34 protein-coding genes, 11 tRNA genes, 9 rRNA genes, 2 pseudogenes and 1 riboswitch (2 of these 57 only partly in view) are annotated in these 57,671 nt (G+C 41.9%); of the genes and pseudogenes, 10 read left to right on the plus strand and 46 right to left on the minus strand.

Annotated features, from left to right (window positions below; all coding sequences use genetic code 11):
* Together hemE and nudC are read right to left on the minus strand one after the other, a co-directional pair.
* Positions 1-843 carry the 5' portion of a uroporphyrinogen decarboxylase gene (gene hemE, locus AAFX60_012965; protein XDF77529.1) on the minus strand. 225 nt of this gene lie to the left of the window's left edge, so 843 of the gene's 1,068 nt are visible here — the first part of the coding sequence; the start codon lies at positions 841-843; the stop codon falls past the left edge of the window.
* 206 nt (positions 844-1,049) lie between these two features.
* Positions 1,050-1,844: an NAD(+) diphosphatase gene (gene nudC / locus AAFX60_012970; protein XDF78949.1), complete on the minus strand. Its 795-nt coding sequence runs from the start codon at positions 1,842-1,844 to the stop codon at positions 1,050-1,052.
* A 159-nt stretch (positions 1,845-2,003) separates the two neighbouring features.
* Between nudC and AAFX60_012975 the strand changes: the two genes are divergently transcribed.
* Positions 2,004-2,486 (plus strand): Rsd/AlgQ family anti-sigma factor, encoded by a 483-nt coding sequence (locus AAFX60_012975; GenBank protein XDF77530.1) that lies wholly within the window; start codon positions 2,004-2,006, stop codon positions 2,484-2,486.
* Between the two features lie 40 nt (positions 2,487-2,526).
* Here the strand turns inward: AAFX60_012975 and AAFX60_012980 are convergent, their stop codons facing one another.
* Genes AAFX60_012980 through AAFX60_012995 form a run of 4 tightly spaced genes read right to left on the minus strand, consistent with a single transcriptional unit; the run spans position 2,527 to position 4,889 of the window.
* Entirely contained in the window at positions 2,527-3,363 is an 837-nt protein-coding gene (locus AAFX60_012980; protein XDF77531.1) for a CsgG/HfaB family protein, read from the minus strand.
* 21 nt (positions 3,364-3,384) lie between these two features.
* Positions 3,385-3,762 carry a curli assembly protein CsgF gene (locus AAFX60_012985; GenBank protein ID XDF78950.1) on the minus strand — a complete coding sequence of 126 codons (378 nt, stop codon included), beginning with the start codon at positions 3,760-3,762 and terminating at the stop codon, positions 3,385-3,387.
* Positions 3,763-3,795: 33 nt separating this feature from the next.
* Complete coding sequence (locus AAFX60_012990) at positions 3,796-4,248, minus strand: curli production assembly/transport protein CsgE (GenBank protein XDF77532.1); 453 nt, start codon at positions 4,246-4,248, stop codon at positions 3,796-3,798.
* Entirely contained in the window at positions 4,245-4,889 is a 645-nt protein-coding gene (locus tag AAFX60_012995; protein XDF77533.1) for a LuxR C-terminal-related transcriptional regulator, read from the minus strand. Before AAFX60_012995 ends, AAFX60_012990 begins: the two co-directional genes overlap by 4 nt.
* Positions 4,890-5,144: 255 nt before the next feature.
* On the opposite strand from AAFX60_012995, the gene AAFX60_013000 reads away from it, so the two are divergent.
* Both AAFX60_013000 and AAFX60_013005 read left to right on the plus strand, forming a co-directional pair.
* Positions 5,145-5,714: a curlin subunit CsgB gene (locus AAFX60_013000; protein ID XDF77534.1), complete on the plus strand. Its 570-nt coding sequence runs from the start codon at positions 5,145-5,147 to the stop codon at positions 5,712-5,714.
* Between the two features lie 24 nt (positions 5,715-5,738).
* A complete protein-coding gene (locus tag AAFX60_013005; protein ID XDF77535.1) occupies positions 5,739-6,683 on the plus strand; it encodes a curlin associated precursor, CsgA like protein in 945 nt (314 codons plus the stop codon).
* Between the two features lie 65 nt (positions 6,684-6,748).
* On the opposite strand, the gene rpoC is transcribed toward AAFX60_013005, so the two are convergent.
* The 13 genes from rpoC to AAFX60_013070 all read right to left on the minus strand — a co-directional run bounded on the left by rpoC (position 6,749) and on the right by AAFX60_013070 (position 20,539).
* Positions 6,749-10,954 carry a DNA-directed RNA polymerase subunit beta' gene (gene rpoC, locus AAFX60_013010; protein ID XDF77536.1) on the minus strand — a complete coding sequence of 1,402 codons (4,206 nt, stop codon included), beginning with the start codon at positions 10,952-10,954 and terminating at the stop codon, positions 6,749-6,751.
* 71 nt (positions 10,955-11,025) lie between these two features.
* Positions 11,026-15,054: a DNA-directed RNA polymerase subunit beta gene (rpoB, locus tag AAFX60_013015; GenBank protein XDF77537.1), complete on the minus strand. Its 4,029-nt coding sequence runs from the start codon at positions 15,052-15,054 to the stop codon at positions 11,026-11,028.
* A 237-nt stretch (positions 15,055-15,291) separates the two neighbouring features.
* Positions 15,292-15,660 carry a 50S ribosomal protein L7/L12 gene (gene rplL / locus AAFX60_013020; protein XDF77538.1) on the minus strand — a complete coding sequence of 123 codons (369 nt, stop codon included), beginning with the start codon at positions 15,658-15,660 and terminating at the stop codon, positions 15,292-15,294.
* 55 nt (positions 15,661-15,715) lie between these two features.
* Positions 15,716-16,210, minus strand: coding sequence for a 50S ribosomal protein L10 (gene rplJ / locus AAFX60_013025; GenBank protein XDF77539.1), 495 nt, complete (start codon positions 16,208-16,210; stop codon positions 15,716-15,718).
* Between the two features lie 245 nt (positions 16,211-16,455).
* Entirely contained in the window at positions 16,456-17,160 is a 705-nt protein-coding gene (gene rplA / locus AAFX60_013030; protein ID XDF77540.1) for a 50S ribosomal protein L1, read from the minus strand.
* A gap of 4 nt (positions 17,161-17,164) precedes the next feature.
* The gene (rplK, locus tag AAFX60_013035; GenBank protein ID XDF77541.1) at positions 17,165-17,593 is read right to left on the minus strand and encodes a 50S ribosomal protein L11; all 429 of its coding nucleotides are present in this window, start codon (positions 17,591-17,593) and stop codon (positions 17,165-17,167) included.
* A gap of 120 nt (positions 17,594-17,713) precedes the next feature.
* Positions 17,714-18,259 carry a transcription termination/antitermination protein NusG gene (nusG, locus tag AAFX60_013040; GenBank protein ID XDF77542.1) on the minus strand — a complete coding sequence of 182 codons (546 nt, stop codon included), beginning with the start codon at positions 18,257-18,259 and terminating at the stop codon, positions 17,714-17,716.
* Between the two features lie 12 nt (positions 18,260-18,271).
* The gene (gene secE / locus AAFX60_013045; protein XDF77543.1) at positions 18,272-18,649 is read right to left on the minus strand and encodes a preprotein translocase subunit SecE; all 378 of its coding nucleotides are present in this window, start codon (positions 18,647-18,649) and stop codon (positions 18,272-18,274) included.
* Positions 18,650-18,865: 216 nt separating this feature from the next.
* Complete coding sequence (gene tuf, locus AAFX60_013050) at positions 18,866-20,050, minus strand: elongation factor Tu (protein XDF77544.1); 1,185 nt, start codon at positions 20,048-20,050, stop codon at positions 18,866-18,868.
* Positions 20,051-20,148: 98 nt separating this feature from the next.
* Positions 20,149-20,224, minus strand: a tRNA-Thr gene (locus tag AAFX60_013055).
* Between the two features lie 12 nt (positions 20,225-20,236).
* Positions 20,237-20,311: transfer RNA gene (locus tag AAFX60_013060), tRNA-Gly, on the minus strand.
* Between the two features lie 35 nt (positions 20,312-20,346).
* Positions 20,347-20,430: transfer RNA gene (locus tag AAFX60_013065), tRNA-Tyr, on the minus strand.
* Between the two features lie 33 nt (positions 20,431-20,463).
* A tRNA-Thr gene (locus AAFX60_013070) sits at positions 20,464-20,539 on the minus strand.
* A gap of 193 nt (positions 20,540-20,732) precedes the next feature.
* Here AAFX60_013070 and coaA point away from each other — a divergent pair.
* On the plus strand, positions 20,733-21,656 hold the full coding sequence (coaA, locus tag AAFX60_013075) for a type I pantothenate kinase (protein ID XDF77545.1): 924 nt from the start codon (positions 20,733-20,735) through the stop codon (positions 21,654-21,656).
* Here the strand turns inward: coaA and birA are convergent.
* Together birA and murB are read right to left on the minus strand one after the other, a co-directional pair.
* Positions 21,657-22,615 (minus strand): annotated as a pseudogene (gene birA / locus AAFX60_013080) (bifunctional biotin--[acetyl-CoA-carboxylase] ligase/biotin operon repressor BirA). It lies immediately after the preceding gene.
* A complete protein-coding gene (gene murB, locus AAFX60_013085; protein ID XDF77546.1) occupies positions 22,599-23,648 on the minus strand; it encodes a UDP-N-acetylmuramate dehydrogenase in 1,050 nt (349 codons plus the stop codon). Before murB ends, birA begins: the two are co-directional and overlap by 17 nt.
* Before the next feature lie 71 nt (positions 23,649-23,719).
* Between murB and AAFX60_013090 the strand changes: the two genes are divergently transcribed.
* Both AAFX60_013090 and pssA read left to right on the plus strand, forming a co-directional pair.
* Positions 23,720-24,151 (plus strand): GNAT family N-acetyltransferase, encoded by a 432-nt coding sequence (locus AAFX60_013090; protein ID XDF77547.1) that lies wholly within the window; start codon positions 23,720-23,722, stop codon positions 24,149-24,151.
* A 72-nt stretch (positions 24,152-24,223) separates the two neighbouring features.
* Positions 24,224-25,575, plus strand: a pseudogene (gene pssA / locus AAFX60_013095) (CDP-diacylglycerol--serine O-phosphatidyltransferase).
* Positions 25,576-26,049: 474 nt separating this feature from the next.
* Here pssA and AAFX60_013100 read toward each other — a convergent pair.
* The 16 genes from AAFX60_013100 to AAFX60_013175 all read right to left on the minus strand — a co-directional run bounded on the left by AAFX60_013100 (position 26,050) and on the right by AAFX60_013175 (position 42,474).
* A tRNA-Asp gene (locus tag AAFX60_013100) sits at positions 26,050-26,126 on the minus strand.
* 81 nt (positions 26,127-26,207) lie between these two features.
* Positions 26,208-26,323: ribosomal RNA gene (gene rrf, locus AAFX60_013105) — 5S ribosomal RNA — on the minus strand.
* A gap of 95 nt (positions 26,324-26,418) precedes the next feature.
* A 23S ribosomal RNA gene (locus AAFX60_013110) occupies positions 26,419-29,308 on the minus strand.
* 267 nt (positions 29,309-29,575) lie between these two features.
* Positions 29,576-29,650, minus strand: a tRNA-Val gene (locus AAFX60_013115).
* A gap of 31 nt (positions 29,651-29,681) precedes the next feature.
* Positions 29,682-29,757: transfer RNA gene (locus AAFX60_013120), tRNA-Lys, on the minus strand.
* 2 nt (positions 29,758-29,759) lie between these two features.
* Positions 29,760-29,835, minus strand: a tRNA-Glu gene (locus tag AAFX60_013125).
* A gap of 95 nt (positions 29,836-29,930) precedes the next feature.
* A 16S ribosomal RNA gene (locus AAFX60_013130) occupies positions 29,931-31,483 on the minus strand.
* A 365-nt stretch (positions 31,484-31,848) separates the two neighbouring features.
* Positions 31,849-31,964, minus strand: a 5S ribosomal RNA gene (rrf, locus tag AAFX60_013135).
* 96 nt (positions 31,965-32,060) lie between these two features.
* Positions 32,061-34,951 (minus strand): 23S ribosomal RNA (locus tag AAFX60_013140).
* A 267-nt stretch (positions 34,952-35,218) separates the two neighbouring features.
* Positions 35,219-35,294, minus strand: a tRNA-Ala gene (locus tag AAFX60_013145).
* Positions 35,295-35,331: 37 nt separating this feature from the next.
* Positions 35,332-35,408: transfer RNA gene (locus AAFX60_013150), tRNA-Ile, on the minus strand.
* A 69-nt stretch (positions 35,409-35,477) separates the two neighbouring features.
* Positions 35,478-37,029 (minus strand): 16S ribosomal RNA (locus tag AAFX60_013155).
* Between the two features lie 365 nt (positions 37,030-37,394).
* Positions 37,395-37,510, minus strand: a 5S ribosomal RNA gene (gene rrf, locus AAFX60_013160).
* Between the two features lie 95 nt (positions 37,511-37,605).
* Positions 37,606-40,494, minus strand: a 23S ribosomal RNA gene (locus tag AAFX60_013165).
* A 285-nt stretch (positions 40,495-40,779) separates the two neighbouring features.
* Positions 40,780-40,855: transfer RNA gene (locus AAFX60_013170), tRNA-Ala, on the minus strand.
* A 67-nt stretch (positions 40,856-40,922) separates the two neighbouring features.
* Positions 40,923-42,474 (minus strand): 16S ribosomal RNA (locus tag AAFX60_013175).
* Together the 16S, 23S and 5S rRNA genes with 7 tRNA genes alongside form the textbook arrangement of a ribosomal RNA operon.
* Positions 42,475-43,027: 553 nt before the next feature.
* On the opposite strand from AAFX60_013175, the gene AAFX60_013180 reads away from it, so the two are divergent.
* Complete coding sequence (locus AAFX60_013180; protein XDF77548.1) at positions 43,028-43,510, plus strand: RNA-binding protein; 483 nt, start codon at positions 43,028-43,030, stop codon at positions 43,508-43,510.
* On the opposite strand, the gene murI is transcribed toward AAFX60_013180, so the two are convergent.
* The 3 genes from murI to AAFX60_013195 form a co-directional block, all read right to left on the minus strand.
* A complete protein-coding gene (murI, locus tag AAFX60_013185; protein ID XDF77549.1) occupies positions 43,473-44,261 on the minus strand; it encodes a glutamate racemase in 789 nt (262 codons plus the stop codon). The genes AAFX60_013180 and murI overlap by 38 nt on opposite strands.
* Before the next feature lie 65 nt (positions 44,262-44,326).
* Positions 44,327-44,998, minus strand: coding sequence for an ATPase (locus tag AAFX60_013190; protein ID XDF77550.1), 672 nt, complete (start codon positions 44,996-44,998; stop codon positions 44,327-44,329).
* Between the two features lie 48 nt (positions 44,999-45,046).
* Entirely contained in the window at positions 45,047-46,894 is a 1,848-nt protein-coding gene (locus AAFX60_013195) for a TonB-dependent receptor (protein XDF77551.1), read from the minus strand.
* Positions 46,895-46,939: 45 nt separating this feature from the next.
* Positions 46,940-47,164: riboswitch (cobalamin riboswitch) on the minus strand.
* Positions 47,165-47,312: 148 nt separating this feature from the next.
* On the opposite strand from AAFX60_013195, the gene trmA reads away from it, so the two are divergent.
* Positions 47,313-48,419, plus strand: coding sequence for a tRNA (uridine(54)-C5)-methyltransferase TrmA (gene trmA, locus AAFX60_013200; protein ID XDF77552.1), 1,107 nt, complete (start codon positions 47,313-47,315; stop codon positions 48,417-48,419).
* 55 nt (positions 48,420-48,474) lie between these two features.
* Here trmA and AAFX60_013205 read toward each other — a convergent pair whose 3' ends face one another.
* Positions 48,475-48,849 carry a YijD family membrane protein gene (locus AAFX60_013205; protein ID XDF77553.1) on the minus strand — a complete coding sequence of 125 codons (375 nt, stop codon included), beginning with the start codon at positions 48,847-48,849 and terminating at the stop codon, positions 48,475-48,477.
* A 50-nt stretch (positions 48,850-48,899) separates the two neighbouring features.
* The gene (gene fabR / locus AAFX60_013210) at positions 48,900-49,520 is read right to left on the minus strand and encodes an HTH-type transcriptional repressor FabR (GenBank protein XDF78951.1); all 621 of its coding nucleotides are present in this window, start codon (positions 49,518-49,520) and stop codon (positions 48,900-48,902) included.
* A 291-nt stretch (positions 49,521-49,811) separates the two neighbouring features.
* Between fabR and sthA the strand changes: the two genes are divergently transcribed.
* Positions 49,812-51,227: a Si-specific NAD(P)(+) transhydrogenase gene (gene sthA, locus AAFX60_013215; GenBank protein XDF77554.1), complete on the plus strand. Its 1,416-nt coding sequence runs from the start codon at positions 49,812-49,814 to the stop codon at positions 51,225-51,227.
* 67 nt (positions 51,228-51,294) lie between these two features.
* On the opposite strand, the gene dinF is transcribed toward sthA, so the two are convergent.
* The 3 genes from dinF to lexA form a co-directional block, all read right to left on the minus strand.
* Positions 51,295-52,626 carry an MATE family efflux transporter DinF gene (gene dinF / locus AAFX60_013220; GenBank protein ID XDF77555.1) on the minus strand — a complete coding sequence of 444 codons (1,332 nt, stop codon included), beginning with the start codon at positions 52,624-52,626 and terminating at the stop codon, positions 51,295-51,297.
* Positions 52,627-52,752: 126 nt separating this feature from the next.
* On the minus strand, positions 52,753-53,547 hold the full coding sequence (locus tag AAFX60_013225) for a class I SAM-dependent methyltransferase (protein ID XDF77556.1): 795 nt from the start codon (positions 53,545-53,547) through the stop codon (positions 52,753-52,755).
* A 125-nt stretch (positions 53,548-53,672) separates the two neighbouring features.
* A complete protein-coding gene (gene lexA / locus AAFX60_013230; protein ID XDF77557.1) occupies positions 53,673-54,299 on the minus strand; it encodes a transcriptional repressor LexA in 627 nt (208 codons plus the stop codon).
* A 241-nt stretch (positions 54,300-54,540) separates the two neighbouring features.
* Between lexA and plsB the strand changes: the two genes are divergently transcribed.
* On the plus strand, positions 54,541-56,964 hold the full coding sequence (gene plsB / locus AAFX60_013235; GenBank protein ID XDF77558.1) for a glycerol-3-phosphate 1-O-acyltransferase PlsB: 2,424 nt from the start codon (positions 54,541-54,543) through the stop codon (positions 56,962-56,964).
* 77 nt (positions 56,965-57,041) lie between these two features.
* Here plsB and ubiA read toward each other — a convergent pair whose 3' ends face one another.
* On the minus strand, positions 57,042-57,671 hold the 3' portion of the coding sequence (ubiA, locus tag AAFX60_013240) for a 4-hydroxybenzoate octaprenyltransferase (GenBank protein ID XDF77559.1). Its footprint extends 228 nt past the window's final position; only the last 630 of its 858 coding nucleotides appear in the window; its start codon lies off the right edge, out of view; the stop codon is at positions 57,042-57,044.

Consider the following 57,671-nt stretch of genomic DNA (forward strand, 5'->3'; position numbering starts at 1 on the left):
ACGAGCTTTCGCATCGGCAATATTAATAGTCCAATCAAGACCAACTGCATCACAACCAGTTGCTGCAATTGATTCTAACCACATGCCACCATTTTTGGTAAATAGAGTCACTGGTACACGACGACCTTCGTTTTCACGGATCAAACCATCAACAATTTTGTGCATGTAACGTAATGAGAACTCGTTATAGTCACGAGGGGTTAATACACCACCCCATGTATCAAATACCATAACTGATTGAGCACCAGCTTTAATCTGCGCATTTAAGTACTCAATAACACTGTCAGCTAATTTATCTAATAGTAAATGAAGCGTTGCAGGTTCTGCATACATCATTTTTTTGATTTTAGTGAATGCTTTTGAACTTCCACCTTCAACCATATAAGTTGCTAATGTCCACGGACTACCAGAAAAACCAATTAGTGGAACTTCGCCTTTTAGATCTTTACGGATCTGACGTACTGCATTCATCACATACTGCAGTTCACCTTCAGGATCAGGAAGACCGATCTTATCAACATCCGCTTTACAAGTAATTGGACGTTCAAACTTAGGACCTTCACCTGTTTCAAAGTACAGACCAAGACCCATAGCATCTGGGATAGTTAAAATGTCAGAGAATAAAATAGCAGCATCTAGAGGAAAACGGCGTAAAGGCTGAAGAGTCACTTCTGATGCTAACTCTGCATTTTTACACAAAGACATAAAGTCACCGGCTTCTGCACGCGTAGCTTTGTATTCTGGAAGGTAACGACCTGCTTGGCGCATCATCCAAACTGGTGTGTAATCTACTGGTTGTTTTAATAATGCACGTAAATAACGGTCATTTTTTAGTTCTGTCATGATCTTCCCTCATATTTGATCCCGCTATTGTAGCACTCAATTCACTGAACAAAAGCCTACCTTTGCTATCGAGATCATATTTAACCAATCTTGTGATTAATGATAATTGCGCAATAGATAACCACGTGTTAATAATTATCTTGCTAGTGAAAATAACAACATCCAATTAACAATTGTTAAAATTGGAAATCATAACAACACCTTACTTACACCCATTCATCTGTTTGGGTGTTTTTTTCTTGTTGAATTTCATTCAATGTTGCTTCAATTAACGCTCTTGCTATTGTCCCTTTTGGCGCTAATTCTGGTAGTACATTTTTATCATACCAACCCGCTTTAATGAGCTCATTTTTATCTACTTTTATCTCACCAGACTCATAGTCCGCCATATATCCCATCATTAAGCTTGATGGAAAGGCCCAAGGCTGACTGCCAACATAACGAATATTTTTTATTTTTATGCCCGTTTCCTCAAACACCTCACGAGAAACAGCCATCTCCAAAGTTTCACCAACCTCAACAAATCCAGCTAAGACAGTAAACAAACCACCTTTATGCCTTTGATGTTGAGCAAGTAGCACCTTATCATCACGACGAACGGCAACAATAATTGAAGGGAATATTCTAGGATAATGGAGTTTGCGACAATCATTACATTGCATCGCAATTTGATTATGGTTGAGCTGAGTTCGGCCACCACATTGCGGGCAAAACCGAAACTCTCTTGCCATAAATCCATACTGAATGGCTTTACTAAATAATAAAAAATCAGTTTGTGGATATTCTAATAATTCTCGGAGATTTGTATAAATAAGTTCCTGATTTACCAACTCATCATTTAACCACATAACTGGTTTTTCATTATGATAACCAATACATATAGCCTGCTCGAAAGGTAAGTTAAACTCTATTGCACTACCATTTGGAAGCGCTTTGTCTTTTAACCAAATATTTGAATCATTTACTACGCACCAATATGCTTTTGTATGTTGGTTTAACATCTTTATCACAACCCTCTTGCAGCCATCAATGTTTACTGGCAATCTTAAAGAATAGTAATGAGTATATACCCAAACAATTTTCACTGAAACCACACTCAGATTCACTCGGGTATAGATATAGAACTTTGGAATATTGCTTGCAACTACAAGGATATCGTTATGCTTACTAGACTAAATCAATTCCAAGAACAATGGGGTGGCAATAGCGACGTTATTGATCACTGGCTATCAACTCGACAAGATTTATTAGTTGAGTATTGCAAGTTAGCTGGCTTGCCTCCATTTGACTCATCAGTTTCCACTCTTCCTGATTTTTCATCAATTCAATCATTTACACAGCATTTAATTGATTATATTTCAGAAGGCCATTTCAAAATTTACAACATGGTAATGGAGAAATGGGATGCGACAGGTTTTTCTCCGACTGAAGAAATGAGCCAATTGTATGCCCATATAACAAAAACAACTGACCCGATCCTTAACTTCACAGATAAGTACTCAAAAGATGATGAGGAATTATTATTAAGTGATTTCGACAATGATTTTTCAACACTAGGAGAGATTATTGAAGCGAGATTTGAGTTAGAGGATGGATTAATTGAACAAATATCCAGCAGTTTAGCACACCCTCCTGGAGCTTAATGATTAAATAGAGTGTTTGACCCAAACACTCTATTTAATTTTATAAAATTTGATTGGTTTCAGAGGCGTATTTTTTAAATATCGGATTATTTCTAGTATCTAAATTTGCAGGTCGCCATAGCCCTTGTTGTACACCTTTCACAATAAGGTGTATGACAGCGGAATCAATCGCTGACATCAAAGCAATATTTACAGGCTCATTATTGGTATACCCTAGTTCAACCTCTAATAACTCTTTGTAATCAACAAAACGAAATGCACCAGCAGAGACTTCATAGGATAAGATCGTTTTACTTGTAGTCACACTTGTCAGTATTTTCCCACTTCTTACATCTACCGCTCGTATGTTCACAGTAACTTGATCTGCTCTATATTGACCCGAACCACCGATACCTAAATAACGAGCACCTGCACCACCGGTTTTTATATTTGAATCATAAGCAACAATACCCCCTTCTATCATTACGTTAGCAGACAATAATGAAGGTAATGTTGAACCATGATTGCTAATCGATTCCTGCTTTTTTTGAGCCGCTCTAATAATTTTTCGTTCAGTCAAAAGATTTTGTAATCCTTGACGCTCTAAAGGATAAAACCATTCTGAATCTAATAAAGCCATCGTTAAAAGGGCCGTTCCACCTTGAGGTACAGCGGTCGAAAAATTACTGTTAGGCTGTGGTTTATATTGTCCCGTTTGATCTCTAAAATCATATACAGAAACAAATATTTTCCCTTGTGGCTTAGGTAGCGATATCAAATCAATATAATTCGCTCCTCGCTGCATTAACGTTGGAGACTCAGAAGTTTCAGGAATATCGATTGAATTTGAACAACCCGCTAACAGTAGTATGAATAAATAATAAATTGAATATTTCATTGCTCAGTCCTTAGCGTTAGATCAATCTGGAGTTAAGCCACTCACCTGAATCTCTGATGTTTCCCCTGTTGCTTTATCAACAATTTGAATCAATAAAGCCCCTGAGTCATCAACAATATTAAGTATGAAATCATCTGTAATTAATTGCCCAGTATTACCATTACCTACATCAGCAAGTAATTGACTGATCAAGCGAGATTGCAAACTAGATGTTAAACGATCTAGCGCTGACTCTTGTTCAAATAATGAATCTTCTTGAGGTCCTTTATAATCATTAATTGCATTTGCACCACCAAACAGGTGTGAAGTATTTAAAGGGTTTCCTCCGAAATTAGGATTCACTGGTGTGTATACCAATTCACTCGCATGAACAAAAACAGGTATACAGATAGATAGCATTAGCAATACATTCCTTATTGCCATAATTAGTCCTTAGATCTCAGGGTAATCGAGATCAAATGTATCTTTAAATAACTTTTCTGTTTGCCATTTAACTATGTATTTATTTACGGCTTCTAGAGCCTGTTCTGCTTTCTCATCAGCCTGTCTTTGACCTGGGGAAAGAGCACTTCTATAAATAACCTTATCAAAATGATAAACCCCTATAATGCTTCCAGATAATGCCGTCGGTCTTTCTTTTATTGTTAGGTTTACATCTATATCTTCATATCTAGCGTTCATTTTCATAGAAAAAGAAAAATAAAAATCTCGTCCCAAACGAGTCAATGTACGATCAATAATCAACCCATCAAGTTCAATTAAATCATCCACCTCATTTACGCTGTTGTTTTCCAAAGGAGCTTTAGACTCTAACGATGCTTTATTATCAGAAGCAAAAGAAATAAAAGATGTAAAAAAAACAATACTAATATATTTAATATTCATCGATTATTTCCTTCAAAGTCATATCCTTTCGCCCACATCATTGCTTGTAGCCTATTTTTTACATTTAATTTTTTAAAGACATTATATAAGTGCGTCTTAACTGTATTTTCACTTACAAACAATGAATTAGCTATGTCTACATTTGAAGCGCCGGATGCTAATAATCTTAATATTTCACTTTCTCTAGTCGTTAATGAAATAGATGTTGATAATATTGCATTCTGTTTTTCTCTATATGCAAATATTAATTCATTAATTATTTTACGACTCAGCCACATCTCTCCTTCTATTATTTTCTTTACTCCATAAGATATAACATCCATATTATCTTTCTCATAAAACACCCCTACAACATTCGGATATTTCATTATGTTTTTTTTTATATTCTCATCAGTTATATTAAAAAGTATTTCTCTTACCTTTAATTTATTTCGATTAATTGTATCTATGTAATTTTTATACTTTTTATCTGTTTGTTTTTTTATATCCAAGATAACTAGAATGTCATCATCTACCTTCCCTTTATTTACTAATTCATCACAATTAAGAGAAACGATCGTCTGACCTGAAGATTTCTCCAATAAATCAATAAGTAAAGATGAATACAGTGTTGGATCTGACGATAAATAATAGATACTCATCTCACTCCTCCATGATGACTGTTATTTAAAATTAGCTTAAAACCTCTACATATCCACTGAATAACTAAATAATTATTAATAACCTTTAGGTTGTATCACTTATGAGAATTAAATAAGCATTTAAAAATCAAAACGCATAGTACTTTAGTTTATTTTTTACCAATTAAAATATCATTAATAAGTTTATGGTTGTTCTCTGAGCAAATCCCATACTTTTGATGTGGCAAAAAGCTATCACGAAAGAGGGATACTGATATGAAAATATTATCAGTAAGTTATATCTATTTATTAATGGGGATAAGTGGTTACAGTTATGCGAATTTTGATCTAGGTATTAATGAATTTAATGCTCCAAATGAATTAACGGAATTATCCGAATTAAATACGAGCAATGATAATAATGCAATTATTGAATTAACTAATGCAACAAACTCGCAAGTAACTATTATTCAACATAATGTAAATAAAACAGGAAGTAATAAAGCAAAAGTAAAACAAACTGGTTATGACAATACAGCGGCCGTCATGCAACTAGGTAGCAATAATGTAGGGTTAATTGCTCAAAATGGCACAAATAATTCAGCGACATTGAAACAGCTAGGATTAAATCATGAAGGTGCCATTTTACAAGAAGGTAATGACAACATAGCCCATTTAGTACAAACAGGTAACGGTAAACAAAACGTAGTAAACCAAACAGGTGATTCAAATATTGCAGCTGCAGTGAATAAAAATAATGGTGCAGGTTTTTCCATTAATCAAACTGGCAATCAAGGAATTATCTTAGTAAACGGAATGGATAGATTCATATCCATCGTAAATTAAAAATCATTTCAAGGAAGTTTTATTATGAAAAAGCTAGCAATCGCAATCTCAACTATCTTACTTTCTGGTGCTGCATATGCTGGGAATACAGCTGATGTAGAGCTATTTAATGCAGATGAGAATGACGTTAATATTTTCCAAATGTCACCAGCAGTAGGGAATGATGCAGATGTGTTAATCCGAAACTCTGATGATAACGAAGTCGATATCTATCAAATGGGTCGTCATAACGAAGCTGTAGTAAGAGTACGTAACGGAAGTGATGATAACGACCTAATGATTGATCAAGATGGTCGCCACAACCGTGCTGTTCTAAAAGCTCGTTTAGGTAGTGATGATAATGACTTTGCAATTGAACAAGATGGACGCCTTAATTTAGGTAAAGTTATTGCCGACGACAGTGATAACAACAATGGTTTAATTGACCAACGTGGGCGCAAAAATGAAGCCTACATTAATTTTGATGGTGCATCAGATAACTCGAACAATAAAATTGTTCAAAGAGGTCGTCGTAATGAAGGTGAAATCAGTGTAATGGGCGGATCAAACAATGGTACATTAAAAATCCGTCAAAAAGGACATGATAATGACTCTAAAATTCATGTTTATGGTGGTTCAGGTAATGAAGCATTAACTAAAATCAACGGTGATGATAATACAACTTACACTGCATTTTATGCTGGAGCATCAGATAACGACACGACAATCTTGATGAAAAATGATTCATTAGACAATACCGTTTACGCTGTCGTTGTTGGTGGTAGCTTCAACGAAGCTGATGTAACAATTGATTCAAGTAACGATAACTTTGTTTCTGTGGCTCAATGGGGTGATTCATCAATGGCTGAGGTTACATTGGAAAATGGTTCAAATGATAACTGGATAATGGTTAATCAAACTAATAATGACATGGCTACCGTAACCGCTGATAACAGTAGTTACAATGCTGTTGTAATTACTCAACTATAAATTTATCACTTAAATAAAAAAGCCCTGCATCTCTGCAGGGCTTTTATTTGCGTTTATTAAATCAATTACTCTTCAGAAGAGAAACCTGCATTTAATAGTGCCGCTAAGTTATCAGTCGCTTGCTCAGCTGATGGACCTTCTTGTTCCACAGCTTTTTGCTTTTGACGTTCTTGGTGGTATGCGAAACCTGTACCCGCTGGAATTAGACGACCAACGATTACGTTTTCTTTCAGACCACGTAGTTCATCACGCTTACCAGAAACAGCTGCTTCAGTAAGTACGCGCGTCGTTTCTTGGAACGATGCAGCAGAGATGAACGACTCAGTAGCAAGAGACGCTTTAGTAATACCTAGTAGATCACGCTCGAAACGTGCAGGTTGCTTGCCTTCAGCTTCAAGCTGACGGTTTGCAATCGTTACGTTTGCATACTCAAGTTGCTCACCTTCAAGGAAAGTAGAGTCGCCAGAGTGTGTAATCGTACACTTACGTAGCATTTGACGAACGATAGTTTCAATGTGCTTATCGTTAATCTTAACGCCTTGTAAACGGTAAACTTCTTGAACTTCGTTAGTGATGTATTCAGTAACTGCATGAATACCACGTAAACGTAGGATATCATGTGGCGTTTCTGGACCATCAGAGATAACGTCACCACGTTCAACTTTATCACCTTCAAAGATGTTAAGTTGACGGTGTTTATGAATCATCTCTTCATAAACTTCGCCGTTATCGTCACGAGTGATCAATAAGCGAACCTTACCTTTAGTCTCTTTACCAAACGCAACAATACCTGCGTGCTCAGCAAGAATTGCTGGCTCTTTAGGCTTACGAGCTTCAAATAAGTCCGCAACGCGTGGTAGACCACCGGTGATATCTTTAGTACCGCTTGAAGCTTGAGGAATACGAGCTAACGTTTCACCAATACCTACGTTACCACCATCAGCAAGGTTAACAATCGCCTTACCAGGTAGGAAGTATTGAGCTGGCATTTCAGTACCAGGGATCATGATGTCATTACCATTCGCATCAACAAGTTTCACTGTTGGACGCATGTCTTTACCAGCAGAAGCACGCTCAGCCGCATCAAGAACAACAATTGAAGATAGACCAGTTAACTCATCAGTTTGAGTTGTGATCGTAACACCATCAATCATGTCAACGAATTGAACTTGACCTTGTACTTCAGTGATGATTGGCATTGTATGCGGATCCCAAGATGCGATCTTGTCGCCCTGGTTAACTGCATCACCATCTTTCTTCGTTAAGATAGTACCGTAAGATAGCTTGTAGCTTTCTTTCGTACGGCCATGCTCATCAATAACTGTCATTTCAGACGCACGAGACGTAATAACTAAGTTACCTTCGCCATTTGTTACGTGCTTAGCATTATGAAGTTTGATCGAACCAGTCGTCTTAACTTGGATGCTGTTGTCTGCTGCCGCTGTAGATGCCGCACCACCGATGTGGAACGTACGCATCGTTAGCTGTGTACCAGGTTCACCGATTGATTGAGCAGCGATAACACCAACTGACTCACCTTGGTTAACCATATGACCACGAGCTAGGTCACGACCGTAACAGTTAGCACAACAACCGAAGTCAGCTTCACAGCTTACTACTGAACGTACTTTAATTTGGTCAACTGAGTTTTCTTCAACGATTTGACACTGCTTCTCATCAAGAAGTGTGTTACGTGGAAGAAGAATTTCATCTGTACCTGGTTTCAATACATCTTCAGCAACCACACGACCTAGAACACGTTCGTGTAGAGGTTCTTTAACATCACCACCTTCAATTAGAGGAGTCATGGTCACACCTTCGTATGTACCACAGTCATCTAAGTGAACAACTACATCTTGTGCAACGTCTACTAAACGACGAGTCAGGTAACCTGAGTTCGCAGTTTTAAGTGCTGTATCGGCAAGACCTTTACGCGCACCGTGCGTTGAGATGAAGTATTGGTTTACGTTTAGACCTTCACGGAAGTTCGCCGTGATCGGTGTTTCGATGATTGAACCATCTGGTTTAGCCATCAGACCACGCATACCAGCTAGCTGACGAATCTGAGCTGCAGAACCACGAGCACCGGAGTCGGCCATCATGTAAACGCTGTTAAACGATTCTTGTTGCTCTTCTTCACCATCGCGGTTAAGCACTGTTTCTGAAGACAGGTTATCCATCATCTCTTTAGCAACTTGTTCGTTTGTTGCCGCCCAGATATCGATAACTTTGTTGTAACGTTCGCCCGCAGTTACAAGACCAGATTGGTACTGTTCTTGAATTTGCTTAACTTCTTCTTCTGCATCAGCAACTTTCGTGTACTTAGCATCAGGGATAACCATGTCATCGATACCAACAGACGCACCAGACAATGCTGCGTATGCGAAACCTGTGTACATGATTTGGTCAGCAAACACTACTGTGTCTTTAAGACCAAGAGTACGGTACGCTTCGTTTAGTAGGTTAGAGATTTGCTTCTTACCTAACTTCTGGTTAATGATGCTGTAAGGAAGACCTTCTGGCACGATTTGCCATAGCATTGCACGACCAACAGTCGTATCAACCAGTTTAGTTTCACGAGTTTCAATACCATTCTCATCACGAAGAACTTCAGTGATACGAACTTTAACGCGAGCATGTAGCTCTGCAACACCTGTACGGTATGCTTTTTCAGCTTCAGCAAAACCTTCAAGGTACATGCCTTCGCCTTTCGCGTTAATTTTTTCACGTGTCATGTAGTACAGACCTAATACAACGTCCTGAGAAGGTACGATGATTGGGTCACCTGATGCTGGCGACAGAATGTTGTTTGTCGACATCATTAGGGTACGTGCTTCTAATTGGGCTTCCAGAGTTAGTGGTACGTGTACCGCCATCTGGTCACCATCGAAGTCGGCGTTATATGCCGCACACACTAGTGGGTGAAGCTGAATCGCTTTACCTTCGATTAGTACTGGTTCAAACGCTTGGATACCTAGACGGTGAAGTGTCGGTGCACGGTTTAGTAGTACTGGGTGTTCACGGATTACGTCATCTAGGATATCCCAAACGATCGCTTCTTCGCGCTCTACCATTTTCTTAGCAGCTTTGATTGTCGTAGCAAGACCACGACCTTCTAACTTGCTGTAGATAAATGGTTTAAATAGTTCAAGTGCCATCTTCTTAGGAAGACCACACTGATGTAGACGAAGGTATGGACCTACTGTGATTACAGAACGACCAGAGTAGTCTACACGTTTACCAAGCAAGTTCTGACGGAAACGACCTTGTTTACCCTTGATCATATCAGCAAGAGATTTAAGAGGACGTTTGTTAGAACCTGTGATCGCACGACCACGACGACCGTTATCAAGCAGCGCATCAACAGACTCTTGAAGCATACGTTTTTCGTTACGTACGATAATGTCTGGTGCAGCTAAGTCTAAAAGACGCTTCAAACGGTTGTTACGGTTAATCACACGACGGTATAAGTCATTTAGATCAGACGTAGCAAAACGACCGCCATCTAGTGGTACTAGAGGACGAAGATCTGGCGGAAGAACTGGTAGAACAGTAAGAATCATCCACTCTGGGTTGTTACCAGATTGAACGAAAGCTTCTACTAGTTTCAGACGCTTAGTTACTTTTTTACGTTTTGTTTCAGAGTTAGTAGTTTCTAACTCTTCACGCATGTCTTCGATCTCTGCTTGCATGTCCATAGACGCTAGCAGATCTTTGATCGCTTCCGCACCCATCTTAGCTGTGAATTCGTCACCGAACTCTTCTAGCTTATCAAGATATTCTTCTTCAGAAAGAAGTTGGCTGCGTTCTAGATCAGTCATACCTGGCTCAGTAACCACATATGATTCAAAGTAAAGTACACGCTCGATATCACGTAGTGGGATGTCCATTAACAAACCAATACGAGACGGCAGTGACTTCAGGAACCAGATGTGCGCAACTGGAGACGCTAATTCGATGTGGCCCATACGGTCACGACGAACTTTAGTTTGCGTTACTTCTACGCCACATTTTTCACAGATAACACCACGGTGCTTAAGGCGTTTGTATTTACCACATAAGCATTCGTAGTCTTTAACTGGGCCAAAGATACGTGCACAGAAAAGACCGTCACGTTCTGGCTTAAAGGTACGATAGTTGATTGTTTCTGGCTTTTTAACTTCACCAAAAGACCATGAACGAATTTGGTCAGGTGAAGCAAGACCGATTTTGATTGCATCAAATTCTTCAGTCTTGTGTTGTGCTTTCAGAAACTTTAATAAGTCTTTCACATTCGGCTCCTGTAAGGAGAAAAAAGGCGCTCGGCGAGCGCCTTATATTCTACCGGACAATCTCAATGAGATTATTCTTCGTCTTCTAACTCGATGTTGATACCAAGTGAGCGGATCTCTTTCAACAATACGTTGAATGATTCTGGCATACCTGGTTCCATACGATGATCGCCATCTACGATGTTCTTATACATCTTAGTACGACCGTTCACGTCATCCGACTTAACGGTTAGCATTTCTTGTAGAGTATATGCAGCACCATATGCTTCAAGTGCCCATACTTCCATCTCACCGAAACGCTGACCACCGAACTGAGCTTTACCACCTAGTGGTTGCTGAGTTACAAGGCTGTAAGAGCCGGTAGAACGTGCGTGCATCTTGTCATCAACTAAGTGGTTCAGTTTTAGCATGTACATGTAACCAACAGTTACAGGACGCTCAAACGCATCACCAGTACGACCATCAAACAGTTTCAGCTGACCAGATTCTGGTAGATCAACAAGTTTTAATAGCTCTTTAATTGACGCTTCAGGAGCACCATCAAAGATTGGTGTAGCGATTGGTAAACCACCACGTAAGTTCTTAATTAAAGTACGAACTTCGTCATCAGACAGAGCAGCAATATCTACTTCTTGGCGAGTTTCACCAAGATCGTATACTTTTTGTAAGAAGTTACGGAACTTATGCAGTTCTTGTTGCTCTTTAAGCATTTGGTTGATCTTATCACCAACACCTTTAGCAGCAAGACCCATATGAACTTCAAGGATTTGACCGATGTTCATACGAGAAGGTACACCCAGTGGGTTCAATACGATATCTACTGGTTGACCTTTCTCATCATAAGGCATGTCTTCAACAGGGTTGATCTTAGAGATTACACCCTTGTTACCGTGACGACCCGCCATCTTATCACCAGGCTGAATACGACGTTTAACCGCTAGGTAAACTTTAACGATCTTCAGTACGCCCGGTGCAAGATCATCACCTTGAGTGATCTTACGACGTTTAGTTTCAAACTTCTTATCGAACTCAGCTTTAAGTTCATCGTACTGTTCAGCAAGTTGCTCAAGTTGGTTTTGCTGCGCTTCGTCGTCAAGAGTGATTTCTAACCACTGCTTACGATCCATTGCATCAAGTTTAACTTCAGAAACACCCGCTGCTACAAGAAGTGTACGAACACGGGCTAATAGACCACCTTCAAGAATTTGGAACTCTTCAGTGATGTCTTTCTTAGCTTCTTTAAGCTGCATTTGTTCGATTTCTAGAGCACGTTTGTCTTTTTCAACACCATCACGCGTAAATACTTGTACGTCAATGATAGTACCTGAAACAGAGTTTGGTACACGTAGAGATGAATCTTTAACATCAGATGCTTTTTCACCGAAGATAGCACGTAGTAGCTTCTCTTCAGGCGTCAGTTGAGTTTCACCTTTAGGTGTTACTTTACCAACTAGGATGTCACCACCCTTAACTTCAGCACCAATGTAAACAATACCTGATTCGTCTAGTTTAGACAGAGCAGCTTCACCTACGTTAGGGATATCTGCAGTGATCTCTTCAGAACCAAGTTTAGTATCACGAGCCACACAAGATAGTTCTTGAATGTGAATCGTCGTGAAACGGTCTTCTTGAACTACACGTTCAGAAACAAGGATTGAATCCTCGAAGTTATAACCATTCCAAGGCATGAATGCGATACGCATGTTCTGACCAAGTGCTAGCTCACCAAGGTCTGTTGAAGGACCATCAGCAAGAACATCACCACGAGTTACAGGTTCACCAGGAAGTACTGTAGGACGCTGGTTGATACACGTATTTTGGTTAGAACGAGTGTATTTAGTTAAGTTGTAGATATCGATACCAGCTTCACCAGGTACCAACTCGTCTTCGTTAACTTTAATTACGATACGAGAAGCATCTACAGACTGAACCACACCACCACGTTTAGCAACAGCTGTTACACCTGAGTCAACTGCTACGTTACGTTCAATACCAGTACCAACTAAAGGCTTATCAGCTTTTAATGTAGGTACAGCTTGACGTTGCATGTTCGCACCCATTAGGGCACGGTTCGCATCATCGTGTTCTAGGAACGGGATAAGCGAAGCAGCTACAGATACAACTTGGTTTGTCGCGACATCCATATATTGGATGTGTTCACGAGGGTGTAGACCAGATTCACCTTTCTGACGAGCGATGATTAGTTCATCAGCAAAAGTACCTTCTTCAGTTAACACGGCGTTAGCCTGTGCAATAACAAAAGTACCTTCTTCGATAGCAGATAGGTAATCAACTTGATCAGTTACTTGACCATCAACAACACGGCGGTATGGAGTCTCTAGGAAACCGTACTCGTTACATTGTGCAAATGCTGATAGTGAGTTAATCAGACCGATGTTTGGACCTTCAGGCGTTTCGATAGGACATAGGCGACCGTAGTGAGTCGCATGTACGTCACGAACTTCGAAGCCAGCACGCTCACGAGTCAGACCACCAGGACCTAAAGCAGAAATACGACGTTTGTGCGTAACTTCTGACAATGGGTTGTTTTGGTCCATAAACTGAGACAGCTGTGAAGAGCCAAAGAATTCTTTAACTGCAGCTGAGATCGGTTTAGCGTTGATAAGATCTTGAGGCATAATTGCATCAAGGTCACCAAGACTTAGACGCTCACGAACAGCACGTTCTACACGAACTAAACCAACACGGAATTGGTTTTCTGCCATTTCGCCAACAGAACGAATACGACGGTTACCTAGGTGGTCGATATCATCGACTTCACCAATACCGTTACGGATATCGATCAGTTTACGCATCACTTCAATGATGTCAGTCTCATCAAGAACGCCTGCACCTTCATCATTATCACGGCCAATAGAGCTATTGAACTTCATACGACCAACAGTCGATAAGTCATAGCGCTCTTCAGAGAAGAATAGGCTTTCGAATAATGCTTCAGCAGCTTCTTTTGTTGGCGGCTCACCAGGGCGCATCATACGGTAAATTTCAACAAGCGCCGATAAACGGTCAACAGTTGAATCTGCACGTAATGTGTCAGAAATGTATGCACCATGATCAAGATCGTTAGTAAATAGTACTTCGATCTTCTTGTAGCCAGCCTGAGATAAATTAGCCAGATCTTCTAAGCTAAACTCTTGGTTAGCTGCGATAATGATCTCGCCAGTGTCTTCATTCACGTAATCGTGAGAAGCCACTTTACCTACGATGTAGTCAACTGGAACTTCAATATGAGTGATATCGTCTTTCGTTAACTGGCGAATATGACGCGCAGTAATACGACGGCCAGCTTCTACATAAACTTTGCCGTTAGCTTCAATATCAAAAGTTGCAGTCTCACCACGTAAACGCTCAGGAATTAATTCCATCATTAGCGTTTGATCTTTCACTTCAAAAACAACTTTATCGAAGAATAGATCTAGGATCTCTTCAGTTGTTTTGTTCAGTGCACGTAGGATGATCGTTGCTGGTAATTTACGACGACGGTCAATACGTACGAATAAGTTATCCTTAGGATCAAATTCGAAATCTAACCATGAACCACGGTAAGGAATTACACGTGCGTTATAAAGAACTTTACCAGATGAATGGGTCTTACCCTTATCGCTGTCGAAGAAGACACCTGGGCTGCGGTGCAGCTGGGATACGATAACCCTTTCAGTACCATTGATTACAAAAGTACCATTGTCTGTCATAAGCGGAATTTCGCCCATGTAGACTTCTTGTTCTTTAATGTCTTTAACCGTGTTTGCTGGTGCATCTTTATCGTACACAACCAAACGCAGTTTCACACGTAGTGGTGCAGAATATGTAACACCACGGATTTGACATTCTTTAACGTCAAATTCTGGCTCACGGAGATTGTAGCTAACGTATTCTAGCTTAGAGTTGCCGTTGTAGCTCTGAATTGGAAAAACAGAACGGAAGGCAGCCTCAAGACCGTATTGCCCTTCTGGATCTTGCTCGATAAATTTTGTAAAAGAATCAAGCTGGATCGATAGCAAGTATGGTATGTCCAACACTTGTGGACGCTTACCAAAATCCTTACGGATGCGCTTTTTCTCTGTATAAGAGTAAACCATGGGGTTCCTCAGCTCGCTGATAAGTGACCCGAACCGTCCGCCTTTGTCTTTAAAGGCTGGGACAGTGACTAATAACACTGTTTTCTGTAGGACATGTTCACTGATTTGTGATCATGTTTTTTGCTTGAGTGAGGGGTTCTAAACAGTGTGAAATTACCCTACACCCTACAGCGCAAAAAGGCCGGTGGTTAATAAACCACCAGCCATTAGCCGTTAGGCTATGAAACTAAGTAATAATTACTTAACTTCAACAGAAGCACCAGCTTCTTCTAACTGAGCTTTAAGAGCTTCAGCTTCAGCTTTGTCAACGCCTTCTTTTAGAGGTGCTGGAGCTGAGTCTACAAGACCTTTAGCTTCTTTAAGACCTAGGCCAGTAGCGCCACGTACTGCTTTGATAACAGCAACTTTGTTAGCGCCAGCAGAAGTTAGGATTACGTCAAATTCAGATTGCTCTTCAGCAGCGTCGCCGCCAGCTGCGCCACCTGCAACTACTGCAGCAGCAGCAGTAACACCGAATTTTTCTTCCATAGCTTCGATAAGCTCAACAACTTGCATTACAGACATTTCTGCAACTGCGTCTAGGATTTGCTCGTTAGTAATAGACATAACAATTCTCTTTTAAGTCAACAATAATTTATTTTGTAACCAGTTAAAGCAAGGCTTATGCCGCAGCTTCTTCTTTTTGGTCACGAACAGCAGCGATAGTACGAACCAGCTTGCCAGCAGAAGCTTCTTTCATGCACATCATTAGGCGTGCAATTGCTTCGTCGTAAGTTGGTAGTGTCGCTAGTACATCAGCATCAGTAACTGCGCCTTCAAATGCAGCAGCTTTGATCTCGAAATCTTTATTCTCTTTAGCGAAGTCTTTGAAAAGACGCGCTGCAGCACCTGGGTGCTCGTTAGAGAATGCAAGTAGAGATGGACCAGTGAAAGTGTCAGTTAGACACTCATACTCAGTACCTTCTACTGCACGGCGTGCTAATGTGTTACGAACAACTTTCATGTAAACACCCGCTTCACGCGCTTGTTTACGTAGAACAGTCATCGCAGCAACAGGAACGCCACGAGAGTCAGCTACAACTGCAGAAAGTGCACCACTGGCTGCTTCGTTGACTTCAGCAACAATTGCTTTTTTGTCTTGAAGATTTAAAGCCATTTGGATTAACCTCTGGTTGTGATTACACCACTCACTACAAAATGTAGGAGAGTAAATACGATGCAGTCACAGAAAACCAATTTTTACAAAATTGATTTCAAGTTCGGGCACCGTCTACGCAGGTTTTATTAAGCTCTTTCGAGCGCCTACGGTCTTGGACGGAGACTTTCTAATTAAAAATCAGAAAGCCCCAACCATAAATTTGATAGGCGGAAAATTATACATGAATTTCCCACCTTTGCAAATTAGTTTGTTTGTGTATTTAGAGTCGCTTGATCTAAAGATACACCAGCACCCATTGTAGTAGAGATGCTTACCTTCTTCACGAAAGTACCTTTCGCAGAAGTTGGTTTTGCTTTCTTAAGTGCAACTAAAAGAGCTTCTAGGTTCTCTTTAAGTTGAGCAGCATCAAAGTCCACTTTACCGATAGTAGTGTGGATGATGCCGTTTTTGTCGTTACGGTAACGAACTTGACCAGCTTTAGCATTCTTAACTGCTTCAGCAACGTTAGGTGTTACAGTACCAACTTTAGGGTTTGGCATAAGACCGCGAGGACCTAGGATTGTACCTAGTTGACCAACAACGCGCATTGCATCTGGAGAAGCAACAACAACGTCAAAGTTCATTTCGCCTTTCTTAACTAGTTCAGCAAGATCTTCCATACCAACTAGATCAGCACCAGCTTCTTTAGCAGCTTCTGCGTTTGCACCTTGAGTGAACACAGCAACACGGATTTCACGACCAGTACCGTGTGGTAGCACAGTTGCGCCACGAACGTTTTGGTCAGATTTACGTGCATCGATGCCAAGGTTAACAGCAACGTCAACGCTTTCTGTGAACTTAGCAGTAGCAAGTTCTTTTAGAAGAGCAACAGCTTCGTTGATGTCGTATTCTTTAGTAACTTCAACTTTTTCGCGGATATTGCGCATGCGCTTAGTAAGTTTTGCCATTATATTAACCCTCTACCACTAGGCCCATTGAACGAGCAGTACCAGCAATTGAACGCTTCATAGCTTCAATGTCAGCACCAGTCATGTCCGCAGCTTTAGTTTCTGCGATCTCTTGTAGTTGAGCGTCAGTAACAGTACCAACTTTCTCAGTGTTTGGACGACCAGAACCAGACTTAACGCCTGCAGCTTTCTTAAGAAGAACTGCTGCTGGTGGAGTCTTAGTTACGAACGTGAAAGAACGGTCGTTGTATACAGAGATAACTACTGGGATTGGTAGACCTTTCTCGATAGATTCTGTTTTTGCGTTAAACGCTTTACAGAATTCCATGATGTTCACACCGTGTTGACCTAGTGCAGGACCAACTGGTGGACTTGGGTTCGCCATACCTGCTGCAACTTGCAGTTTGATATAAGCTTCAACTTTCTTAGCCATGATATTTCCTAATACTTGGGTTCAAACGCTATCCAACTGGATTAGCTCCCCGTTAACAAAAAGGCGCGAAATTATAGTAATAATTCGCGCCTTTGACAATACCTTTTGCTGATTTTTCGATCAGTTTTTTTCTACTTGGCTGAACTCTAGTTCTACTGGAGTTGCACGACCAAAGATAGATACAGATACTTTTAAGCGACTCTTTTCGTAATCCACTTCTTCAACAGTACCGTTAAAGTCTGCGAATGGGCCTTCTGTAACACGAACCACTTCACCAGCTTCAAACAATGTCTTAGGACGTGGAGCTTCACTCGCTTGCTCAAGACGGTTTAAAATGGCATCCGCTTCTTTATCAGTAATTGGTGCAGGGCGATCCGAAGTACCACCAATGAACCCCATTACACGTGGAATACTACGTACTAAGTGCCATGATTCATCATTCATGATCATTTGCACTAGAACGTAACCAGGGAAAAATTTACGTTCGCTTTTACGACGTTGGCCAGCACGCATTTCTACCACTTCTTCAGTTGGTACTAGTACTTCACCAAATAACTCTTCCATGTTATGCATTTTAATATGTTCGCGTAGCGATTGAGATACACGACCTTCAAAGCCTGAAAAAGCTTGAACTACATACCAACGTTTTTTTGGAGCTTCACTCATGATCACTTATCCTCAAACACCTGTGATTAAGCCAATTAGTCTAACCATAATACCATCAATGCCCCATAAAATCAGAGCCATCACGATACATACAGCTAGAACAATGAAAGTTGTTTGTGTTGTTTCTTGGCGTGTAGGCCAAACAACCTTTCTAACTTCCATTCTTGATTCACGAGCAAATGCAATTGCAGTTTGACCTTTTGCTGTGAAAGCAGCAATACCACCAGCAGCAGCAATTAATGCAACCACACCGGCAGCTCGAATAACAACAGATAAATCAGCTAGTAAGTAATTACCAACAACAGCAGCAGATAATAGAACTAAAACAAGTAACCATTTTACTGTATCAGCTGCGCCTGAAGTTTCTGTTGTCTCAGTATTTGTTTTCATAAACCAACCTGTGACATAACCATAATTTACTTCTATCACTTGATAGAAATTGTTAACCAGACTTAATATAGCCTAGTATCTTCATTCCATAAACCAACAATTTCGTTGATTCATCTGCGCTGTGCTGTGTATTTTCTAAAAATGCAAAACAACACACAATACAACGCAGAAAAAGGGCATCAAATGATGCCCTTTTTACTAGTACTTAGTCAAATCTTAAGCAAAGATTTTAGCAACAACACCAGCACCAACTGTACGGCCACCTTCACGGATCGCGAAGCGTAGACCTTCGTCCATTGCGATTGGAGCGATTAGCTCAACCGTCATTTGAACGTTGTCACCTGGCATTACCATTTCTACGCCTTCTGGTAGAGTGATGTCGCCTGTTACGTCAGTTGTACGGAAGTAGAACTGTGGACGGTAACCTTTGAAGAAAGGAGTGTGACGGCCGCCTTCATCTTTAGAAAGAACGTACACTTCTGACTCAAATTTAGTGTGTGGGTTGATTGAACCTTTAGCAGCAAGTACTTGGCCACGTTCAACGTCATCACGCTTAGTACCACGTAGTAGTGCACCAACGTTCTCACCTGCACGACCTTCGTCAAGCAGTTTACGGAACATTTCAACACCTGTACAAGTAGTCATTGTTGTTTCTTTGATACCAACGATTTCTACTTCGTCACCTACGCGTAGGATACCACGCTCGATACGACCTGTTACAACTGTACCACGACCTTGGATTGAGAATACATCTTCAATTGGTAGTAGGAACGGTTGGTCAACAGCACGCTCTGGTTCTGGGATGTAAGAATCTAGTGCTTCTGCAAGCTCAACGATCTTGTCTTCCCACTCTTTTTCGCCGTTTAGAGCGCCAAGAGCTGAACCTTGAATTACTGGTAGATCATCACCTGGGAAGTCGTACTCAGAAAGAAGTTCACGAACTTCCATTTCAACTAGTTCTAGAAGCTCTTCATCATCAACCATGTCACATTTGTTCATGAATACGATGATGTAAGGGATACCAACTTGACGACCAAGTAGGATGTGCTCACGAGTTTGTGGCATTGGACCATCTGTTGCAGCAACAACTAGGATACCACCATCCATTTGAGCAGCACCAGTGATCATGTTTTTAACATAATCGGCGTGTCCAGGACAGTCAACGTGTGCGTAGTGACGTGCAGGAGTATCGTACTCAACGTGAGAAGTTGAGATTGTGATACCACGCTCGCGCTCTTCAGGAGCGTTATCGATTGATGCGAAATCTTTAGCTACACCGCCGTAGATTTTTGCAAGTGTAGTACAGATAGCAGCTGTTAGAGTTGTTTTACCGTGGTCAACGTGGCCGATAGTACCAACGTTTACGTGCGGTTTCGTACGTTCAAATTTTTCTTTAGACATGGATAGTCCCTCTAGGTACGGATATTAGTGGCTTTGAATGACCACGTAACCAAATATAGATTGAATATATGATTTTTTAAAAGGAGAAATAGGCAATCTGGTGCTAATACCCAGATTTGAACTGGGGACCTCACCCTTACCAAGGGTGCGCTCTACCAACTGAGCTATATCAGCGCACAAAAGATATGGAGCGGGCAGCGGGAATCGAACCCGCATCATCAGCTTGGAAGGCTGAGGTAATAGCCATTATACGATGCCCGCACACGTAACTCGATTGAGCTATTTAACCTGAAATATGGTGGAGGGGGACGGATTCGAACCATCGAAGCTTTCGCGGCAGATTTACAGTCTGCTCCCTTTGGCCACTCGGGAACCCCTCCAAACTTTACTTTTACTTCCGAAAAAAATAAAAGTGGTGCCGACTACCGGAGTCGAACTGGTGACCTACTGATTACAAGTCAGTTGCTCTACCTACTGAGCTAAGTCGGCACAATTGGTGCGCATTCTAGTGAATCTAGAAATATCATGCAACTGAAAATTCAAATAAAACGTTTTTTTTTGCTTTTTTACCCAAAAAGTTGTCTATCTCATCAAATCAATAACCAAAAAGTAATAAGACCGCTTTTTTCTTAAAGAGGCTTATTGTATTGTTCAACATTCATTAATCCACTAGGTAAGTCATGTGAACTCTTATTTAACATTTACTCGTGAGCATTGGGCTGAATTGAGAAAATCAACGCCTATGACACTTACAGAAAAAGAGTTAACGAGTTTACGAGGCATCAATGAAAATATAAGCATTGATGAAGTGAGTGAAATTTATTTGCCTTTAATTCGCTTGTTGCAATTACATATTGATAGCCATCGCGAAAAAAATATTATTTTAGAAAAATTTCTTTCACATCAAGATATAAAGTCACCTTTTATTATTGGTATAGCAGGAAGTGTTGCAGTAGGAAAAAGTACAACAGCAAGAATCATTCAGACTCTGCTCAAACAGTTATTACCACACTTAGATACTCAACTGGTGACAACAGATGGTTTTCTTTATCCTAATGAAGTTCTAAAAGCTAAGAACATCATGCATAAAAAAGGCTTTCCAGAGTCTTATGACACCCACTCTTTGGTTTCTTTTGTTTCTGATGTAAAGTCGGGGAAAAAATCAGTATCAGCACCTTTATATTCACACCTGACTTATAACGTAACCGGTGAGCGAAAAGTTGTTGAATCGCCTGACATATTAATTATTGAGGGTTTAAATGTACTTCAAAATGGTAACGATTATCCTGATGATCAGCATCACCGTTTTGTTTCAGACTTTCTTAACTTCTCTATATATGTTGACGCATCACCAGAACAACTTAAAGAATGGTATGTTGAACGTTTTTTAAAATTACGAGAAAGTGCTTTTAAAGAAAATGGTTCTTATTTTTCGCACTACACAGAATTATCTACCGCAGACTCAATTAAAAAAGCTCAACATATTTGGGATACAATTAATGGTCTCAATCTTGAGGAAAACATCTTACCAACAAAGAATCGAGCTAGTCTTATTCTTTCAAAAGGTGAAAACCATTCAATTAATCAAGTAGCAATAAGAAAGTAACTATTGTTTCTTTATAGATATTTCACCACCATTATAAGCCGTTAGGCCATCAGCATTGATAAGTAACAGCGCACCTTGGGCATCAATACCGTTGCAAACTCCTGTAACGGTACCATTTCCTAATTGAAGCGAAATTTCTTGGCCTTTAAAATTGTCATATCTATTCCATCTTTCAACAAAGTGGGATAAGCCAAAACATTCAAACGCTTTCATCGTTCCTTCAAGCGAAACCAATAATGCATTCGCTAATTTATTTCTAATATGGTTTTGGCCAAGAATTGTTTTTAAATCAACCCAAGGTTGGTCTATTTCAGAAGTAAATCTTTCACTAAGGTCAACATTAATTCCGATACCTATGACCACATGGGCGGCACCACCTGATTGAGCTGAAAGTTCAATAAGAACACCGCCTAGCTTTCTGTTATTCCAATAAATATCATTAGGCCACTTTAATTTAAGCTCACTACAGCCTAAATTTTCCAGGGCTTCAACAACAGCAATACCAACAGCTAAACTTAAACCCATCGTAGCAGCAAGACCATCATCTAACCTCCAATAGAGAGACAAATAGATATTTCCACCAAATGGAGATATCCATGAGCGCCCTCTTCGACCTCGTCCGGCAGATTGATATTCAGCTATACAAGATTGTCCGCACTCAGAGAGGTCATATTATTTAGCAAATACTGATTCGTTGAATCAACAACGCCAAGAACTTCAGGTTTTGGTAGCTTATTATGAGAAACAAGTTCTTGTTGTAATAACTCAATAGAAGTTGAGAGTGAATAGCCTTTACCTTTTACTTTGTAAATCTCAAGTCCCCAACTCTGAATCACATTAATGTGCTTGCTTATTGCGGCTCGAGAGATATTAAGTTGTTCACCCAGTTCTTCACCTGAATGAAAGTGTCCATCACTAAGCAGTCTTAAGATCTCAAGTTTTTTAGTGTGTTCTTTCATCAAAGAGCTCCGATAAAAAAGATTCTTCACCATTTAGATAAAATCTAACTTCATGTTCAAGTTCAATATCATACATATCTAAGACAATGTTTTTTACATGATTTGCTAACTCTAAAATATCTTCAGATGTCGCTGTACCAGTGTTAGTTAGCACTAACGCTTGTTCTTGATGCACTTGGGCACCATTAATTTTGAAACCTTTTAAACCAGCATTATCAATAAGCCAACCAGCAGCTATTTTCTTCCCTTCAGTGACATCATAAGCAGGTAAATTAGGGTAAGTTTCACATAAGGCTAAATAGTGCTCTTCTGATATAACAGGGTTCTTAAAGAAACTGCCTGCATTTCCAATCACATTTGGATCAGGGAGTTTTTTACTTCGAATTTCACAAATTTTATCAAATACGTTCTTAGGTGTGGTTTTACTATTTCGTAAATCACTCAGTGGGCCATAAGCAAGAACAGGCTGCCATTGTTTATTTAAACGAAGTGTTATCGCTGTAATGATGCAACGATCTTTGAGCTCATGCTTAAAAACAGATTCTCGATAGCCAAATAAACATTCTGAATTCTTCAATGTCTTAATTTGAAGTGTTTCAAGATCCAAATATTCAACAGACTCACATACATCTTTTAACTCAAGACCATAAGCACCGATATTTTGAATAGGAGCAGAGCCTGCACAACCTGGAATCATTGCTAGATTCTCAATACCAGCCAATCCATTATCAACACACCACTCAACTAATTCAGGCCAATCTTCCCCACTAGAAACTTTCAGCAAATAATCAGTATCAGTTTCTGTTACTGATTTTCCGAAAAGTCGATTAAGAACAACGACACCATTAAAGTGATTACAAAATAAGGTATTACTCCCTCGCCCTAAAGGTAGTTTTGTCATTTCTTTGTATTTTTTATCAGACCAAATATCAATTAGATCCTGTATAGAATCAGCTTGAATGATTAAATCAGCACTTTCGTTAACTGAAAAACTATTATAAGGCTTAAGTGTTTTATTAAGTAAAATCTGCATAGTGCTGTATTTAATTGATTAGATTAAGTACATTCTAACTTAATACATAACAACTATATAGAACAGAGCTAATGAATCTTACCGTTTCTCATCTAGACAAATTACGCCTTCCTTTATTACATAAAATCTACAAGGAAAACTACCCGTCAGGAAAGCCTAAGGGAAAAGAAGAAATAATAGTAATAGAGGGGGATAAGAAAATCTTAGGGGCTATGCGTATAAAGACCTATGAAGAGTGTCATTTTTTAACAGGAATGATGATAATCAAAGAAAGAAGGGGTGAGAGTCTTGGAAGCCAACTGTTATTTAAGCTAAATGAATTTTTATCATTAGAACACTGCTATTGCTTTTGTGAACCTCAGTTAAGTGAGTTTTATTTGAAAAACGATTTCATTCATATAGACAAAAAGAATATTCCTCATGTACTGAAATCTAAGCATGATAGATATACAAATACTGGAAAAGAATTGGATATCCTTCTCTATAAAAAAACTAACAATTAGATATTACTCTCGGCAATACCCATGAAGTTTGCTAAAATCTATCCCCTTATATTGATTATTTAATGATTGGTTATGAATTTGAAAGCTCAAGAAAGTAAAGAACAGCTATCTAAGCTCCCAATGTTGTCTCAAAATCCTGAGAATATTAAGATTCTTCACACCGCTGCAGATTTTCGGTATGAACTTCTTAAACAAATAGAAAATGCACAACAACGCATTTATATAGTTGCACTTTACTTAGAAAATGATGATGCTGGCAGAGAAATCTTTACTGCTCTGTATGAAGCTAAACAGAAAAATCCGACACTAGACATTAATGTTCTTGTTGATTGGCATCGAGCTCAAAGAGGACTTATCGGTGCTGAAAAGAGTGATGGTAACGCAGCGTTATATCGAGAATTCTCTGAAAAATACGAGCATTCAATAAATGTCCTTGGTGTCCCAGTAAGAAATAAAGAAGTTTTCGGCGTTTTGCACCTAAAAGGTTTTATCTTTGACGATACCGTTGTTTATAGCGGCGCTAGCTTAAATGATGTATACCTTGCCCATAAAGATAAATACCGTTTCGACAGATACCACGTTTTAAATAATACCTTTCTTGCTAATTCAATGGTTTCATTTATTAAGAAAACATTAATTGCTAGTCCTGCTGTAAATTGTTTATCGCAACAAAATAGACCAGAAACAAAATCTCTTAAGCCTGAAATTAAAGAATTAAGAAAGCAGCTCGGTTTAGCAAACTATCAATTTACGTCTCAGACAAGAAAAGAAGGTGAAGTTGGTATAACACCGCTTGTTGGATTAGGAAGAAAAGGGAATAAATTAAATAATTATATTCGCACTCTTTTAGCATCAGCCACATCTGAAATTACAATCTGTACTCCTTATTTCAACTTCCCTAAACCTATTGCAAAAGAACTTAAAAAAGCACTGCGACGAGGAGTGAAAGTAACAATTATTGTCGGTGACAAAACTGCTAATGATTTCTACATTTCACCTGAAGAAGAATTTAAGACTATTGCAGGGTTACCATACCTATATGAGATAAACCTAAGAAACTTTGCTAAAGCTAATGAGACTTACATTGCTAGCAGACAATTATCTCTTAACTTATGGAAACATGAGAACAACAGTTTTCATCTAAAAGGTATGTGGGTAGATAAAGAATACACACTAATTACAGGTAGTAATCTAAACCAAGAGCATGGAAACTAGATCTTGAGAATGGACTATTATTGCAGGATCCTGAGCAGTTACTTGTAGATACGAAGCAAGCTGAACTAGATGTCATCTTAGAACATACACAATTAATTGGTTCATATAAACAAGTAGACAAGCTAGATAGTTATCCTGTTGAAGTAAAAAAATTAATCAAAAGAATTAAGAGAATTAAAGCAGATCATATACTGAATCAAATTCTATAATTAATTTTTGGGTGTGCATTGATACAGTGCATGCCCATTTTGATATTTAAGCTGTACAAAAAACCGTCCCTATTCATCTAAAATTACACGTTCTAAACTCCCCATCATTTAATATATCCACCTGATTTTTATCAAGCTTAAGAGCTTCACATCCCCCTGTATGGCAGGTCGATAAACTCTCTAATAAAAAGCCTAACCAACTGCACTGCTACTTCGCTCTGCTTATCTCATTCCGCTTTCTACAGATGCAAAAAAGCCCTAATCTTTCGATTAGGGCTTTTTTTAATAAGTGGCTACGTTAACGGGACTTTCTATTAACCTCGAAAGCAACACGTCCCCCGGCGTGACAGGCCGCTAAGCTCTCCAATAAAAAGCCGAACCAACTGAACTACCAACTTCGCTCTGCTTAACTCATTCAGTTTTCTACAAACGTAAAAAAGCCCTAATCTTTCGATTAGGGCTTTTTCAAATAAGTGGCGGAGTGGACGGGACTCGAACCCGCGACCCCCGGCGTGACAGGCCGGTATTCTAACCAACTGAACTACCACTCCGCAGTGGACTACTTGTCGTCGCTGACAAGTGTTCATAACACTTTTGTCTTCACTTTTTAAAAAAGTGAAAATAAATTGGAAGCCTGGCGATGTCCTACTCTCACATGGGGAAACCCCACACTACCATCGGCGCTATTACGTTTCACTTCTGAGTTCGGCATGGGATCAGGTGGGTCCATAACGCTATGGTCGCCAAGCAAATTCTTTAATTCGGAAAGCTTATTGTCTTCTTAATGCACATTCAATTCGTTTCTTGCAACTTTAAATCCGTTCAAAACCCCTTGGGTGTTGTATGGTTAAGCCTCACGGGCAATTAGTATCAGTTAGCTCAATGCCTCGCAGCACTTACACACCTGACCTATCTACGTCGTAGTCTCCAACAACCCTTTAGGATACTTAAAGTATCAGGGATGACTCATCTCAGGGCTCGCTTCACGCTTAGATGCTTTCAGCGTTTATCGATTCCGAACTTAGCTACCGGGCAATGCCACTGGCGTGACAACCCGAACACCAGAGGTTCGTCCACTCCGGTCCTCTCGTACTAGGAGCAGCCCCCTTCAATCATCCAACGCCCACGGCAGATAGGGACCGAACTGTCTCACGACGTTCTAAACCCAGCTCGCGTACCACTTTAAATGGCGAACAGCCATACCCTTGGGACCGACTTCAGCCCCAGGATGTGATGAGCCGACATCGAGGTGCCAAACACCGCCGTCGATATGAACTCTTGGGCGGTATCAGCCTGTTATCCCCGGAGTACCTTTTATCCGTTGAGCGATGGCCCTTCCATTCAGAACCACCGGATCACTATGACCTGCTTTCGCACCTGCTCGAATTGTCATTCTCGCAGTCAAGCGGGCTTATGCCATTGCACTAACCTCACGATGTCCAACCGTGATTAGCCCACCTTCGTGCTCCTCCGTTACTCTTTGGGAGGAGACCGCCCCAGTCAAACTACCCACCAGGCACTGTCCGCAATCCCGATAAGGGACCAACGTTAGAACATCAAGCATACAAGGGTGGTATTTCAAGATTGCCTCCACACATACTGGCGTACGTGCTTCAAAGGCTCCCACCTATCCTACACATGTAGGGTCAATGTTCAGTGCCAAGCTGTAGTAAAGGTTCACGGGGTCTTTCCGTCTAGCCGCGGGTACACTGCATCTTCACAGCGATTTCAATTTCACTGAGTCTCGGGTGGAGACAGCGTGGCCATCATTACGCCATTCGTGCAGGTCGGAACTTACCCGACAAGGAATTTCGCTACCTTAGGACCGTTATAGTTACGGCCGCCGTTTACTTGGGCTTCGATCAAGAGCTTCGACCGAAGTCTAACCCCATCAATTAACCTTCAAGCACCGGGCAGGCGTCACACCGTATACGTCATCTTACGATTTAGCACAGTGCTATGTTTTTAATAAACAGTTGCAGCCACCTGGTATCTGCGACTCCCGGCAGCTTAGAGAGCAAGTCTCATCACCGCTAGGAGCGTACCTTCTCCCGAAGTTACGGTACCATTTTGCCTAGTTCCTTCACCCGAGTTCTCTCAAGCGCCTTAGTATTCTCTACTCGACCACCTGTGTCGGTTTGGGGTACGATTCCTTACAATCTGAAGCTTAGAGGCTTTTCCTGGAAGCATGGCATCAATGGCTTCACTACCGTAGTAGCTCGACATCGTATCTCAACCTAGTGTATTCCCGGATTTGCCTAAGAATACAGCCTACATACTTGAACTTGGACGACCGTCGCCAAGCCCACCTAGCCTTCTCCGTCCCCCATCGCAATTGTAAGAAGTACGGGAATATTAACCCGTTTCCCATCGACTACGCCTTTCGGCCTCGCCTTAGGGGTCGACTTACCCTGCCCCGATTAACGTTGGACAGGAACCCTTGGTCTTCCGGCGAGCGGGTTTTTCACCCGCTTTATCGTTACTCATGTCAGCATTCGCACTTCTGATACGTCCAGCACGCTTTACAACGCACCTTCAACCGCTTACAGAACGCTCCCCTACCCAATACAGTAAACTGTATTGCCGCAGCTTCGGTGTATAGTTTAGCCCCGTTACATCTTCCGCGCAGGCCGACTCGACCAGTGAGCTATTACGCTTTCTTTAAATGATGGCTGCTTCTAAGCCAACATCCTGGCTGTCTGAGCCTTCCCACATCGTTTCCCACTTAACTATAACTTTGGGACCTTAGCTGGCGGTCTGGGTTGTTTCCCTCTCCACGACGGACGTTAGCACCCGCCGTGTGTCTCCCGGATAGTACTTACTGGTATTCGGAGTTTGCAAAGGGTTGGTAAGTCGGGATGACCCCCTAGCCTTAACAGTGCTCTACCCCCAGTAGTATTCGTCCGAGGCTCTACCTAAATAGATTTCGGGGAGAACCAGCTATCTCCAGGTTTGATTGGCCTTTCACCCCTAGCCACAAGTCATCCGCTAATTTTTCAACATTAGTCGGTTCGGTCCTCCAATTGATGTTACTCAATCTTCAACCTGCCCATGGCTAGATCACCTGGTTTCGGGTCTATATCCAGAGACTGAACGCCCAGTTAAGACTCGGTTTCCCTACGGCTCCCCTAAACGGTTAACCTTGCCACTGAATATAAGTCGCTGACCCATTATACAAAAGGTACGCAGTCACACCACGAAGGTGCTCCTACTGCTTGTACGTACACGGTTTCAGGTTCTATTTCACTCCCCTCACAGGGGTTCTTTTCGCCTTTCCCTCACGGTACTGGTTCACTATCGGTCAGTCAGTAGTATTTAGCCTTGGAGGATGGTCCCCCCATATTCAGACAGGATATCACGTGTCCCGCCTTACTCGTTTTCACTGATGATGAGATGTCGGTTACGGGGCTATCACCCTGTATCGCGGCACTTTCCAGAGCCTTCACCTGTCTCATTAAAAGCTTAAGGGCTAACCCAATTTCGCTCGCCGCTACTTTCGGGATCTCGGTTGATTTCTCTTCCTCGGGGTACTTAGATGTTTCAGTTCTCCCGGTTCGCCTCGCTACGCTATGTATTCACGTAGCGATACGTGCTTATGCACGTGGGTTTCCCCATTCAGAAATCCCAGACTCAAATGGTTTTTACTACCTAATCTGGGCTTATCGCAAGTTAATACGTCTTTCATCGCCTCTGACTGCCAAGGCATCCACCGTGTACGCTTAGTCACTTAACCATACAACCCCAAGAGGTTTCGTATGGCATAAACAACCAAGGTTGAACTCGTCATTGCGAGTTCTGGTTTTTCGCCGGATTCAAAATACAAGAACACTTGAATGTGTTGTTCTTCGTTTTACAAAGTAAAACAAAGGATATTAAGAACTTTTAAATTTTGATTTGAATAACTCGTAAGTTATTTAAATCAGTCAGCTTTCCAAATTGTTAAAGAGCAATGTTTCTTTCGAAACCATTTTTAAAGACTCTCAAGGAGAATACTTAAAGATGGTGGGCGATACCGGGCTCGAACCAGTGACCCCTCCTTGTAAGGGAGGTGCTCTCCCAACTGAGCTAATCGCCCACGAAAGTTTTAATTCCTTCGTGAGAAAGAATGGTGGGTCGTGCAGGATTCGAACCTGCGACCAATTGATTAAAAGTCAACTGCTCTACCAACTGAGCTAACGACCCAATGGTATCCCGTAGGGGAGTCGAACCCCTGTTACCGCCGTGAAAGGGCGGTGTCCTAGGCCTCTAGACGAACGGGACACTGGATATTTGAAGATGTTGGGCATCTTCATTGCTTCTTTACGTTTTTAACCTAATCAATCTGTGTGAACACTCATAAATCGCAATCTATCGTTTAAGGAGGTGATCCAGCCCCAGGTTCCCCTAGGGCTACCTTGTTACGACTTCACCCCAGTCATGAACCACAAAGTGGTGAGCGTCCTCCCGAAGGTTAAACTACCCACTTCTTTTGCAGCCCACTCCCATGGTGTGACGGGCGGTGTGTACAAGGCCCGGGAACGTATTCACCGTAGCATTCTGATCTACGATTACTAGCGATTCCGACTTCATGGAGTCGAGTTGCAGACTCCAATCCGGACTACGACGCACTTTTTGGGATTCGCTCACTATCGCTAGCTTGCAGCCCTCTGTATGCGCCATTGTAGCACGTGTGTAGCCCTACTCGTAAGGGCCATGATGACTTGACGTCGTCCCCACCTTCCTCCGGTTTATCACCGGCAGTCTCCCTGGAGTTCCCACCATTACGTGCTGGCAAACAAGGATAAGGGTTGCGCTCGTTGCGGGACTTAACCCAACATTTCACAACACGAGCTGACGACAGCCATGCAGCACCTGTCTCAGAGCTCCCGAAGGCACTAAGCTATCTCTAGCGAATTCTCTGGATGTCAAGAGTAGGTAAGGTTCTTCGCGTTGCATCGAATTAAACCACATGCTCCACCGCTTGTGCGGGCCCCCGTCAATTCATTTGAGTTTTAATCTTGCGACCGTACTCCCCAGGCGGTCTACTTAACGCGTTAGCTCCGAAAGCCACTCCTCAAGGGAACAACCTCCAAGTAGACATCGTTTACGGCGTGGACTACCAGGGTATCTAATCCTGTTTGCTCCCCACGCTTTCGCATCTGAGTGTCAGTGTCTGTCCAGGGGGCCGCCTTCGCCACTGGTATTCCTTCAGATCTCTACGCATTTCACCGCTACACCTGAAATTCTACCCCCCTCTACAGCACTCTAGTTCACCAGTTTCAAATGCGGTTCCGAGGTTGAGCCCCGGGCTTTCACATCTGACTTAATGAACCACCTGCATGCGCTTTACGCCCAGTAATTCCGATTAACGCTCGCACCCTCCGTATTACCGCGGCTGCTGGCACGGAGTTAGCCGGTGCTTCTTCTGTAGGTAACGTCAAATCCATACGCTATTAACGTATGAACCTTCCTCCCTACTGAAAGTACTTTACAACCCGAAGGCCTTCTTCATACACGCGGCATGGCTGCATCAGGCTTTCGCCCATTGTGCAATATTCCCCACTGCTGCCTCCCGTAGGAGTCTGGACCGTGTCTCAGTTCCAGTGTGGCTGATCATCCTCTCAGACCAGCTAGAGATCGTCGCCTTGGTGAGCTCTTACCTCACCAACTAGCTAATCTCACCTGGGCTAATCTTAGCGCGAGAGGCCCGAAGGTCCCCCTCTTTGGTCCGAAGACATTATGCGGTATTAGCTATCGTTTCCAATAGTTATCCCCCACACTAAGGCATATTCCCAGGCATTACTCACCCGTCCGCCGCTCGACGCCCTTAACGTTCCCCGAAGGTTCAGTTAAGTCGTTTCCGCTCGACTTGCATGTGTTAGGCCTGCCGCCAGCGTTCAATCTGAGCCATGATCAAACTCTTCAATTAAAGTTTTTTTGGTTTGTTTCAGCAGAAACAAAACCGACTCAATGATTAATACTGATTGTTACATAAAAGTAATTTTGTGTAGTCACTCAGTTCATTGATAATGTGTTGATTATCAATTCATAAGTGCCCACACAGATTGATTTGGTTAAATTGTTAAAGAGCTTGTCTTTCAACCACTTAGCGTTTCCGCTTCGTCGTTTCAGGCTGCGTATAATACGCTGTCTGATTTGAAAGTCAAGATAATATTTTCAACTTTTTCAATTATTTTTGAATCGTTAAAAACGTTATGTTGACTTGGCTCACAGTGACAGTCTGGGAGCGAAATAAAAGCCCGTTCAACTGAACGGGCTCTTATTCAAATTCAAGCCTGGCGATGTCCTACTCTCACATGGGGAAACCCCACACTACCATCGGCGCTATTACGTTTCACTTCTGAGTTCGGCATGGGATCAGGTGGGTCCATAACGCTATGGTCGCCAAGCAAATTCTTTAATTCGGAAAGCTTATTGTCTTCTTAATGCACATTCAAATTCGTTTCTTGCAACTTTAAATCCGTTCAAAACCCCTTGGGTGTTGTATGGTTAAGCCTCACGGGCAATTAGTATCAGTTAGCTCAATGCCTCGCAGCACTTACACACCTGACCTATCTACGTCGTAGTCTCCAACAACCCTTTAGGATACTTAAAGTATCAGGGATGACTCATCTCAGGGCTCGCTTCACGCTTAGATGCTTTCAGCGTTTATCGATTCCGAACTTAGCTACCGGGCAATGCCACTGGCGTGACAACCCGAACACCAGAGGTTCGTCCACTCCGGTCCTCTCGTACTAGGAGCAGCCCCCTTCAATCATCCAACGCCCACGGCAGATAGGGACCGAACTGTCTCACGACGTTCTAAACCCAGCTCGCGTACCACTTTAAATGGCGAACAGCCATACCCTTGGGACCGACTTCAGCCCCAGGATGTGATGAGCCGACATCGAGGTGCCAAACACCGCCGTCGATATGAACTCTTGGGCGGTATCAGCCTGTTATCCCCGGAGTACCTTTTATCCGTTGAGCGATGGCCCTTCCATTCAGAACCACCGGATCACTATGACCTGCTTTCGCACCTGCTCGAATTGTCATTCTCGCAGTCAAGCGGGCTTATGCCATTGCACTAACCTCACGATGTCCAACCGTGATTAGCCCACCTTCGTGCTCCTCCGTTACTCTTTGGGAGGAGACCGCCCCAGTCAAACTACCCACCAGGCACTGTCCGCAATCCCGATAAGGGACCAACGTTAGAACATCAAGCATACAAGGGTGGTATTTCAAGATTGCCTCCACACATACTGGCGTACGTGCTTCAAAGGCTCCCACCTATCCTACACATGTAGGGTCAATGTTCAGTGCCAAGCTGTAGTAAAGGTTCACGGGGTCTTTCCGTCTAGCCGCGGGTACACTGCATCTTCACAGCGATTTCAATTTCACTGAGTCTCGGGTGGAGACAGCGTGGCCATCATTACGCCATTCGTGCAGGTCGGAACTTACCCGACAAGGAATTTCGCTACCTTAGGACCGTTATAGTTACGGCCGCCGTTTACTTGGGCTTCGATCAAGAGCTTCGACCGAAGTCTAACCCCATCAATTAACCTTCAAGCACCGGGCAGGCGTCACACCGTATACGTCATCTTACGATTTAGCACAGTGCTATGTTTTTAATAAACAGTTGCAGCCACCTGGTATCTGCGACTCCCGGCAGCTTAGAGAGCAAGTCTCATCACCGCTAGGAGCGTACCTTCTCCCGAAGTTACGGTACCATTTTGCCTAGTTCCTTCACCCGAGTTCTCTCAAGCGCCTTAGTATTCTCTACTCGACCACCTGTGTCGGTTTGGGGTACGATTCCTTACAATCTGAAGCTTAGAGGCTTTTCCTGGAAGCATGGCATCAATGGCTTCACTACCGTAGTAGCTCGACATCGTATCTCAGCCTAGTGTATTCCCGGATTTGCCTAAGAATACAGCCTACATACTTGAACTTGGACGACCGTCGCCAAGCCCACCTAGCCTTCTCCGTCCCCCCATCGCAATTGTAAGAAGTACGGGAATATTAACCCGTTTCCCATCGACTACGCCTTTCGGCCTCGCCTTAGGGGTCGACTTACCCTGCCCCGATTAACGTTGGACAGGAACCCTTGGTCTTCCGGCGAGCGGGTTTTTCACCCGCTTTATCGTTACTCATGTCAGCATTCGCACTTCTGATACGTCCAGCACGCTTTACAACGCACCTTCAACCGCTTACAGAACGCTCCCCTACCCAATACAGTAAACTGTATTGCCGCAGCTTCGGTGTATAGTTTAGCCCCGTTACATCTTCCGCGCAGGCCGACTCGACCAGTGAGCTATTACGCTTTCTTTAAATGATGGCTGCTTCTAAGCCAACATCCTGGCTGTCTGAGCCTTCCCACATCGTTTCCCACTTAACTATAACTTTGGGACCTTAGCTGGCGGTCTGGGTTGTTTCCCTCTCCACGACGGACGTTAGCACCCGCCGTGTGTCTCCCGGATAGTACTTACTGGTATTCGGAGTTTGCAAAGGGTTGGTAAGTCGGGATGACCCCCTAGCCTTAACAGTGCTCTACCCCCAGTAGTATTCGTCCGAGGCTCTACCTAAATAGATTTCGGGGAGAACCAGCTATCTCCAGGTTTGATTGGCCTTTCACCCCTAGCCACAAGTCATCCGCTAATTTTTCAACATTAGTCGGTTCGGTCCTCCAATTGATGTTACTCAATCTTCAACCTGCCCATGGCTAGATCACCTGGTTTCGGGTCTATATCCAGAGACTGAACGCCCAGTTAAGACTCGGTTTCCCTACGGCTCCCCTAAACGGTTAACCTTGCCACTGAATATAAGTCGCTGACCCATTATACAAAAGGTACGCAGTCACACCACGAAGGTGCTCCTACTGCTTGTACGTACACGGTTTCAGGTTCTATTTCACTCCCCTCACAGGGGTTCTTTTCGCCTTTCCCTCACGGTACTGGTTCACTATCGGTCAGTCAGTAGTATTTAGCCTTGGAGGATGGTCCCCCCATATTCAGACAGGATATCACGTGTCCCGCCTTACTCGTTTTCACTGATGATGAGATGTCGGTTACGGGGCTATCACCCTGTATCGCGGCACTTTCCAGAGCCTTCACCTGTCTCATTAAAAGCTTAAGGGCTAACCCAATTTCGCTCGCCGCTACTTTCGGGATCTCGGTTGATTTCTCTTCCTCGGGGTACTTAGATGTTTCAGTTCTCCCGGTTCGCCTCGCTACGCTATGTATTCACGTAGCGATACGTGCTTATGCACGTGGGTTTCCCCATTCAGAAATCCCAGACTCAAATGGTTTTTACTACCTAATCTGGGCTTATCGCAAGTTAATACGTCTTTCATCGCCTCTGACTGCCAAGGCATCCACCGTGTACGCTTAGTCACTTAACCATACAACCCCAAGAGGTTTCGTATGGCATAAACAACCAAGGTTGAACTCGTCATTGCGAGTTCTGGTTTTTCGCCGGATTCAAAATACAAGAACACTTGAATGTGTTGTTCTTCGTTTTACAAAGTAAAACAAAGGATATTAAGAACTTTTAAATTTTGATTTGAATAACTCGTAAGTTATTTAAATCAGTCAGCTTTCCAAATTGTTAAAGAGCAATGTTTCTTTCGAAACCATTTTTAAAGACTCTCAAGGAGAATACTTAAAGATGGTGGAGCTATGCGGGATCGAACCGCAGACCTCCTGCGTGCAAGGCAGGCGCTCTCCCAGCTGAGCTATAGCCCCGAAATATAATGTTATCCAATACTTTCTGGAGAAGTATTGGTGGGTCTGAGTGGATTTGAACCACCGACCTCACCCTTATCAGGGGTGCGCTCTAACCAACTGAGCTACAGACCCAACATTAAGTCTCTTAATTTTTTAACCTAATCAATCTGTGTGAACACTCATAAACCGTAATCTATCGTTTAAGGAGGTGATCCAGCCCCAGGTTCCCCTAGGGCTACCTTGTTACGACTTCACCCCAGTCATGAACCACAAAGTGGTGAGCGTCCTCCCGAAGGTTAAACTACCCACTTCTTTTGCAGCCCACTCCCATGGTGTGACGGGCGGTGTGTACAAGGCCCGGGAACGTATTCACCGTAGCATTCTGATCTACGATTACTAGCGATTCCGACTTCATGGAGTCGAGTTGCAGACTCCAATCCGGACTACGACGCACTTTTTGGGATTCGCTCACTATCGCTAGCTTGCAGCCCTCTGTATGCGCCATTGTAGCACGTGTGTAGCCCTACTCGTAAGGGCCATGATGACTTGACGTCGTCCCCACCTTCCTCCGGTTTATCACCGGCAGTCTCCCTGGAGTTCCCACCATTACGTGCTGGCAAACAAGGATAAGGGTTGCGCTCGTTGCGGGACTTAACCCAACATTTCACAACACGAGCTGACGACAGCCATGCAGCACCTGTCTCAGAGCTCCCGAAGGCACTAAGCTATCTCTAGCGAATTCTCTGGATGTCAAGAGTAGGTAAGGTTCTTCGCGTTGCATCGAATTAAACCACATGCTCCACCGCTTGTGCGGGCCCCCGTCAATTCATTTGAGTTTTAATCTTGCGACCGTACTCCCCAGGCGGTCTACTTAACGCGTTAGCTCCGAAAGCCACTCCTCAAGGGAACAACCTCCAAGTAGACATCGTTTACGGCGTGGACTACCAGGGTATCTAATCCTGTTTGCTCCCCACGCTTTCGCATCTGAGTGTCAGTGTCTGTCCAGGGGGCCGCCTTCGCCACTGGTATTCCTTCAGATCTCTACGCATTTCACCGCTACACCTGAAATTCTACCCCCTCTACAGCACTCTAGTTCACCAGTTTCAAATGCGGTTCCGAGGTTGAGCCCCGGGCTTTCACATCTGACTTAATGAACCACCTGCATGCGCTTTACGCCCAGTAATTCCGATTAACGCTCGCACCCTCCGTATTACCGCGGCTGCTGGCACGGAGTTAGCCGGTGCTTCTTCTGTAGGTAACGTCAAATCCATACGCTATTAACGCATGAACCTTCCTCCCTACTGAAAGTACTTTACAACCCGAAGGCCTTCTTCATACACGCGGCATGGCTGCATCAGGCTTTCGCCCATTGTGCAATATTCCCCACTGCTGCCTCCCGTAGGAGTCTGGACCGTGTCTCAGTTCCAGTGTGGCTGATCATCCTCTCAGACCAGCTAGAGATCGTCGCCTTGGTGAGCTCTTACCTCACCAACTAGCTAATCTCACCTGGGCTAATCTTAGCGCGAGAGGCCCGAAGGTCCCCCTCTTTGGTCCGAAGACATTATGCGGTATTAGCTATCGTTTCCAATAGTTATCCCCCACACTAAGGCATATTCCCAGGCATTACTCACCCGTCCGCCGCTCGACGCCCTTAACGTTCCCCGAAGGTTCAGTTAAGTCGTTTCCGCTCGACTTGCATGTGTTAGGCCTGCCGCCAGCGTTCAATCTGAGCCATGATCAAACTCTTCAATTAAAGTTTTTTTGGTTTGTTTCAGCAGAAACAAAACCGACTCAATGATTAATACTGATTGTTACATAAAAGTAATTTTGTGTAGTCACTCAGTTCATTGATAATGTGTTGATTATCAATTCATAAGTGCCCACACAGATTGATTTGGTTAAATTGTTAAAGAGCTTGTCTTTCAACCACTTAGCGTTTCCGCTTCGTCGTTTCAGGCTGCGTATAATACGCTGTCTGATTTGAAAGTCAAGATAATATTTTCAACTTTTTCAATTATTTTTGAATCGTTAAAAACGTTATGTTGACTTGGCTCACAGTGACAGTCTGGGAGCGAAATAAAAGCCCGTTCAACTGAACGGGCTCTTATTCAAATTCAAGCCTGGCGATGTCCTACTCTCACATGGGGAAACCCCACACTACCATCGGCGCTATTACGTTTCACTTCTGAGTTCGGCATGGGATCAGGTGGGTCCATAACGCTATGGTCGCCAAGCAAATTCTTTAATTCGGAAAGCTTATTGTCTTCTTAATGCACATTCAATTCGTTTCTTGCAACTTTAAATCCGTTCAAAACCCCTTGGGTGTTGTATGGTTAAGCCTCACGGGCAATTAGTATCAGTTAGCTCAATGCCTCGCAGCACTTACACACCTGACCTATCTACGTCGTAGTCTCCAACAACCCTTTAGGATACTTAAAGTATCAGGGATGACTCATCTCAGGGCTCGCTTCACGCTTAGATGCTTTCAGCGTTTATCGATTCCGAACTTAGCTACCGGGCAATGCCACTGGCGTGACAACCCGAACACCAGAGGTTCGTCCACTCCGGTCCTCTCGTACTAGGAGCAGCCCCCTTCAATCATCCAACGCCCACGGCAGATAGGGACCGAACTGTCTCACGACGTTCTAAACCCAGCTCGCGTACCACTTTAAATGGCGAACAGCCATACCCTTGGGACCGACTTCAGCCCCAGGATGTGATGAGCCGACATCGAGGTGCCAAACACCGCCGTCGATATGAACTCTTGGGCGGTATCAGCCTGTTATCCCCGGAGTACCTTTTATCCGTTGAGCGATGGCCCTTCCATTCAGAACCACCGGATCACTATGACCTGCTTTCGCACCTGCTCGAATTGTCATTCTCGCAGTCAAGCGGGCTTATGCCATTGCACTAACCTCACGATGTCCAACCGTGATTAGCCCACCTTCGTGCTCCTCCGTTACTCTTTGGGAGGAGACCGCCCCAGTCAAACTACCCACCAGGCACTGTCCGCAATCCCGATAAGGGACCAACGTTAGAACATCAAGCATACAAGGGTGGTATTTCAAGATTGCCTCCACACATACTGGCGTACGTGCTTCAAAGGCTCCCACCTATCCTACACATGTAGGGTCAATGTTCAGTGCCAAGCTGTAGTAAAGGTTCACGGGGTCTTTCCGTCTAGCCGCGGGTACACTGCATCTTCACAGCGATTTCAATTTCACTGAGTCTCGGGTGGAGACAGCGTGGCCATCATTACGCCATTCGTGCAGGTCGGAACTTACCCGACAAGGAATTTCGCTACCTTAGGACCGTTATAGTTACGGCCGCCGTTTACTTGGGCTTCGATCAAGAGCTTCGACCGAAGTCTAACCCCATCAATTAACCTTCAAGCACCGGGCAGGCGTCACACCGTATACGTCATCTTACGATTTAGCACAGTGCTATGTTTTTAATAAACAGTTGCAGCCACCTGGTATCTGCGACTCCCGGCAGCTTAGAGAGCAAGTCTCATCACCGCTAGGAGCGTACCTTCTCCCGAAGTTACGGTACCATTTTGCCTAGTTCCTTCACCCGAGTTCTCTCAAGCGCCTTAGTATTCTCTACTCGACCACCTGTGTCGGTTTGGGGTACGATTCCTTACAATCTGAAGCTTAGAGGCTTTTCCTGGAAGCATGGCATCAATGGCTTCACTACCGTAGTAGCTCGACATCGTATCTCAGCCTAGTGTGATCCCGGATTTGCCTAAGATCACAGCCTACATACTTGAACTTGGACGACCGTCGCCAAGCCCACCTAGCCTTCTCCGTCCCCCCATCGCAATTGTAAGAAGTACGGGAATATTAACCCGTTTCCCATCGACTACGCCTTTCGGCCTCGCCTTAGGGGTCGACTTACCCTGCCCCGATTAACGTTGGACAGGAACCCTTGGTCTTCCGGCGAGCGGGTTTTTCACCCGCTTTATCGTTACTCATGTCAGCATTCGCACTTCTGATACGTCCAGCACGCTTTACAACGCACCTTCAACCGCTTACAGAACGCTCCCCTACCCAATACAGTAAACTGTATTGCCGCAGCTTCGGTGTATAGTTTAGCCCCGTTACATCTTCCGCGCAGGCCGACTCGACCAGTGAGCTATTACGCTTTCTTTAAATGATGGCTGCTTCTAAGCCAACATCCTGGCTGTCTGAGCCTTCCCACATCGTTTCCCACTTAACTATAACTTTGGGACCTTAGCTGGCGGTCTGGGTTGTTTCCCTCTCCACGACGGACGTTAGCACCCGCCGTGTGTCTCCCGGATAGTACTTACTGGTATTCGGAGTTTGCAAAGGGTTGGTAAGTCGGGATGACCCCTAGCCTTAACAGTGCTCTACCCCAGTAGTATTCGTCCGAGGCTCTACCTAAATAGATTTCGGGGAGAACCAGCTATCTCCAGGTTTGATTGGCCTTTCACCCCTAGCCACAAGTCATCCGCTAATTTTTCAACATTAGTCGGTTCGGTCCTCCAATTGATGTTACTCAATCTTCAACCTGCCCATGGCTAGATCACCTGGTTTCGGGTCTATATCCAGAGACTGAACGCCCAGTTAAGACTCGGTTTCCCTACGGCTCCCCTAAACGGTTAACCTTGCCACTGAATATAAGTCGCTGACCCATTATACAAAAGGTACGCAGTCACACCACGAAGGTGCTCCTACTGCTTGTACGTACACGGTTTCAGGTTCTATTTCACTCCCCTCACAGGGGTTCTTTTCGCCTTTCCCTCACGGTACTGGTTCACTATCGGTCAGTCAGTAGTATTTAGCCTTGGAGGATGGTCCCCCCATATTCAGACAGGATATCACGTGTCCCGCCTTACTCGTTTTCACTGATGATGAGATGTCGGTTACGGGGCTATCACCCTGTATCGCGGCACTTTCCAGAGCCTTCACCTGTCTCATTAAAAGCTTAAGGGCTAACCCAATTTCGCTCGCCGCTACTTTCGGGATCTCGGTTGATTTCTCTTCCTCGGGGTACTTAGATGTTTCAGTTCTCCCGGTTCGCCTCGCTACGCTATGTATTCACGTAGCGATACGTGCTTATGCACGTGGGTTTCCCCATTCAGAAATCCCAGACTCAAATGGTTTTTACTACCTAATCTGGGCTTATCGCAAGTTAATACGTCTTTCATCGCCTCTGACTGCCAAGGCATCCACCGTGTACGCTTAGTCACTTAACCATACAACCCCAAGAGGTTTCGTATGGCATAAACAACCAAGGTTGAACTCGTCATTGCGAGTTCTGGTTTTTCGCCGGATTCAAAATACAAGAACACTTGAATGTGTTGTTCTTCGTTTTACAAAGTAAAACAAAGGATATTAAGAACTTTTAAATTTTGATTTAGATAACTCGTAAGTTATTTAAATCAGTCAGCTTTCCAAATTGTTAAAGAGCGATTTCACGCTTATGCGTGTAACCATTTTTAAAAACTCTTAAAGGTTTAACCTAAAAGAATGCTTAAAGATGGTGGAGCTATGCGGGATCGAACCGCAGACCTCTTCGCTGCCAGCGAAGCGCTCTCCCAGCTGAGCTATAGCCCCACATAGTCTCTTTAATTTTTTAACCTAATCAATCTGTGTGAACACTCATAAACCGTAACCTATCGTTTAAGGAGGTGATCCAGCCCCAGGTTCCCCTAGGGCTACCTTGTTACGACTTCACCCCAGTCATGAACCACAAAGTGGTGAGCGTCCTCCCGAAGGTTAAACTACCCACTTCTTTTGCAGCCCACTCCCATGGTGTGACGGGCGGTGTGTACAAGGCCCGGGAACGTATTCACCGTAGCATTCTGATCTACGATTACTAGCGATTCCGACTTCATGGAGTCGAGTTGCAGACTCCAATCCGGACTACGACGCACTTTTTGGGATTCGCTCACTATCGCTAGCTTGCAGCCCTCTGTATGCGCCATTGTAGCACGTGTGTAGCCCTACTCGTAAGGGCCATGATGACTTGACGTCGTCCCCACCTTCCTCCGGTTTATCACCGGCAGTCTCCCTGGAGTTCCCACCATTACGTGCTGGCAAACAAGGATAAGGGTTGCGCTCGTTGCGGGACTTAACCCAACATTTCACAACACGAGCTGACGACAGCCATGCAGCACCTGTCTCAGAGCTCCCGAAGGCACTAAGCTATCTCTAGCGAATTCTCTGGATGTCAAGAGTAGGTAAGGTTCTTCGCGTTGCATCGAATTAAACCACATGCTCCACCGCTTGTGCGGGCCCCCGTCAATTCATTTGAGTTTTAATCTTGCGACCGTACTCCCCAGGCGGTCTACTTAACGCGTTAGCTCCGAAAGCCACGGCTCAAGGCCACAACCTCCAAGTAGACATCGTTTACGGCGTGGACTACCAGGGTATCTAATCCTGTTTGCTCCCCACGCTTTCGCATCTGAGTGTCAGTGTCTGTCCAGGGGGCCGCCTTCGCCACTGGTATTCCTTCAGATCTCTACGCATTTCACCGCTACACCTGAAATTCTACCCCCTCTACAGCACTCTAGTTCACCAGTTTCAAATGCGGTTCCGAGGTTGAGCCCCGGGCTTTCACATCTGACTTAATGAACCACCTGCATGCGCTTTACGCCCAGTAATTCCGATTAACGCTCGCACCCTCCGTATTACCGCGGCTGCTGGCACGGAGTTAGCCGGTGCTTCTTCTGTAGGTAACGTCAAATCCATACGCTATTAACGTATGAACCTTCCTCCCTACTGAAAGTACTTTACAACCCGAAGGCCTTCTTCATACACGCGGCATGGCTGCATCAGGCTTTCGCCCATTGTGCAATATTCCCCACTGCTGCCTCCCGTAGGAGTCTGGACCGTGTCTCAGTTCCAGTGTGGCTGATCATCCTCTCAGACCAGCTAGAGATCGTCGCCTTGGTGAGCTCTTACCTCACCAACTAGCTAATCTCACCTGGGCTAATCTTAGCGCGAGAGGCCCGAAGGTCCCCCTCTTTGGTCCGAAGACATTATGCGGTATTAGCTATCGTTTCCAATAGTTATCCCCCACACTAAGGCATATTCCCAGGCATTACTCACCCGTCCGCCGCTCGACGCCCTTAACGTTCCCCGAAGGTTCAGTTAAGTCGTTTCCGCTCGACTTGCATGTGTTAGGCCTGCCGCCAGCGTTCAATCTGAGCCATGATCAAACTCTTCAATTAAAGTTTTTTTGGTTGTTCTGTCTTTTCTATAAAGAGAAGCAGAAACAAAACCGACTCAATGATTAATACTGATTGTTACATAAAAGTAATTTTGTGTAGTCACTCAGTTCATTGATAATTTATTGATTATCAATTCATAAGTGCCCACACAGATTGATTTGGTTAAATTGTTAAAGAGCTTTTCTTTCAACGACTTGCGTTTCCGTTTCGTCGTTTGAGGCTGCGTATAATACAGAGCCAAATTATTAAGTCAAGGATTATTTTCAAATTATTTTGAAGTCCTAAAACTCAGTGTTCTCATGGATAAAGTTATTTATCTTTTCCTTGGGAACGGAGGCGCATTATAGAGAGCTAATTAGGATTGGCAAGCGATATTTAAAAATAATCATCTAAGTGATTATTTTCTACACAGATCACTTTTTTTCAAACAAACCCCCTACAAGAAATGAACAATGGCTTAATTAGTTGGCAATTGATACACAATATAAGTAGTATCAATGTGATTTTATTGTTAATTCATCACTTTCCATTTATTTACTAGACCTTACTTATCATGAAATCTACTAATTCAAACATTGCTATTATTGCTATCGCTGCACTAGGTGCAGGAGCAATCTCTTTATTTCCAACAGTATCTCCGGCTTTTGCTTTCGCTTTTGGCGCAGTGATTACAGGTTTTACGGTTTTAACTATTAACAAAGCTCCAGCACAATCAAACTCAAATGATTCTGCTGATACTGCTCCAAACTCAGATCAAGCTAGTACTACATTATATGTGGGTAATTTACCTTATCGTGCAAATGAGTCAGATGTAAAAGAACTCTTTGCTGAATTTGGTGATGTATTTGCAGTACGTTTAATGAAAGACAAACGTACAGGTAAAAGAAGAGGCTTTGGTTTCGTAGTAGTTGCAACAAAAGACGCTGACAACGTTATTGAAAACTTAAACAATAACGAATTTGATCAGCGAACTCTAAAAGTGCGTATTGCTAATGATCCTAAAACTTCGGGTAACCCAAACACTGAAGAGAACTAAAATTTAGTTCTTTGAATGTATGATTTAGTGCCTCTTCTTTTATAGAGGGGGCACTACAAAATACCTCACCTTCAAAAAGAACTGCACTTTCCACCCCATCCCCATTCAATAATTGTTTTACTCTTCTAGCTATTGCCTCTCCAGAATCAATAAGCAATATTTTATTTCCCAGTGCTTTTTTTATTTCATTCTTTAGAAAAGGGAAATGAGTACAACCTAGAACTATCGTATCTACTTTATTTTGCCAAGGAGATAAAATCTCTTTTAGTTCCGTAATATCTACATCAATTCCGATCATTTTTTCTTCCGCCATTTCAACCAGTCGCGTTGAACCTAATAGCTGAACATCAGATATAGGAGCAAAAGATTTGATTAGATCATAAGTGTAGCTTCTCTTTACTGTCGCAGGCGTTGCAAGTAAACCGATCTTATTTGATACAAGAGCTGCGGGTTTGATGGCAGGAACAACACCTACTACAGGTATATCTAATTTATCCCGAAGAGAAGGAAGAACAACAGTGCTTGCTGTATTACAAGCAATCACAACGATATCGATAGAAAATTTAGAACATAACTTAGAGATAATGTGTGTCGTTCTTTCTATAAGTACCGATTCAGTTAGTTCACCATAAGGGAATGCCGCATTATCAAACGCATAAATATACTTAGCTAAAGGTAACTGATATTTAATTTCTTTATATACCGATAATCCACCGATACCTGAATCAAAAATCAAAATGTGTTTTGGCATAACTGAAACCACAGACTCTATTGTAAGCCGATATAAAAAGATGAGCTCTAATCATACCTCTTGCACTAGTTTTGTAAAACAGAAGCATTATAACGAAGATGAGTAAAGCGCTGTTGTTTTTCAATTTGCATCTCAGATAATTGGATTGAACCTTTAAAGCATGGTGCGCTAACCACTAAAGAATGAAACTCACCATTTTCTCCGCAAGGATCTACTTCTATTGGTAACTGTGCAATCAATTCTCTTGTGTATACTTTTCCACAAAATTGATTATCAAGTTGAGTCCCATCAGTTGTAACAAGAATAGTTTTAATACCTAATGAAATAATCTCCTCAGCCAAGTCTCTGCTTGATTGCCCTATTAAAGGAAAAACACAGTCCCAACCTGCTCTTTCGATATAGCTTTTACGATAATCAACAATGCCATTGCAAAACATGTCACCGAAAGCAACAGAATCAAACTCAATACCACATTCTTTTAAACCAGTTATGACTAAACTTTGATATTCATTGTTGGCAGGGAACACGGTTGGCAATTCGATTGTGATTAATGGCAGGTCGACTAAATCAGCTTGCATTTGAACAACTGATAATGGAGTTACCTGAAATGGGACTTCATTTGCTACATGTGTCGTATATAAAGCAACAACTTCATAGTCTGGATTCTCAAGCAATCGAATAAGAGTGAGTGTTGAATCCTTTCCTGATGACCAACTAATAATAACTTTCTTTTTCATTCATACCTCAAAATGAAAAACCGCCAATGAAGGCGGTCTTAAATCAAATTAAAATTGATAATCTAAACTAACATAATATGAGCGCTCTGCAGGTTTATAGCCGCCCGCCGTTTCATATTCTTCATCAAATAAGTTTTCAACTCGACCTCGAACAGCAAGATCTGACGTTACCCAATAAGCAGCAGCAACACTCCACAATGAATATGGATCAAGATAAGCAGTTTCAACACCTGGGGCTGAAGGTAAATCAGAGCGCTTTCCTGTATAAATATAAGAAAGGTTCAGGTCTAGATCTCCTAAACTTACATTACCCATCCATTTATAATTCTGTTTTGCTCTTCTTGCTAGTTGTTGACCTTCTGTATCCTCATGATCTTTATACTCAGCGATCAATGTATGAGAAATAACTCCAGTATCAAATAACAACTCTAACTCAGCACCTTTAATATCAGCATCAACATTCGCACTATAGCCTGCAAAATTTGGAGCGTCATAATATACAATTAAATTATCTACACGGTTCTTATAAAGAGATAAATTAACATTAACTAGGCTATATACTGCTGCAAGACTAACATCAATATTTTTTGACGTTTCCGGCTCTAAATCTGGAGCTGTCGATAAATCATAAAATGATGGCGCTTTAAACGCTGTATTATAAGCAGTACTTACTTTGTAAATATCATTAATTTGATAACTCGCACCAACACCCCACGTTGTATATTCATCATACTTATCGTGCTTATCAAATCGAGTATTTGCTTCTAACTTTAATTGCTCTAGTTGATATTGAGTTCCAAGATAGACGCCAGTCGACGTACGACTTTCACCTTCATTAATAATTACCTTATTTGACCAATCAGTAATGTCAGCTTTCACTTTCGCATCAGTCCAATCAACACCAGCATTAACTAACCAATCATTCGTTAATTTGATTTGGTTAGCCCATTGCATATTCAACTGTTCAATTTTTTGCTCTGAATCGAGATCTCCATTCTCATGATATTCCAGAGTTTGGTCATCTTGATAACTAATACTTAAATTTGATGAAACCGCATCTTTATGAAAAGATAATTTTGAAGAATAAACCGTAGATTCTGATTCTGATCGAGATTTCGTATTTGTATAATGGTTATATTCTGATGTGCTATTAAACCATCTAACACCAGTAAAAAGACTTACATAAGAAGAAAGCTGGTGCTCGTAGTTCAACATAAACTGGCTATTTTCAAAGCCATGTTTATCTCCATCATTTAATCCCGGCTGAGGATTAACATTGTAGCCTTCTGTTTGGGTGAATCCGGCAGCCATTTTTAAATGTCCGTTTTCACCTACCTTAGTGTTAGCTGCAAAGTTTCCTTCTTTATATCTATCACTACCAGCACCAATTGTTGCTGATTTCGACTGATTATCAGAAGACGTTCTAGTGATGATATTAATCACACCACCAACAGCATCGGAGCCATACATTACAGCTCCAGAACCACGAATTATTTCAATTCTTTCAACTTGGTTTACAGGGATCTTATTAATGTTCATTCCACTTTTAATGGAACTGTTCATTCTAAAACCATCAATTAAAATCAATACATGATCAGAGTTAGTTCCTCTCATAAAAATAGAGGCATTTTGACCAATACCACCATTGCTTGCGACTTCTATCCCAGGTTGCAACCTTAAAATGTCCGTCATCGTTTTTGCTTGAATCTGAACAATCTCTTCCTTGGTGACTACACTCATTGGTGCAATAACATCTTCTGTTGACTGCTCAAATCTGTTCGCAGTAACAACCATGGTTTCATCGGTTTCTGTTGTGGTATTTTGAGCAAATACAGGGGATGTATAGGCGTGTGAAAGCAGCGACACTACAGCTGTCGCTAAGGCAGTTTTCTTCATTTCCGTTGTTTCCTAAAATCGCGTTAAGTCCATATAGCAATACGTAATGTATTACTTATTGCTGGCAGGTCTTCGGACTTGAGAGCAGTTAACCTAGAGTACTCACTTCCCATTATTCGTCGATATCCTTAAACATCTAAAATTAACAGTGTGAAAAATTGTACCTTCGTTCTCTCTTACCGCTGCGCGTCAGTTCTGGATTTTCACCAGATTCCCTATTCAGGCTATAATTAATATTAAAAATAGCGCACCAACATGGGCGAAATAGTAGTGACCTACACTATCTTTGTCTAGGTTTATGCGCTCAATATCACGTCTTAGTATTAATTAGTTTCGATCAATAACACACAAATACTGGACAACAGATCTCTATCGCATAAAATCGGCGCTCTTATTTTGAGCAGCGTGAGGCAAGACGATGACACAATCAGTCATGAACCCAGAAAATTATCAAGTACAGTTAGATGAAAAAGCAGAAGCACTCTCTGCTATGTTTTCTGAATTTAATGTTCCAGAACTGGAAGTCTTTTCCTCTCCTGCTGAAAACTACCGCATGCGTGCTGAATTTCGTGTGTGGCATGAAGGTGACGAAATGTATTACGTCATGTTCAACCAAGAAACCAAAGAAAAATACCGTGTTGATTACTTCTTACCTGCAAGCCGTTTAATTAACGATTTGATGCCATTACTAACAGAAGCAGTAAAAGAAAGTAAAACACTTCGCTATAAAATGTTCCAAGTGGATTTCTTATCGACGCTTAGTGGCGAAATTTTGGTGTCGATGCTTTATCACCGTCAACTAGATGATGCTTGGAAAGAAGAAGCAAAAGCATTAAAACAACGTCTGAATGATGAAGGTTTTAACCTAAATATCATTGGTCGAGCACGTAAAATGAAAATCGTTTTAGACCAAGAGTTTGTTATTGAAAAACTTAAAGTTAATGACGACATCTTAACGTATAAGCAAGTTGAGAATAGCTTTACACAACCAAACGGCATTGTTGCTCAAAAAATGCTGGAATGGGCAGTGGATTGTACGCAAAACAGTCAAGGCGACCTACTTGAATTATATTGTGGTAACGGTAACTTCTCATTGGCATTAGCGAAAAACTTTGATCGTGTTTTAGCAACCGAATTAGCTAAACCATCTGTTGATTCTGCTCAATACAACATTGCAGCAAATAACATTGATAATGTACAAATCATTCGAATGTCAGCTGAAGATTTTACTGATGCTATGGAAGGTAAACGTGAATTTAGACGCTTAAAAGATCAAAACATCGATTTAAAAAGCTATAACTGCAACACTATCTTTGTTGATCCACCTCGTTCTGGAATGGATGAAGGGACTTGTAAGATGGTTCAAGGTTACGAGCGTATTATGTACATCTCTTGTAATCCTGAAACGCTAAAAGAAAACTTAGAAATTTTAAGCCAAACACACAACATTACGCGTTTTGCTTTATTTGACCAGTTCCCATATACACACCATATGGAAGCAGGCGTTTTCTTAGAAAGAAAATAAACTTAAAAAAAAGGCTCAGAGCGTAATGTTCTGAGCTTTTTTTATGAACGGTTATTTATATTTCTGTGTGAGTATCTTTCTTTTTCAAAATACCCATTTTTACACCAATCCAAAGTAACAAAGCCAGAGCAACTAGAATCGAAAAGAAATTAGAACCCGCTTCTGGGTATTGTGCTTTTACTAATGCTGAATGACCAAACAATCCTACAAAAAAACAAGCCACTGCAATAAGCGGAGTATCTTCACTCACTGGCGGTCGTAAGTATTCTTGATATAAACCTTGAGCCGCTAGAACCAATGCAATAATCGGAAAAATTGAGAAAGCAACTTCAGTTACTGTTAATCCAACCCAAACGGCATTTAAACAAAGACCTGCCACCACTGATAGCACTAATGTCTTTCGTTCATTTCTACTATTTTCATGTGTCATGTTTTTACCTCATACAGACATTGATTCACTGCGAACAATGTACCTAAATTCTATTTTTCATTCTCTTTACGGTACCAGTAGGCCCCTTTAGAGAGCATTCGTAATTGAAAAATCAGTCGCTCAGATAATTCAGTTCGTGATGCCGAGTCTAAATCTAATGCCTCTGCCCCTGAGCTAAATACAAGCGTTACCGATGCTTCAGCCTGAACCAATGCTTCTTCACGAGCTACCCCTGTTGTGGCAACTAAATATTCGGTAAGTTCCGCAACAAAGTGTTGGATTTCTCTTGCTACCGCGGCACGAAAAGCGGGTGATGTTCCTGAGCGTTCACGTAGTAATAAGCGAAAGACGTTAGGGCTTCCCTCAATAAACTCCATGAAAGTTTCAACGGAAGTTCTAATGACACTCCCTTCAACTACGATACGTTGACGAGCCTGTCTCATTAATTGACGTAATATCAAACCACCTTCATCTACTAGAGTTAGGCCTAACTCATCCATATCTTTAAAGTGTCGATAAAAAGACGTTGGAGCAATTCCAGCTTCTCGAGTAACTTCTCGTAAGCTTAAGCTTGTAAAACCTCGCTCGGCACATAATAGGCAAAATGCAGCGTCAATAATGGTTCTTCGAGTTCTTTCTTTTTGTTGAGCACGAACGCCTTTTGCACTCACTGGGCGCTTTACTTCTGAGACTGCATTGAGATCATCAGCTTCAAATTCAGGATACATATACTTTACCGTTTGTTGCGTGATTTAATTAAATGGGTATCACAAACTTCCGCCAACCCACATTATCGATTTCTACTTACCTATGTAAATAATGAAATCACTAATACGACAGATTTCCATAAACAACGTGATCCTCTCCACTCTATCTTAATCACTTGATTTACCAAACGAATGAAAAGGTTAAAATACTTTGTTAGCAATGTTGCGATATTGATAATAATTAAGGCGCTAATAATGACTAATTCAACCCCAATACGTTCAACCCATTTTGATGCCATTGTAATTGGTAGTGGCCCAGGGGGTGAAGGGGCTGCAATGGGTCTAACTAAAGCCAACTTAAATGTCGCAATTATTGAAAGAGAACCAAGTGTCGGTGGCGGTTGTACACACTGGGGAACCATTCCATCGAAAGCACTTCGTCATGCCGTTAGCCGTATTATCGAGTTTAACTCAAACCCTCTTTACTGTAAGAATAATACCAGTCTTCATTCTACTTTTTCGGATATTTTAGGTCATGCGAAAAGTGTAATAGATAAGCAAACTCGTATGAGACAAGGGTTCTACGATCGCAACCAATGCTCACTCATCTTTGGAGAAGCGAGTTTCGTAGAAAAAAATACCGTTGCTGTTACAACAAAAGATGGCTCCATTGAAACCTACACAGCAGATAAATTTATTATTGCTACAGGCTCTCGTCCATATCGTCCTGAAGGCATTAATTTTAACCATAGTCGTGTTTATGACAGCGACTCTATCTTATCTCTTAAACACGATCCTCGTCATATCATTATTTACGGTGCAGGTGTCATTGGAAGTGAATACGCTTCTATTTTTCGAGGGTTAGGTGTAAAGGTTGATTTAGTTAATACTCGAGATCGCCTACTTTCCTTTTTAGATAATGAAATGTCAGATGCGCTTTCCTACCATTTTTGGAACAGTGGTATCGTCACTCGCAATGATGAAAATTTTGAGCACATCGAAGCAAATGATGACGGTGTAATCATGCATTTAGAATCAGGCAAAAAAATGAAAGCCGATTGCATACTTTTTGCAAATGGACGAACAGGTAATACGGACAAGCTAAACCTTTCAGCGGTTGGTCTTGAAGCTGATTCTCGTGGTCAATTAAAAGTAAATGATAATTACCAAACAGACGTCGAGCACATTTATGCGGTTGGTGATGTGATTGGGTACCCAAGCTTAGCCAGTGCAGCTTATGACCAAGGGCGATTTACCGCTCAAGCCATTACCAAAGGAAAAGCAGAAGCTAGGCTCATTGATCATATTCCTACTGGAATTTACACCATTCCAGAAATTAGCTCTGTAGGAAAAACAGAGCAAGAACTTACCGCAGCAAAAGTACCTTACGAGGTTGGCCGCTCATCATTTAAACATTTAGCACGAGCACAAATTGCTGGTAAAGATATCGGTAGTCTAAAAATATTATTCCACCGTGAAACCAAAGAAATATTGGGCATTCATTGCTTTGGTGAACGTGCGGCTGAAATCATTCATATCGGTCAAGCCATTATGGAGCAAAAAGGCGAAGCCAACACTATTGAGTATTTTGTTAATACTACATTTAACTACCCTACAATGGCTGAAGCTTATCGAGTAGCCGCTCTCAATGGTCTAAATCGATTATTCTAATTATTAAAAAGGGCTGTATGCTGCAGCCCTTTTTTTGTATAGCGATCAATTAGGTAACGCATTTGGCCTATGATAGGAAAATTGCTTTTTTCCATTGATAATAGAATGTCACAGCCAAACTCAACCCCCGCATTGCCATAAATGAAATCATAGCCGCCCAAAGCGCATGATTTCCGTTATCTTGCATTAACCACCAAACAGAGAAGAAGGTTATCATGGCGATAAACATGGAATTTCTCATCTCAGAGCCTTTGGTTGCTCCAACAAAAATACCATCCAACAAGAAACACCACATTGATACCAATGGCATGGCAATTAACCAAGGCAAATAAATCAACGCTGTTTTTTGCACATCTTCAATTGAAGATATCATTGCGATTAACTGATAACCAAATACACCAAATACCAAACTGAGTAAGCTACTTATCACTAAACTCCAAAAAGTCGTACCAATAAGAGAATCCGCTAGCTGAGTTCTACTTTTTGCTCCAATCGCCTTTCCTACCATTGCCTCCATTGCATAAGCAAACCCATCCATACCATAAGAAATCATCATTAAGAAGCTCATTAATACTGCATTTGCAGCAACAATATCTACACCTAATGATGCTCCTTGAAACGTCATAAAAGTAAAGCAAGCTTGTAAGCACAGAGAACGTAAGAATATATCTCGATTTAAATTCAAGAGACGCTTAAAACCCGATAATAAATCAGATAGCGACATAATAAAGCTAGGTAACACGAGCTTATTACTCTGTTTTAAGACAAACCACAAACCGATTACTAATGAAGAATAATCGGCAATAACGGAAGCAAGTGCTGCACCTTCAACTTTCCAATGAAAGCCAACCACAAATAAAAGATCGAGAATAATATTAATGCTATTGGTTATGATAACCAGCCACATAGGATAACGAGCATTTTGCGTTCCAAGTAGCCAGCCCATGATAACCAAATTACTCAATGCGGCAGGTGCACTCCATATACGAATAGAAAAATATTGCTCGGCATAGTGCTTCACTTCAGCAGAGGCGTCACTGAATGAAAAAATGATCTGAGAAAGTGGCTGATGAAAAAGCAGTAAAATAAAAGAGAAGCACAGAGCAAGAAAAATGCCTTGAGAAAACGTCTGGCTCAGCGCATTTTTATTTTCTGCACCATAAGCTTGAGCTGTTAATCCTGTTGTTGCCATGCGAAGAAAACCCAATAACCAGAATGTTACGCTGATCATCGTGCCGCCCACCGCTACACCACCTAAATACCATGCATGTTCTAAATGCCCAATAACTGCAGCATCAATTAATCCTAATAAAGGAATGGTGATATTTGATAACACCATTGGTATAGCTAATGCTAGCACTTGCCGATGTAATGAAAGGTTTCTTAATGAATGCCACATAAGGAGTACCGAGAGAAAAAAGTAACTGCATTATTGCTTACTTTCTTTCGATCCTAAACCCTTACACCATTCAATTCATACTCATGTCATTAAATAGAACAATTGGTATTAAAGCTTGTTTTGCTATTACCAATTCATATGGATCAGCAAAGGAGTAACCCGGTGCTTAAATAATGGGAACTTAACCAACCAACGCTGCCATGCCTTCCAACGAGTACAGTTATGCTCTATCGGTGAAGTAACGGATAGATTTTCAATCCATGGTAACCATCCAGTAAAATCATGTTTAGGTTGATATAAACCATGTTGGTATTCAACACTACCAAGCTTTTTGCCTATCATGGTATTGCAGCGATCCCCTGCAACAACGAATAACGCTTCTGCATGATTAAAACGACGGCCAAGCAGTTGGATAAATTTAGATAGTTGAGTTTTAGTGCAATCTAACAAAGCTTGCTCACACACAATCATGACAGGCACATTATTAGGCACAGGAAGCTCATCAATCCAGTGATCGTCACCAACAGAGCCGCAACGTAAATAATATCGCTCATTGGTATGGAAGAGTTTTTGGCGCCAAAGCAAATTTTCATTAATATCAAGCTCAAGCCAATGACAACGTCCATTATCTAAACGATAAAAACGTGTATCTAAGCCTGCGCCAACATTAACAACCCAGCCTGATGGATTTGATTTTAGAAATTTAGAAACTTGTTGATCACACTGAACCGTCAAAGTTGCGTGAAGAAGCTGTTTTTGGTCTATATCTCCAGAGAGACATTCAGCAGAAAGGTGACAGCGCTGACAAGCCGCTGCAGCAATAGGGTCATAAATGAGCCCATTGTCGATCATACTTTCACGGCTTCTTAACCAAAGAGGTTGTAATAAACGTGAAGGAATTTTATGGCCGAGGTTCGTCATTATCATCATCCTTAGTGAATAGGACCAAATGATAATAACTATCATTACCACTTGTAAAGATTTATTTCAGCTAAACAAGCGATAATGATGATTATATAGTGTCAATCTAGATGATTAGATTGTAATTACATCCAAGTTGTACTTCTGATCACACCAACAGCAAGACCTTCAATACTTAAACTTTGAGAAGTTAAATCCACTTCAATTGGTGAAAATTCTTCATTTTCGGCATGAAGAAATACCATAGAGCCTTTACGCTCTAAGCGTTTTACCGTTACATCATCATCAACACGAGCAACAACGACTTGACCATCGCGAACGTCTTGAGTTTTATGAACCGCAAGTAAATCACCATCCATAATTCCAATGTCTTTCATGCTTTCGCCGTTCACGCGTAATAAGAAATCAGCTTGTGGCTTAAACATTCCAGGATCAACTTTATAGTGGCTCTCAACATGCTCTTGAGCAAGAATCGGCTCCCCTGCTGCAACTTGACCAATGAGTGGAACACCCAGTTCTTCATCATGATGATCTGCATCTTGCAGTAGAATACGTATTCCACGAGATGCACCAGGAATAATTTCTATCACCTGCTTACGAGCTAATGCCTTTAAGTGCTCTTCCGCCGCATTCGCTGAACGAAATCCCAACTCACGAGCAATTTCTGCACGTGTTGGTGGCATGCCAGTATCATCAATTTTTGCTTTGATAAGATCAAAGACTTCTTGCTGTCTTGCCGTTAGCGGCTTCATAAATCACCTGTCTGTTTATACAGTTCACTGTGAGTATATACAGCTGTGCTATGCTTTGAAAGACCTATTGATTAAAAATAAGACAAAATCGCTTACTTTTCTGTCATATGACTCATACAATTGCGGATATTCTGTTCATCCCTATTAAAAGGTTTGACCAGTTCTGCTATTCTTGCCTGAAATTGTAAGCATCTATTATACGGCCGACTGCTCGGTACATAACTAAGGCGTTATTGTCATTATGTCTACAGGACACACTATTTATCATTCTTTACTAAAGTTACCACTATCGGTAATGGTGAAGAGTAGCTCGATTCCATCGAATCCTATTGAAGATTTAAAAATTGATCTTGAGCGCCCAATTATTTACGCACTACCATTTCGTTCACATGTGGATTTACTTACACTACAAAAAAGTGCCCTAGAACTTGGTTTGCCTGACCCTCTATCTCCTATCGAGATTGAAGGTGTAAAATATCCACGCTATGTATTTACTTCTATCGGACCAAAAATGTTCGATACTGATGACGATCTTCCACAAGAGTCGTTAGACCTATTTAAGATTGTATTAAAGCACCATGCTGATAATCCAGACGCTGATTTCCAACTGATCCCTACCTCTATTTTATGGGGAAGAAAGCCAGGTAAAGAAGGAACAAGTAAACCTCACTTAATGCCACTTAACGGACCTCAAAAATTTGTCACGTTAATAAAAGCAGGACGAGACTCAACCGTTCGTATTAGCCCAGTAGTATCTTTACGTTACATGGCTGATAACCACGGCTCTGATGAAGCCATTGCACATAAATTAGCGCGTGTTGCAAAAATACACTTTTCTCGCCAAAAATTAGCGGCATCAGGTCCTAACCTACCGAATCGCCAAGCGCTATTTAATCGCTTATTAAAATCACAAGCGATTGAGAAAGTCATTTTAGAAGAAGCAAAAAGCCGAAATGTCGATGTAGAGAAAGTGCGTAAAGAAGCCATGGGTATCATGGAAGAAATCGCTACCAACTTCTCTTATTCTCTAATTAAAAATGGTAACCGTATTCTGAAGTGGTTATGGAACCGTTTATATCAGGGATTAAACATCAATAACGCTTCTACTGTGCGTAAATTAGCACAAGAAGGTCATGAGATTGTTTATGTTCCTTGTCATCGTAGTCACATGGATTACCTACTCCTTTCTTATGTTTTATATCATGAAGGTTTAGTTCCACCACATATTGCTGCTGGCATTAACTTAAACTTCTTCCCTGCGGGTCCTATTTTCCGTCGCGGTGGTGCTTTCTTTATTCGTCGTAGCTTTAAAGGTAATCGCCTGTACTCAACCATTTTCCGTGAATATTTAGCTGAGCTTTTTGCAAAAGGATACTCAGTTGAATACTTCAGTGAAGGTGGACGTTCACGTACCGGTCGTTTATTACAAGCGAAAACAGGTATGTTAGCAATGACGGTACAAGCAATGCTACGTGGCTTAAACCGCCCAGTTACCTTAGTACCTGTTTATATTGGGTATGAACACGTAATGGAAGTAACCACTTACGCAAAAGAGCTGCGTGGTAAACGTAAAGAAAAAGAAAATGCAGGTCAGGTATTACGTACACTACGCAAACTACGTAACTTCGGACAAGGTTACGTTAACTTTGGTGAGCCTATCTCATTAAACCATTACTTAAATGAACATGCTCCAAATTGGTCTGAATCAATCAACCCGATTGAACCACAGAAACCAGAATGGATGACACCTGTCGTAAACGGCATCGCTAATAAGATGATGACACATATTAATGATGCAGCGGCAGCTAACGCATTAACACTATGTGCAACCGCTTTACTTGCTGCAAACCAACGAGCACTAAGTAAAGAAGACTTAACAGAACAATTAGATTGTTACCTGCAAATTCTACGTAATGTTCCATACTCAGCAACGGCAACTGTTCCAAGTGAAGATGCTGACGCTTTACTAGAACATGCCATTAAGCTGGATAAGTTTGTTATTGAGAAAGATACGCTAGGTGAGATTGTTTCATTAGATCGTAATCAGTCTCTACTGATGACTTACTATCGAAATAACATTATCCATCTATTTGCACTACCATCATTGATTGCAAAACTCGTCGTTCACCATGACACGATTACCGTAGAACAAATTCAGGACCAGATAAAATTAATTTATCCTTTCCTAAAAGCGGAATTGTTCTTACATTACAAAGAGGAAGAATTGACCTCTATAGTAAATAATCATATTGATGAATTAGTTCAACAAAATCTGATTTTACGTGATGGTGATACACTGCAACTGTGTAATGCAAACATTCGCAAATTGCATTTACTTGCTCATACCATTTCAGAAACTCTACAGCGCTACGCAATCGCACTAACGCATCTTCAAGCATCACCAGATTTGGGCAAAGATGAATTAGAAGAGCAAAGCCAAATCATGGCTCAGCGTTTAAGTCGTCTACATGGTATCAACGCACCTGAGTTCTTTGATAAAGGTGTATTCTGCATTCTGTTTAATACTCTAAAAACAGAAGGATACCTTGATGAAGATGGCGCAGCAGTGTTAAGTAAAGTTGAACCGTTATCGCAAGATATCGCACATCTTCTTACTCCTGAAATTAAGCTAACGATTCATGCAGTAATGACAAAAGAAGACTAATTTAACGTCCCTTTCTTTAAATACAAAAAAAGCCAGTATGATATTAGTCATACTGGCTTTTCTTTTAAAACAATACGTTAAATTAAAACGCTTGCACTGATAGCAATAAAAATCAGTCCACCGACATAGTTATTATTTAAAAACGCTTTAAAGCAAGCTTCCCTTTCACGTCCTTTTATTAACCATTGCTGATACACAAAAAATCCAGCAGCCGCTAATATTCCCCAATAATAAATACCAGAAAGCGCTAATTGAGAGCCTAATACGATCAATAATGCCAATACCGATAACTGCAATAAACCGATAATCGTTTTATCATAGCGTCCAAACAAAATGGCTGTTGATTTAATACCAATCTTTACATCATCATCTCTGTCCACCATTGCATACTGTGTATCGTAGGCGATCGTCCACAATGCATTAATCACAAACAGTAACCACGCTTCAGGTGGTACCTGATTTGATTCTGCTGCGTATGCCATTGGAATTGCCCAGCTAAATGCTAGTCCAAGTACAAACTGAGGGAGATACGTCACTCGTTTCATAAAAGGGTAAGCAATGGCAAGAACAATGCCGATACCAGATAGCATAATCGTTAAGGTGTTCATGGTTAAAACAAGAAGAAAAGAACACACAACCAAAACAACAAAAAGAGACAACGCTTCTTTTGAAGAGATAAGTCCAGAAGGCAATGGACGATTAGCCGT

It is taken from the genome of Aliivibrio fischeri (assembly GCA_038993745.2).
Taxonomy (GTDB): Bacteria; Pseudomonadota; Gammaproteobacteria; order Enterobacterales; family Vibrionaceae; genus Aliivibrio; species Aliivibrio fischeri_B.

Coding starts and splice junctions, on each gene's coding strand:
- nudC (XDF78949.1), bottom strand. CDS start 1,844: ATGTTAAACCAACATACAAAAGCATATTGGTGCGTAGTAAATGATTCA.
- AAFX60_012975 (XDF77530.1), top strand. CDS start 2,004: ATGCTTACTAGACTAAATCAATTCCAAGAACAATGGGGTGGCAATAGC.
- AAFX60_012980 (XDF77531.1), bottom strand. CDS start 3,363: ATGAAATATTCAATTTATTATTTATTCATACTACTGTTAGCGGGTTGT.
- AAFX60_012985 (XDF78950.1), bottom strand. CDS start 3,762: ATGCTATCTATCTGTATACCTGTTTTTGTTCATGCGAGTGAATTGGTA.
- AAFX60_012990 (XDF77532.1), bottom strand. CDS start 4,248: ATGAATATTAAATATATTAGTATTGTTTTTTTTACATCTTTTATTTCT.
- AAFX60_012995 (XDF77533.1), bottom strand. CDS start 4,889: ATGAGTATCTATTATTTATCGTCAGATCCAACACTGTATTCATCTTTA.
- AAFX60_013000 (XDF77534.1), top strand. CDS start 5,145: ATGAAAATATTATCAGTAAGTTATATCTATTTATTAATGGGGATAAGT.
- AAFX60_013005 (XDF77535.1), top strand. CDS start 5,739: ATGAAAAAGCTAGCAATCGCAATCTCAACTATCTTACTTTCTGGTGCT.
- rpoB (XDF77537.1), bottom strand. CDS start 15,054: ATGGTTTACTCTTATACAGAGAAAAAGCGCATCCGTAAGGATTTTGGT.
- rplL (XDF77538.1), bottom strand. CDS start 15,660: ATGTCTATTACTAACGAGCAAATCCTAGACGCAGTTGCAGAAATGTCT.
- rplJ (XDF77539.1), bottom strand. CDS start 16,210: ATGGCTTTAAATCTTCAAGACAAAAAAGCAATTGTTGCTGAAGTCAAC.
- rplA (XDF77540.1), bottom strand. CDS start 17,160: ATGGCAAAACTTACTAAGCGCATGCGCAATATCCGCGAAAAAGTTGAA.
- rplK (XDF77541.1), bottom strand. CDS start 17,593: ATGGCTAAGAAAGTTGAAGCTTATATCAAACTGCAAGTTGCAGCAGGT.
- nusG (XDF77542.1), bottom strand. CDS start 18,259: ATGAGTGAAGCTCCAAAAAAACGTTGGTATGTAGTTCAAGCTTTTTCA.
- secE (XDF77543.1), bottom strand. CDS start 18,649: ATGAAAACAAATACTGAGACAACAGAAACTTCAGGCGCAGCTGATACA.
- tuf (XDF77544.1), bottom strand. CDS start 20,050: ATGTCTAAAGAAAAATTTGAACGTACGAAACCGCACGTAAACGTTGGT.
- murB (XDF77546.1), bottom strand. CDS start 23,648: ATGCAGATTTTACTTAATAAAACACTTAAGCCTTATAATAGTTTTTCA.
- AAFX60_013090 (XDF77547.1), top strand. CDS start 23,720: ATGAATCTTACCGTTTCTCATCTAGACAAATTACGCCTTCCTTTATTA.
- AAFX60_013180 (XDF77548.1), top strand. CDS start 43,028: ATGAAATCTACTAATTCAAACATTGCTATTATTGCTATCGCTGCACTA.
- murI (XDF77549.1), bottom strand. CDS start 44,261: ATGCCAAAACACATTTTGATTTTTGATTCAGGTATCGGTGGATTATCG.
- AAFX60_013190 (XDF77550.1), bottom strand. CDS start 44,998: ATGAAAAAGAAAGTTATTATTAGTTGGTCATCAGGAAAGGATTCAACA.
- AAFX60_013195 (XDF77551.1), bottom strand. CDS start 46,894: ATGAAGAAAACTGCCTTAGCGACAGCTGTAGTGTCGCTGCTTTCACAC.
- trmA (XDF77552.1), top strand. CDS start 47,313: ATGACACAATCAGTCATGAACCCAGAAAATTATCAAGTACAGTTAGAT.
- AAFX60_013205 (XDF77553.1), bottom strand. CDS start 48,849: ATGACACATGAAAATAGTAGAAATGAACGAAAGACATTAGTGCTATCA.
- sthA (XDF77554.1), top strand. CDS start 49,812: ATGACTAATTCAACCCCAATACGTTCAACCCATTTTGATGCCATTGTA.
- dinF (XDF77555.1), bottom strand. CDS start 52,626: ATGTGGCATTCATTAAGAAACCTTTCATTACATCGGCAAGTGCTAGCA.
- AAFX60_013225 (XDF77556.1), bottom strand. CDS start 53,547: ATGACGAACCTCGGCCATAAAATTCCTTCACGTTTATTACAACCTCTT.
- lexA (XDF77557.1), bottom strand. CDS start 54,299: ATGAAGCCGCTAACGGCAAGACAGCAAGAAGTCTTTGATCTTATCAAA.
- plsB (XDF77558.1), top strand. CDS start 54,541: ATGTCTACAGGACACACTATTTATCATTCTTTACTAAAGTTACCACTA.